54 protein-coding genes (1 of these 54 running past the window's edge) are annotated in these 57,671 nt (G+C 40.1%); 32 read left to right on the top strand and 22 right to left on the bottom strand.

The window, feature by feature from the left end:
- Both CWB80_RS12895 and CWB80_RS12890 read left to right on the top strand, forming a co-directional pair.
- A protein-coding gene (locus CWB80_RS12895) for a LysR family transcriptional regulator (protein ID WP_054554698.1) crosses the window boundary here: on the top strand, positions 1-418 show its end. The gene continues 521 nt to the left of window position 1, outside the view; only the last 418 of its 939 coding nucleotides appear in the window; the start codon falls outside the window, past its left edge; its stop codon occupies positions 416-418.
- 185 nt (positions 419-603) lie between these two features.
- Positions 604-1,047, top strand: a complete 444-nt coding sequence (locus CWB80_RS12890; RefSeq protein ID WP_138600066.1) for a ferritin-like domain-containing protein — start codon at positions 604-606, stop codon at positions 1,045-1,047.
- A gap of 161 nt (positions 1,048-1,208) precedes the next feature.
- Here the strand turns inward: CWB80_RS12890 and CWB80_RS12885 are convergent, their stop codons facing one another.
- Positions 1,209-1,676 (bottom strand): zinc-ribbon domain containing protein, encoded by a 468-nt coding sequence (locus tag CWB80_RS12885; protein ID WP_138600065.1) that lies wholly within the window; start codon positions 1,674-1,676, stop codon positions 1,209-1,211.
- 110 nt (positions 1,677-1,786) lie between these two features.
- A complete protein-coding gene (locus CWB80_RS12880) occupies positions 1,787-2,707 on the bottom strand; it encodes a LysR family transcriptional regulator (RefSeq protein ID WP_054554695.1) in 921 nt (306 codons plus the stop codon).
- A gap of 175 nt (positions 2,708-2,882) precedes the next feature.
- Between CWB80_RS12880 and CWB80_RS12875 the strand changes: the two genes are divergently transcribed.
- Positions 2,883-3,602 (top strand): SDR family oxidoreductase, encoded by a 720-nt coding sequence (locus tag CWB80_RS12875; protein ID WP_138600064.1) that lies wholly within the window; start codon positions 2,883-2,885, stop codon positions 3,600-3,602.
- Between the two features lie 339 nt (positions 3,603-3,941).
- Here CWB80_RS12875 and CWB80_RS12870 read toward each other — a convergent pair whose 3' ends face one another.
- From CWB80_RS12870 to CWB80_RS12855, 4 genes are all read right to left on the bottom strand, one after another.
- Positions 3,942-4,370, bottom strand: a complete 429-nt coding sequence (locus CWB80_RS12870; RefSeq protein ID WP_138600063.1) for a hypothetical protein — start codon at positions 4,368-4,370, stop codon at positions 3,942-3,944.
- Positions 4,371-4,694: 324 nt separating this feature from the next.
- Positions 4,695-4,928 carry a hypothetical protein gene (locus tag CWB80_RS12865; protein WP_138600062.1) on the bottom strand — a complete coding sequence of 78 codons (234 nt, stop codon included), beginning with the start codon at positions 4,926-4,928 and terminating at the stop codon, positions 4,695-4,697.
- 250 nt (positions 4,929-5,178) lie between these two features.
- Positions 5,179-5,565 (bottom strand): hypothetical protein, encoded by a 387-nt coding sequence (locus CWB80_RS12860; RefSeq protein ID WP_138600061.1) that lies wholly within the window; start codon positions 5,563-5,565, stop codon positions 5,179-5,181.
- Positions 5,566-5,810: 245 nt separating this feature from the next.
- Positions 5,811-6,275 (bottom strand): nuclear transport factor 2 family protein, encoded by a 465-nt coding sequence (locus tag CWB80_RS12855; RefSeq protein ID WP_138600060.1) that lies wholly within the window; start codon positions 6,273-6,275, stop codon positions 5,811-5,813.
- Between the two features lie 423 nt (positions 6,276-6,698).
- Between CWB80_RS12855 and CWB80_RS12850 the strand changes: the two genes are divergently transcribed.
- Positions 6,699-7,235, top strand: coding sequence for a DUF4145 domain-containing protein (locus CWB80_RS12850; RefSeq protein WP_249362574.1), 537 nt, complete (start codon positions 6,699-6,701; stop codon positions 7,233-7,235).
- A gap of 121 nt (positions 7,236-7,356) precedes the next feature.
- Positions 7,357-8,424 (top strand): hypothetical protein, encoded by a 1,068-nt coding sequence (locus tag CWB80_RS12845; protein ID WP_138600058.1) that lies wholly within the window; start codon positions 7,357-7,359, stop codon positions 8,422-8,424.
- Positions 8,425-8,561: 137 nt separating this feature from the next.
- On the opposite strand, the gene CWB80_RS12840 is transcribed toward CWB80_RS12845, so the two are convergent.
- Together CWB80_RS12840 and CWB80_RS12835 are read right to left on the bottom strand one after the other, a co-directional pair.
- Positions 8,562-9,011 (bottom strand): GNAT family N-acetyltransferase, encoded by a 450-nt coding sequence (locus CWB80_RS12840; RefSeq protein WP_138600057.1) that lies wholly within the window; start codon positions 9,009-9,011, stop codon positions 8,562-8,564.
- 186 nt (positions 9,012-9,197) lie between these two features.
- Positions 9,198-10,175, bottom strand: coding sequence for a catalase family peroxidase (locus CWB80_RS12835; RefSeq protein WP_138600056.1), 978 nt, complete (start codon positions 10,173-10,175; stop codon positions 9,198-9,200).
- A 287-nt stretch (positions 10,176-10,462) separates the two neighbouring features.
- Between CWB80_RS12835 and CWB80_RS12830 the strand changes: the two genes are divergently transcribed.
- From CWB80_RS12830 to CWB80_RS12800, 7 genes are all read left to right on the top strand, one after another.
- A complete protein-coding gene (locus tag CWB80_RS12830; protein WP_138600055.1) occupies positions 10,463-10,861 on the top strand; it encodes an ExbD/TolR family protein in 399 nt (132 codons plus the stop codon).
- A gap of 140 nt (positions 10,862-11,001) precedes the next feature.
- On the top strand, positions 11,002-13,815 hold the full coding sequence (locus CWB80_RS12825) for a TonB-dependent receptor (protein WP_138600054.1): 2,814 nt from the start codon (positions 11,002-11,004) through the stop codon (positions 13,813-13,815).
- A 48-nt stretch (positions 13,816-13,863) separates the two neighbouring features.
- Entirely contained in the window at positions 13,864-15,168 is a 1,305-nt protein-coding gene (locus CWB80_RS12820) for a DUF5690 family protein (RefSeq protein WP_138600053.1), read from the top strand.
- Between the two features lie 20 nt (positions 15,169-15,188).
- Positions 15,189-15,998 carry a phosphonoacetaldehyde hydrolase gene (gene phnX, locus CWB80_RS12815; RefSeq protein ID WP_138600052.1) on the top strand — a complete coding sequence of 270 codons (810 nt, stop codon included), beginning with the start codon at positions 15,189-15,191 and terminating at the stop codon, positions 15,996-15,998.
- A complete protein-coding gene (locus CWB80_RS12810) occupies positions 15,998-17,392 on the top strand; it encodes an FAD-dependent oxidoreductase (RefSeq protein WP_138600051.1) in 1,395 nt (464 codons plus the stop codon). The genes phnX and CWB80_RS12810 overlap by 1 nt, the downstream gene beginning before the upstream one ends.
- Before the next feature lie 10 nt (positions 17,393-17,402).
- On the top strand, positions 17,403-17,963 hold the full coding sequence (locus tag CWB80_RS12805) for an HD domain-containing protein (RefSeq protein ID WP_138600050.1): 561 nt from the start codon (positions 17,403-17,405) through the stop codon (positions 17,961-17,963).
- 64 nt (positions 17,964-18,027) lie between these two features.
- On the top strand, positions 18,028-18,714 hold the full coding sequence (locus CWB80_RS12800) for a UTRA domain-containing protein (protein WP_138600049.1): 687 nt from the start codon (positions 18,028-18,030) through the stop codon (positions 18,712-18,714).
- Positions 18,715-18,770: 56 nt separating this feature from the next.
- On the opposite strand, the gene phnW is transcribed toward CWB80_RS12800, so the two are convergent.
- The 5 genes from phnW to CWB80_RS12775 form a co-directional block, all read right to left on the bottom strand.
- Positions 18,771-19,865, bottom strand: a complete 1,095-nt coding sequence (gene phnW, locus CWB80_RS12795; protein ID WP_138600048.1) for a 2-aminoethylphosphonate--pyruvate transaminase — start codon at positions 19,863-19,865, stop codon at positions 18,771-18,773.
- 142 nt (positions 19,866-20,007) lie between these two features.
- Positions 20,008-22,914, bottom strand: coding sequence for a TonB-dependent receptor plug domain-containing protein (locus tag CWB80_RS12790; RefSeq protein ID WP_502705007.1), 2,907 nt, complete (start codon positions 22,912-22,914; stop codon positions 20,008-20,010).
- A 125-nt stretch (positions 22,915-23,039) separates the two neighbouring features.
- On the bottom strand, positions 23,040-24,110 hold the full coding sequence (locus CWB80_RS12785) for a FecR family protein (protein WP_138600046.1): 1,071 nt from the start codon (positions 24,108-24,110) through the stop codon (positions 23,040-23,042).
- Positions 24,107-24,667, bottom strand: a complete 561-nt coding sequence (locus CWB80_RS12780; protein WP_138600045.1) for an RNA polymerase sigma factor — start codon at positions 24,665-24,667, stop codon at positions 24,107-24,109. Before CWB80_RS12780 ends, CWB80_RS12785 begins: the two co-directional genes overlap by 4 nt.
- 85 nt (positions 24,668-24,752) lie before the next feature.
- Positions 24,753-25,628 (bottom strand): LysR family transcriptional regulator, encoded by an 876-nt coding sequence (locus CWB80_RS12775; protein WP_138600044.1) that lies wholly within the window; start codon positions 25,626-25,628, stop codon positions 24,753-24,755.
- A gap of 106 nt (positions 25,629-25,734) precedes the next feature.
- Here CWB80_RS12775 and CWB80_RS12770 point away from each other — a divergent pair, with 106 nt between their 5' ends.
- From CWB80_RS12770 to CWB80_RS12725, 10 genes are all read left to right on the top strand, one after another.
- Positions 25,735-26,388, top strand: coding sequence for a peroxiredoxin-like family protein (locus CWB80_RS12770; protein WP_138600043.1), 654 nt, complete (start codon positions 25,735-25,737; stop codon positions 26,386-26,388).
- A 55-nt stretch (positions 26,389-26,443) separates the two neighbouring features.
- A complete protein-coding gene (locus CWB80_RS12765; protein ID WP_138600042.1) occupies positions 26,444-27,136 on the top strand; it encodes a haloacid dehalogenase type II in 693 nt (230 codons plus the stop codon).
- 202 nt (positions 27,137-27,338) lie between these two features.
- A complete protein-coding gene (locus CWB80_RS12760) occupies positions 27,339-28,544 on the top strand; it encodes an efflux RND transporter periplasmic adaptor subunit (RefSeq protein ID WP_138600041.1) in 1,206 nt (401 codons plus the stop codon).
- A 14-nt stretch (positions 28,545-28,558) separates the two neighbouring features.
- Complete coding sequence (locus CWB80_RS12755) at positions 28,559-31,732, top strand: efflux RND transporter permease subunit (protein ID WP_138600040.1); 3,174 nt, start codon at positions 28,559-28,561, stop codon at positions 31,730-31,732.
- Between the two features lie 105 nt (positions 31,733-31,837).
- On the top strand, positions 31,838-32,431 hold the full coding sequence (locus tag CWB80_RS12750) for a PilZ domain-containing protein (protein ID WP_054553092.1): 594 nt from the start codon (positions 31,838-31,840) through the stop codon (positions 32,429-32,431).
- Positions 32,432-32,515: 84 nt separating this feature from the next.
- Positions 32,516-33,574 (top strand): agmatine deiminase family protein, encoded by a 1,059-nt coding sequence (locus CWB80_RS12745; protein ID WP_138600039.1) that lies wholly within the window; start codon positions 32,516-32,518, stop codon positions 33,572-33,574.
- Complete coding sequence (locus CWB80_RS12740; protein ID WP_054553061.1) at positions 33,567-34,460, top strand: carbon-nitrogen hydrolase; 894 nt, start codon at positions 33,567-33,569, stop codon at positions 34,458-34,460. The genes CWB80_RS12745 and CWB80_RS12740 overlap by 8 nt, the downstream gene beginning before the upstream one ends.
- A 29-nt stretch (positions 34,461-34,489) precedes the next feature.
- Positions 34,490-37,963 (top strand): transcription-repair coupling factor, encoded by a 3,474-nt coding sequence (gene mfd, locus CWB80_RS12735; protein ID WP_054553060.1) that lies wholly within the window; start codon positions 34,490-34,492, stop codon positions 37,961-37,963.
- A complete protein-coding gene (locus CWB80_RS12730; RefSeq protein ID WP_138600038.1) occupies positions 37,963-38,796 on the top strand; it encodes a peptidoglycan binding protein CsiV in 834 nt (277 codons plus the stop codon). The genes mfd and CWB80_RS12730 overlap by 1 nt, the downstream gene beginning before the upstream one ends.
- An 11-nt stretch (positions 38,797-38,807) precedes the next feature.
- A complete protein-coding gene (locus tag CWB80_RS12725; RefSeq protein ID WP_054553091.1) occupies positions 38,808-39,071 on the top strand; it encodes a hypothetical protein in 264 nt (87 codons plus the stop codon).
- A 28-nt stretch (positions 39,072-39,099) separates the two neighbouring features.
- On the opposite strand, the gene CWB80_RS12720 is transcribed toward CWB80_RS12725, so the two are convergent.
- The 3 genes from CWB80_RS12720 to CWB80_RS12710 all read right to left on the bottom strand — a co-directional run bounded on the left by CWB80_RS12720 (position 39,100) and on the right by CWB80_RS12710 (position 44,317).
- Complete coding sequence (locus CWB80_RS12720; RefSeq protein WP_138600037.1) at positions 39,100-40,476, bottom strand: hypothetical protein; 1,377 nt, start codon at positions 40,474-40,476, stop codon at positions 39,100-39,102.
- Positions 40,477-40,584: 108 nt separating this feature from the next.
- Positions 40,585-43,329, bottom strand: coding sequence for a TonB-dependent receptor plug domain-containing protein (locus CWB80_RS12715; RefSeq protein ID WP_138600036.1), 2,745 nt, complete (start codon positions 43,327-43,329; stop codon positions 40,585-40,587).
- Positions 43,330-43,918: 589 nt separating this feature from the next.
- Entirely contained in the window at positions 43,919-44,317 is a 399-nt protein-coding gene (locus CWB80_RS12710) for a hypothetical protein (RefSeq protein ID WP_138600035.1), read from the bottom strand.
- 366 nt (positions 44,318-44,683) lie between these two features.
- Here CWB80_RS12710 and ccoN point away from each other — a divergent pair, with 366 nt between their 5' ends.
- The 10 genes from ccoN (at position 44,684) to uspE (ending at position 53,608) form a co-directional block, all read left to right on the top strand.
- Positions 44,684-46,117: a cytochrome-c oxidase, cbb3-type subunit I gene (gene ccoN / locus CWB80_RS12705; RefSeq protein ID WP_036967883.1), complete on the top strand. Its 1,434-nt coding sequence runs from the start codon at positions 44,684-44,686 to the stop codon at positions 46,115-46,117.
- Positions 46,118-46,129: 12 nt separating this feature from the next.
- Complete coding sequence (ccoO, locus tag CWB80_RS12700; RefSeq protein ID WP_138600034.1) at positions 46,130-46,804, top strand: cytochrome-c oxidase, cbb3-type subunit II; 675 nt, start codon at positions 46,130-46,132, stop codon at positions 46,802-46,804.
- Positions 46,805-46,809: 5 nt separating this feature from the next.
- Positions 46,810-46,995, top strand: coding sequence for a cbb3-type cytochrome oxidase subunit 3 (locus tag CWB80_RS12695; protein WP_010373992.1), 186 nt, complete (start codon positions 46,810-46,812; stop codon positions 46,993-46,995).
- Complete coding sequence (gene ccoP / locus CWB80_RS12690; RefSeq protein WP_054553055.1) at positions 46,992-47,957, top strand: cytochrome-c oxidase, cbb3-type subunit III; 966 nt, start codon at positions 46,992-46,994, stop codon at positions 47,955-47,957. The genes CWB80_RS12695 and ccoP overlap by 4 nt, the downstream gene beginning before the upstream one ends.
- Before the next feature lie 149 nt (positions 47,958-48,106).
- On the top strand, positions 48,107-48,598 hold the full coding sequence (locus CWB80_RS12685) for a FixH family protein (RefSeq protein ID WP_054553054.1): 492 nt from the start codon (positions 48,107-48,109) through the stop codon (positions 48,596-48,598).
- A 9-nt stretch (positions 48,599-48,607) separates the two neighbouring features.
- A complete protein-coding gene (locus tag CWB80_RS12680; protein WP_138600033.1) occupies positions 48,608-50,983 on the top strand; it encodes a heavy metal translocating P-type ATPase in 2,376 nt (791 codons plus the stop codon).
- Positions 50,980-51,147 (top strand): cbb3-type cytochrome oxidase assembly protein CcoS, encoded by a 168-nt coding sequence (gene ccoS, locus CWB80_RS12675; RefSeq protein ID WP_054553052.1) that lies wholly within the window; start codon positions 50,980-50,982, stop codon positions 51,145-51,147. Before CWB80_RS12680 ends, ccoS begins: the two co-directional genes overlap by 4 nt.
- A complete protein-coding gene (locus CWB80_RS12670) occupies positions 51,140-51,811 on the top strand; it encodes a sulfite exporter TauE/SafE family protein (protein ID WP_138600032.1) in 672 nt (223 codons plus the stop codon). Before ccoS ends, CWB80_RS12670 begins: the two co-directional genes overlap by 8 nt.
- Positions 51,812-51,847: 36 nt before the next feature.
- Positions 51,848-52,582 (top strand): FNR family transcription factor, encoded by a 735-nt coding sequence (locus CWB80_RS12665; RefSeq protein ID WP_054553050.1) that lies wholly within the window; start codon positions 51,848-51,850, stop codon positions 52,580-52,582.
- A gap of 102 nt (positions 52,583-52,684) precedes the next feature.
- Positions 52,685-53,608 carry a universal stress protein UspE gene (gene uspE / locus CWB80_RS12660; protein WP_138600031.1) on the top strand — a complete coding sequence of 308 codons (924 nt, stop codon included), beginning with the start codon at positions 52,685-52,687 and terminating at the stop codon, positions 53,606-53,608.
- Positions 53,609-53,672: 64 nt separating this feature from the next.
- Here uspE and ttcA read toward each other — a convergent pair whose 3' ends face one another.
- From ttcA to ppk2, 6 genes are all read right to left on the bottom strand, one after another.
- Entirely contained in the window at positions 53,673-54,566 is an 894-nt protein-coding gene (gene ttcA / locus CWB80_RS12655; protein WP_054553048.1) for a tRNA 2-thiocytidine(32) synthetase TtcA, read from the bottom strand.
- 242 nt (positions 54,567-54,808) lie between these two features.
- On the bottom strand, positions 54,809-55,222 hold the full coding sequence (locus CWB80_RS12650; RefSeq protein WP_138600030.1) for a hypothetical protein: 414 nt from the start codon (positions 55,220-55,222) through the stop codon (positions 54,809-54,811).
- A 23-nt stretch (positions 55,223-55,245) separates the two neighbouring features.
- Positions 55,246-55,761 carry a demethoxyubiquinone hydroxylase family protein gene (locus CWB80_RS12645; RefSeq protein ID WP_138600029.1) on the bottom strand — a complete coding sequence of 172 codons (516 nt, stop codon included), beginning with the start codon at positions 55,759-55,761 and terminating at the stop codon, positions 55,246-55,248.
- Position 55,762: 1 nt separating this feature from the next.
- Positions 55,763-56,185 carry a hypothetical protein gene (locus tag CWB80_RS12640; RefSeq protein ID WP_138600028.1) on the bottom strand — a complete coding sequence of 141 codons (423 nt, stop codon included), beginning with the start codon at positions 56,183-56,185 and terminating at the stop codon, positions 55,763-55,765.
- Positions 56,186-56,302: 117 nt separating this feature from the next.
- Positions 56,303-56,617, bottom strand: a complete 315-nt coding sequence (locus CWB80_RS12635; protein WP_054553044.1) for a hypothetical protein — start codon at positions 56,615-56,617, stop codon at positions 56,303-56,305.
- An 11-nt stretch (positions 56,618-56,628) separates the two neighbouring features.
- Positions 56,629-57,522, bottom strand: a complete 894-nt coding sequence (ppk2, locus tag CWB80_RS12630) for a polyphosphate kinase 2 (RefSeq protein WP_138600027.1) — start codon at positions 57,520-57,522, stop codon at positions 56,629-56,631.
- Between the last annotated feature and the right edge of the window lie 149 nt (positions 57,523-57,671).

The following is a 57,671-nucleotide window of genomic DNA, read 5'->3' as shown; positions in this document are numbered from 1 at the left end:
AAAAGCAGATAACCCGATTATCAAAGACTTCAGCCTCGACAGCTATTTAAAAGCCCGCCATATCTGGGTAAGTAAGACAGGCTTTGGTGTCGGTGTTGGTATGGACCCTAAAGATGTGCAAAAGCTAGGTTGGGTTGATGAGGCGCTCGCTCACTTTGGTAAACACCGTAATATTGCCACCTTTACCCGTAACTACCATGTAGCTATTCACTTAGCGAAAGAACAAAACTTGGTTGCGACTTTACCATCAAAAGCCGCAAATATTTATTTAGATGATCCGGGCCTTAAAATTCTTGAGCCGCCATTCCCTATTCCGCCGTTTGAGCTCGATATGATTTGGAGTCCGCTATTACACCGTGATGCAAGCCATATTTGGTTACGCCAAAAGGTTGCAGAAGTAGCCGACGAGCTTAAGTAAGATTTTACCAACCAGTTGTAATTATTGCTGATAAGCAAAGTGTTAGCTTAGCTTATCAGCAGCATCCCTCCTATTAAAAACCAATAACCAACTGAAATACAATAACTTTATATTTAAGTAATGAACTGGAATATGCTTTGCAAGTATCTAATTGCATTGTTTTTAATATTCAAAAAGAGGTCATTATGAATACTCATCAAGGACAAGACGTTCATCATATTGCAGATATCATCCAAGTTATGAATAGCGGTATCGATTTTTATGAAAAAGCACAGGAAAAAGTAACCGACCCAAGCATAATTGCCTTATTTCAACGCATGATAGATGCGCGTAAAGTAAGTGTTGAACGCTTACAACCTTATGCTATTAACGAAAATGGCGAGCGCGAAAATGGCTCTGATTTTGCTGTAGAAGCGCGTAAAGCTTATACATCAGTAATCACCAAACTCGGTGCCGACAAAAACGCCACCTATATTAGCGAGCTTGAAGAAGTTGAAGATAAAACACTAGCCGAAATCAAGCACGCGCTTAAAAAGCCACAACCCCATGATTGTGAAGCCGCGTTATCAAAAACCCTACTGACAATTCAAAGTTGTCATGCTGAAATGAGTAAAATGAAAAAGCATTAAATTGTGAGAGTGCAAAGCCCAGTTAAGCTGGGCTTTTATATTGTTAGAATAGTTAAATATCATCCCTAGACTCTGTAACTAAATCCCTATAATTGCCATATTAAGCGTAAATCTAATCTACCAGGTAGCAATGTTTCCGTAATTGATTGTTAAAGTTTATCTCAAAAACTAGGGTTATTTTTATGTTTGATTATTCCGAGCCTAGTTAACTCTACAAACAATTTTTTTAATGTTTCATTTTGTTTTGAAGTCCTGTTTTTATTTGTAACTAAATCACAATAAGACTTTTGTAACCTCTTTAGTTTTTGTTCATTTTTACGGCAATCAATACACTTTGTGCAGTGCGCATCAATATAAAATCTGAGTACCTCAAACCAATACTTTTGCTCCAAGGCAAAGAAAATAAAAGGTCTATTACATACCTCACACAACTCTTCTATATCAATGTATTTCTCCCTCGGATAAACCCCATAATTCTGTTTCTCTGTATTAGCAGGTATAGCTGTCCCAACGAGAAACTTAACGTGTTTATATCGCCAATAAGAATTTTTTATTTCTGTTACAGAGTATTGGTATCCAGATCGAATCGGCTTACACCCATAACGGGGATGATTTACATAAGGTGACATAAACAACTCTTTCCTTATTCTTGACAGCTACCAGTCTTGTTGCCCAAAGTTTCTTGTCAATTAGCCCTTTTGCTAAATTCAGTAAACTATGTCACTTAAAAATAGCTGAGCTAGCAATTTGAGCCAGAGCCACCATTTAGATAATGCATAAAGTTTTTATAAACAAACTCTTTAAATACTTTTATTCTCATTGGTTGATGTTTATCTCGTAAAAAGACCAAATAGAATGGCGTTGCCTTAGGGTGCCAATGCTTAAAAACAGGGATCAAGGTGCCGTCATTTAACTCCGAATTACAGTAAACTTCTGGAACTCGGATTATGCCATTACCACGCAATGCAGAGTACACCATTACTTTGCCATTTTTGCACTCAAGATCACCTTGGACGATGACCTCTTGCTTCTCATTTGTATGCTCACTTAATAGAGTCCATGTATTCAATGAACCTGCTATACACTTGTGATTAATTAAATCTTTTGGGTTTAATGGTTCTCCATGCTTTTTAATGTACTCTGGGCTCGCATAAATGCCTATTGTAAGCTCAGTTAACTTTCTTGCGATTAATGATGAATCTGTTAAGTCTCCCATTCTGAATACAAAATCAAATTCGCCTGCTACTAAGTCGACTCTTCGACTACTAAAATCTAACACAACATTAATTTGTGGGTACTTCTGCATAAAATCAGTAACCATTGGGCCAATAACATTTTCACCAATGTACCCCCCGACACAATTTATTCTAATTTCACCTGATGTATGTGACGCAGTATCTGATGTTATATCTATAGCATGTTCAATGCGCTCAAAAGCTTTTTTACATTTATCGTAAAAAAGCTCACCAGATGGTGTTAAATGTTGCGTACGCGTCGTCCTAACTAACAAACTGACACCTAGACCAGCCTCTAATTGAGATAGTTGTTTAGAAATTTGTGAGCGAGAGCACATTAATTTATTGGCTGCTTTTGTAAAGCTTCCCTCTTCGACCAAAATAAGAAAGCTATTGATATCAGCATAATTGATGTCTTTTTTCATGTTTTATACCCATTAAAATCAACTTAACCACATAGATTCGCTCAAATCTGTAAACAGTATTGTGAATTAATGACTATATATCATCAAATCTTTAATAAATAAAATAAGCTTCAGAAAAACATCATTAGAAATAGATAGTTAAAACTTAAATTAATTTCACCTAGAGGAGTAATAAATGAAAAAGTTAGTAGTGATTACTGGAGCAAGTTCAGGCATTGGTGAAGCTATTGCTAAGCACTTTAGCGAAGCCGGTTACCCACTCTTACTTGTTGCAAGACGAGTTGAAAAATTAAAGGCTTTGAATCTTCAAAATTGCATCTGTGAACAGGTAGATGTTACTGATAAAGAAGCGTTTTCTAATTCTATAGAAAAAGCTGAGGCACAATACGGCCCTGTTGAGTGCTTAATTAATAATGCAGGTGTCATGTTATTGGGCCAAATAGATACACAAGAGTCTACTGAATGGCAAAAAATGTTCGATGTTAATGTTTTAGCATTACTAAATGGTATGCAAGCTGTTTTACCTGCTATGAAAAAACGTAATAGTGGCACCATAATTAACGTTAGTTCAATAGCTGGTAAAAAGACATTTGCTAATCATGCAGCTTATTGCGGCTCAAAGTTCGCCGTATCAGCAATTACAGAAAATGTTCGAGAAGAAGTGGCCGACTTTGGGGTACGCGTAACAAGTATTTGCCCTGGTGCCGTTGAGACAGAATTGCTTGGCCACACAACATCTGATGATATAAAAGCAGGTTACAACGAATGGAAAAAAGCTATGGGTGGGGTACTAATTGCTGATGATATCGCTCGTGCTGCGCTATTTATTCAAGAGCAACCACAACATGTGTGTTTTCGTGAGTTACAGATTGCTCCTACCCGTCAACAACCTTAATCTAGCAATAACCTAAAAGTTTAATGTACGCCAATTCACTCATTGAGTAATAAAACTAAACATCCCATCGACAAGGGCTCAAGTTGATGGGGTGTTCATCATTGCGTAATTTTCATTTTAAACGAATCAATCAACTAAACTAAAAGTAAAATCGGTAAGTGTTCGAAAACCTCTAACTAGCCCTAATCAGAAAAATAATCTCGCTCAAGGTGAGAAAAATTACTGTTAGATCATTTAATGCCATCAAAATTATAAAACACTTTATGCTCTATGACTGGCTAAAGTTAACGTTCTGTAAACATAAGCTAGCCTATAAACATTCATTTATTAATGTGTTTGTTATAGAGACTTTTCAGGTAAGTCACTTATTTTGTATATCACTCTTGGTCCCATACAAAATGTTATTAAACCATCATCTCTTTTCGGAAACTTATAATAAATGGCTATAGAAGCTTTATCTAGCATATTAGTAGCAAGCTGGAAAGTTGAAACTCTATAAGGTCTCAATTCTGGACTGTGTTCTAGATCCAATGGTTCATTAACAAATGTGGGAACAGTTAATACAGGTTGATCAAAATTGCTTTCAAACGAAATTTCAGCTCGAAAAGCTTGAGCGTCGCCGTAATCCAAAGGGTAGTAAACTTCTATATGCGATATCTCACCGTAAATACTTTGAGTTTTAAAAGCTGATAACCCACTCGTATTTTCAGTCGAACAAGCAAGACTAAACAAGGGAGTTAATGAAAGTAAAAATACTAGAAATCTCACTGTATCTCCTGAAAGTAAAACGCCATTGCAAGAATTTGGTAAACACTATTTATCATTCAATTTGTTGGGGATATCAACATAAATTTCTTTAGATGACATATAGCTATAAGCTTACTTTAATAAAAACTTAAACTCTCCATCGAGATTCAAGCCAAGACGTTAGAAGAAAGAATTATTAAGAAGACGTCAAAACTTTTTAATTTCACAAAACCTTCCATGATTTATAATTCTCACCTAAATGGCAAAAATGCTTCGCTAAAATACTCAATAAAGTAGCGTAGGCAAAGTTTTACTACCTCTTTAGGTAGCTTGTTATGTTACTGACTATAATAAAACAAAGAATAGCTTTATTAAAATCCCCGTTATCGACACAAAAACAAAAGCTTTACCTAGCTTGTTGTAATGCTCGCGTGCTTTATTTAAACCAACACCTTTGTCCTTGGCTCTCCTGTAATATATTTTAGCTAAACCAAAATCAATTTTTAACAACTTCTTTGTTGGAGCAAAGTAAATATACAATCCGCCAATTCCAAAGCCTAAAAGAACAATATAATCCATAACAATTTCTTCATAATACTCTATTCAGCGACTGCTTGATGTTTGGCTTATATGTGAAGCTGAGCGACCCATCACCAGAGTTATAACACTCACTCCAAAGCCTACCAATGGCAAGCTTTAAAAATTGCGCCATCCCAGTTTCCTTAATTCACCACTACTCCGTGAAAACATGATGCCAGCATTTAATAGTTGGCTAAAATAATGAACACAATGAGTAAAGCCAAGCATTTCACGTCCTTTTAAGTAACATTTATGTGCACTTATTCACTGTAGCCAAACCTAGGTCTATATTAGCAACAATATACCCATACTCTTTCTTAGTTAAATTATTAGACTGATATTGCTGCTTAACTAGTTCATGTGTCCAAGCCTTTTCACACGGAGCTAAGGGAATAGCTGTATCAATCGATAAAAGATGCTCTTCTTTTATCACTCCGCCTTTCTTGACAATACTTTTGGCACAAAGGCTTAAAGCATATTCAACAGCAAATTTATCGACACTTGGCATACCAATAAACTCTACGTCACAAGCAAGCTTTTCATTGCCTTCAGTATCAACATAATAAAGCTGACCAGAAGTAGTACAGCCTAAGCTAAAGAAAACTATAACGAGCAATAACATATACTTGATGTTCACTTTATTACCTTTAAATAAATTTTTATGTTTTGACTTTAGCCAAACCTTGCTCCGTTAGCCTATACACAGTGCTGTAATACTCATTGAAAGCTATGTAAAAAACTTATTTTAGAGATTTCTATACTAATCACTTAAGACATAACTACATCATAGAAAATGTATTAATGTTAGCTAAAATCACTGAGGGACGGACATCTAGCCAATATTTAGACGCCCTAATTCTTTTTCACTTTGCTAGCTTCCAATTACCCGTGATGACGCCGGATATGTTTAATTAAACCTAATTGGTTAAACTCAAGTGAAACAATATTGGTTTTAGTGTACTCGATAGTTTTGTTTAAATGAGCTGGCTTAACTTTACCTGATTCAGTCATTTTTACAAAAACTACGTCAGCGCCAACCATAATCTCATTTATTTCGATTGAACTATAGATAACTTCATCATTTAGCTTACTTATCATATCCTCACGGAGTTTTGATTTATCTGAATAAACAAATTTAAATTTGACGTGTTCATCAATGAAATCATCGGCTAGCAACGAGATAAGATAGTCTATTTCTTTAATGGTTGTTTTTGGCTGTTGACGCGCATTTTTTGCAGCTACAAATGCTTTAGCTTTCTCAATTAATTGCTCTGAAGTGAATTGGTCATTTGCATTACTAGTAAATGAAAAAAGAAAACAAATTAACACTAATATAGATTTTTTCACGAACTTTCCTTGTATGCCTAACATTATGGTATTTATACGACACGTTGTTTGCGTTGCATAATAGTTTGTTGAGCTGAGTTGCTACATGCTCGGTTAGTTAAGTGGGTGTTGTTCATACTACAGCTCCCTGTAATGCTCAGCGCTTATAATGTATCCATTACACATAAATTTGACTAGATTAACAATTTTATTTTCACGCTTAAATTTTCATTTCTTTGAACTAAAACTATATATATACAGCCTTAGTTCAATGGCTCGCATAATCAAGAAACGACCCTTTCGCTCGTTTTATACAGTTAAAAAGCTAGCACGACTAGATTTTTATAACACTAGCAATTAGTTAACAAGTTTGTTAAAAATAAACCAATAAGAAAAACGCGCAATTTGCTCGCTATAAACATGTTAGGCATTCAAGGAAGTTTAGTGAAAATTTTAGGTATCTTAATTTCAATCTTATTTATTGCATTGGCAGGTGCGCACTTATTTGTTGAGAAAATAACTGTTGATGCAATTACGATTGTTCTTTTAGTTCTAGCCAGTCTACCTTGGTTATTTCCTTACTTAAAATCTCTTGAATTACCTGGCGGTATTAAAGTTGAACTAAAGGATGTTCTAAAAAAGGTTGAAGATGCCGTACCTGAAGATAAAACTACTACACCCAAATACGCGGGTGTAAACTCCTCGTTAGCCTTTGTGGCTCTCAGAGTTGAGATTGAAAAAACAATCAGGAAGTATCAATCTGACTTAGGCCGTAAAAGTTATTCTCTGTCTATTAGATTGCAAGTCCTCGCTAACGATAACGTGATAAGTAAACCGCTATCGGAAGCTCTACTGGAAATCGTAAAGTTAGGTAATGCAGCTGCGCATGGGCAAACAATTGATTCTGAAGAAGCTGAGCTAATTCTAATGAGATCTGATTCTTTGCTAAATAAACTCGAAGACAGTTTAAAGAATGCCTAACAAGCAATTAAACAGGGATAAAAAACTTGCGGGCTATTCGCTTCGCTCAATTTTAGCCCACAATTTTTTACCCGTTAATCGGGCGTTAGCGAGTCGTAATGACCAGAAAAGGATGGGCTAAATGATTAATTTAAAATTTACTAAGGATCATTGGATTGCATTATCTGGCGTAATTGTCGGGTCATTGATTGCTATCAGCATTCCATTATGGCAAGTATTTTGGGTTGAAACTCCAAAACTAGGAATTGATGTTATTTCTATTGAAAAAAGAATCAATAGAGATGAGTCGGTGGTTATACCTCCAGATTTACTAAAATTGATGTCGGAAGTAAACAGTAGAGATGTAAGAGCTGGGTTCGAGCAGTTATTCGCAGCTCAAGATGATAGCGATATATTTAATGATGATTTAAAGAAAATACAGTTCACCCCAGAAAAAATTGAATTATTCTTAGAAAAAACAAGATCTAATCTAGAATCTTATCCGAAACGAGTGACTTCTTTAGAAAAAGATGTCGAAGAAATTAAAGATACTGAGTCATTGAGGCTTAGCTCTAGAAAAATTAGAGAAATTTCATTCTCGTACTATTATGACGAGCTTGATCGGGAAGGACACGAGAAAAAATATGGTGAACCCAACAAAGATGTGAAGTATTTTGATAATTTAAAAAATAAGATAACTATACATATTACCAATGAGCTTGAGGAAACGAGAAAAGGCCAGATTTCTCTGTATGAGAAATTCAGTAAACTAAGTGAAGAAATTGATTCATATATACAAGATCTAAATTCAAAAAATTCAAAATACTACATAACTGCATCAATAACCAACTCTGGAAATGCAAGTGTATCAATTAAGCGCCCCGGGCTTTTTCGTGTATATATAGGTTCCGGAAACTATGTTGACTTGAAATTAGAAATACCAAGAAACTCATATAAAGAGGTTGCTCAAATAAATGAAAGGGCAACTCGTTTAATTACCTTTAATTCTAAAAAACTATCTGAATTGCCAAGCGAAGATAGAAAATTAGTTAACCAGTACTGGGGAAAGAATGTCAATGGAGTTATATTTGTGATTGATTCTTTATCCAATGTAGAGTCATCAGAGCTCACCCCATTTTCTGATGCTCTATATCAAAAACAAATTTACGACAAGTTAATATTTGAAGCATCAAAATTGAAGTGGCGCTAACAAGTCAATTAACTACGCCCCTTCGGCGCCGGACGCAGCAAAGCTGCGCCGGTTATTGAGGCGTTACCACCGTCCGCTTTTGGCATAGAGTCGTCTGTCGAATCTAACTTATTTATGTCCAAAAAAGAGCGTTCCAGCTATTTAACATCAAGTTCCATTACAACACCGTCTTCATCGTCCTCTTCGGTAACCACAAAACCAAACTGAGAATAAAATTTTCGCATCGTATGGTGGCCAGGCATGTAGAGTATGGTTATTTTTTTACATTCTGGAATTTTTTTCATCTCGTTAATTACTAATTCTGTTGCGATTTTACCTATACCTTGGCCTTGATATTTTACATCAACCATAAACTGAGCAATGTAAAACTCATCAGGTAGCCCTTCTTCAAGCTCTTGGTAATATTGAATAAAACCGACAACCTCATCTTCACGATATATTGCTCGATTAACATAATGGGAATAAAAGCTTGATTCAGCGATAGACTCTGAATTTAACGCTACGTAATCCTCTTGCTCTTTAGTTATTTCTAAGTGAATTACATCTAGCCAATTATCCTTCGTAACATCACGCAAAGTTACATTCATAAAATTCCCTTTATTTTTTCAGTAAATGTATAGATATGGGTAAAGTGAATAAAAACAATACATAATTGAAAAATATGACTTTAACTATATACGACAACTTTTACATTAAAATCGCTTGGTCGTTAAACCACCAAGTTTATTTGGTAATCAAATAATCGGGAGCACCGCCAAGCGATTTAGTTTTATTTATTGACCCGTTAAACGCTTTGCAAATGAAATTGCATAAGCTGTTGAGCGTAATTTAAGTACTTTGTCATCACTCGGCATAAAGCCTTTAGATAGTAGGTTTGGGTCATAATTTGTGAGGTCGCAGCCTGAGTCACCTGTCGATTCTATGCTGAGCTTTCCTAAATTAATTGTTTTGCGATCAGCAGGCCATCGTACTGAAGGGTCCGTTAATGCATCACCGTGCTCAGCTAATTCAGCCTGAAAACGATAATGAATCTTCCCTTTTGCTAAATCCTCTTCAAGTCGCATAGCCAGAAATGATTTAGGGAAGGTTTTCATTTGCTCTTCTGTTAGCACCTGCTCTGGCTCTTCTGGCACCATGGTCCATCTAAAGGCATGCTTAGCGCCCTTTTCATCAACCATGTAAAAGGTATGCACACCAAAATAACGTGAAGACACATAAGATGCTGGCGGGTTATGGCTTTGCAGCCAATTAAATTGCCCTAATGTACTCGGGTTTTGCTCTCTGTATGCTTTTACTTTTGCAAAATCTATTTGCCCAGTTTTTTCGTCAGGTACTAATGTACTTAGCAAACCAAAAAACGCTTCTGGGCTGTTCCCTGCAAATACAGGCGTTGTTAGCCCTGCAATATTGTGCACATCACCATTTTCTAGTAAAAACTGCACCCCCATTCCTCGCGGCGAGCGTGATGTTTCATCAGCTTGAGGGTTACCACCGCCCATAGAAAAACGAATATTTGCTTTTGATGGCGCATTAAATAAAGGGCTAATTGAATACTGCTTTGCAGCTTGATTAGGTGTAAATGTGCCGACAGCGCACACCCCTTTGGCGTGACCTTTTCTGATTCCGGGTTGCTTACCTGAAAGCTTTTCGAATAAATTAATAAAATCTTGCCCGTTTACTGATTGCTCAGCAAAACTTGCTGTCGGTAAAACAAGACACATTGCACAAACTAAAGACGTAATTTTTATCATTTATCCATCCTTTAAACTTAGTTCCGACAAAAATGACCAGATAAACTTCAAAATGATTTCACCAAAGTTAATAAATATTTTTACCAACAAAAACGCTACAAACATTTAATAAACTTAGAATATTTATTTAACCACCGTTTTTTTAAAAGCTGCTAACTTTAAATTTAGGATCCGAAAAACTGCTGTGGCGCCCAGCATTTTAAAATAATCCGTGTTTTTAACACGACTATGGCTAGTCCACTTAATCGTAAATTTTGTGGCTTAGTCAAAACAACAAGGACCTAATTATGGTGAAACAACATAAAAAAACCACTGCAAACGCTGATGTAGATATGACTCCAATGCTCGATATTGTGTTTATCTTGCTGATATTTTTTATCGTCACAACCTCATTTGTTAAAGAGCGCGCTATTGAAGTGAACCGCCCTTTAACAAAACCAAGTCTTGAAAACCCTAAAAAGCAAGCGCAATTTATTATCACTGAAAACGACAGTATTTACTTTGCAAACCGGCTTATCACACCAGAGCAGATAATCGCTAACCTTGCGTTATTTGCCGCACAGTTTGAAATGACCAATGTGCAAGTAACAGCAAGTGAGCAAAGCAGCCATAAAACCTTGGTCACCTTGCTTGATAAAATAAAACAATATCAAGATGTACCAATCTCTATAAGCACGTCTTTATAATTTATATCAAAGGGGTCATTTGACCCTTTTTTAATATTAAAAATAAAAAACCGTCACATCTTTGTAAAAAAGCCTCTCTATTATTGTCTGCAACAAATCTGGTCTAGTCCAGATTAATTTAAAAATAAGAGGCTCAACAGATGATTAAACGACGTACACTCAGCACAGCTGTTTTTTTGTGCAGCTACCCATTTTTATCAGCGCATAGCGCTTTTGCCACTGATGCAAAAATTCAAGGCTCTATCACAGATCATAGTAATCGCTTGCCAGGTGCTTTGGTTAAAGTCGTTGGCACAAATCAATCAACGGTGACTGATTATGATGGTAAGTTTGAGCTTGCTAAATTAGATGCAGGCCACTACCAACTTGAAGTTTCGTATATGGGTTATAGCAGCCAGATTGTTGATGTTGAGATAAGCAACAATGAGGTTAAATTACTGTCTCCTATTGTGATGGATAATTCAGCTAACACCATTGAAGAAGTCGTTGCTGTTGGTCAAATTCAACGTGGTGAAATGGCTGCGGCCAATAGCCAAAAGAATGCTAAAAATATTAAAAATGTTATTTCGGCTGATGGCATCGGTAAGTTGCCAGACCGTAACGCAGCTGAAGCAGTTCAACGCATCCCTGGTGTTTCTATAGAGCGCGACCAAGGCGAAGGCCGATTTGTTGCTGTTCGCGGCTTACCTGCCCAGTGGAGCTCTGCAACTATCAATGGCAACCGATTACCAACTGCAGAAGAAGAAACCACCAGCCGCGCCACTGCGTTTGACTTTTTCCCGAGTGAGCTTATTGAATTTGTAGAGGTATCAAAAGCATTAACGCCAGAGATGGAGGGAGATGCTATTGGTGGTAACGTTAACTTTATAACCAAAAAAGCACCCGATGATTTTGTATTTAATGCCAATTTAGCACTCGGTCAAAACGAACTAGCTGATGGCAATAACTACTCAGCCAACTTACTTTATGGCGATCGCATCTTAGATGACAAGTTAGGTTTTTTAATTAACGCAACGGCTTGGCAACGCGACTGGGCAACAGATAACTTTGAACCACGTCGAGGAAATGATGGTTTAGGTATTTATCGTTTAGAGCTAAGAGATTACACCGGAACTCGTGAAACTTACGGTTTAAATGGTTCTGTTGAATACCAGCTAGAACAAGGCAATGTTAGTGCTAGTGCCATGTACGGCACACTAATCGACGATGAAACGCATTATAAGCATCGTATGCGTTTTGATAAAGACAGAGCAGAGCTACAACATATTAGAAATGAGCTCATAACAGAAATGACGGGCTTTGAGTTTGCTGGTGAGCATTTCTTTGGCTACGACAAAACATTAAATTGGTCTTTATCTAGCTATGAAAACGAATTTAGGTATGGCAACACGCCTAACAGTGAAGATAACAGTTATTTTGTAGTTCGATTTGACCAAAAAAATGTCGGTTACGAAGGCCTTGAAGACAGAGATACAGGCAAAAACTACGCTTATAACACGATTGATGGTGGTTCAGATCCATGGGATCAAATCAGTACTCATCTACCAAGTGGTTTTTCGTTTGACCCAAGCCAAATGGGCTTATCGTGGGTCGAACTATATAAAATTAAGGTGAATGAAAAAGATAAAATTGTTGCCGCTTTAGACTTTGAGTGGCAACTCAACAGCGACCTTATTGTTAAAGTAGGTGCAAAATACCGCGATAAAGAACGCGTTGCTAGGTTCAGTGATGAATTTTATGCATGGGATACTGAAAACTATGGCGTAGCCCCGACTCTGAGTGATTTTACATTAGCGGACCAACCGGGCCGAAGTGACTATTTAAGCGAGCTTTCTTACGATTATCAAAGTCAGTTTTCACAAGTTGCTAGTACTGATGACTTAGCAAATTTTTGGAATAACAATAAAGACAAGTTTGTGCTTGATAAGAGTGAATCTGCTTTAATCGAAAATGGTGGAGCACTTGGCAGAAACTTTGATGTTAATGAACAACATACATCTTTATATGGTATGGCAACATATACCATTAATGCTAATTGGGAAATGCTAACAGGTCTTCGTTTAACTCAAACCGACACCGAAGTTGACGGTTATATTTACCTTGCAGATGAAGATAAAGTCGAAAGCGTTAAAGCAAACAATGACTACTTGTCTGTGTTACCTGCATTGCATTTAACCTATCACCCTAACAGTCAAACCAATTATCGACTTGCATTAACTCGCTCTTTTGCTCGTCCTGACTTTGGCTCATTAACGCCAGGTGCAACTTACTTAGAAGCAGACAACGAATTAACTTCTGGTAACCCAAATTTAGAGCCGACTTATTCTAACAATGTCGACTTAATGGCTGAATACTTCTTTGACCGCTTAGGGTTAGTTTCTCTGGGGATATTTTATAAAGACATTACCGATCCTATTTTTCAAAGTAGCTCTATAGGAGAGTTCGGCAATAACACTGGGGTTAATATTATTCGCCCTGAAAATGGCGATAGCGCATGGCTTGCAGGTCTCGAGGTCGCGTTCAATCGTGATTTAGGGTTTATTACACCTGAACTAAATAACTTTGGCATCATGGCTAATGCGACCTTCATGGATTCAGAAATGACGATTCCAGATCGCGCAGACAAAGTCTCCATTCCTCGCCAAGCAGATAGTCTCTACAACTTTACGGTGTATTACGATAATACGCATTTTGCAGCTCGATTAGCCGTTAACTTCAAAGGTGAATACATTGAAGAGCATGGCAGCAGCAAACAATTTGATAGCTATTATGGCGACAATACAAGCGTTGACTTTACCACGTCATATCAGCTTAACGAAAACGCATTAGTCTACCTCGAACTGAATAACTTAACCAACGAGCCTCTTAAATACTACCTAGGCGATGAAAGCCGTCCTCTACAAGTAGAGTACTACGGTGTACGCGGCATGGTTGGCTTTAACTATCAGTTCTAATCAGTTTTTGAGTTGTATGCGGGGCCATTGCCCCGCAAAGGATACCTAATGTTTTCACACCCTAATTGGCTTAAACGTGCGCAAGGAACCGGTTTTGTGTTATTTGCAGCCAGTGCTGCATTTCTCACTTACTTTTCTATGTACGCATTTCGTAAGCCATTCACTGCAAATAGTTACACTGAATTCGACGATCCGAGTTGGCAGATAAGCTTTAAGATTGCACTGATTTTGGCGCAAGTTTTTGGCTATTTATGCGCTAAATTTATTGGCATAAAAGTTATTTCAGAGATGCAGCATCAGCAACGAGGTTTAACAATTATTGGCCTTATTGCCGCTGCAGAAATATCGCTGGTGTTATTTGCTATCACTCCGATTGGGTTAAATGTTATTTGGCTATTTTTTAATGGCCTCTCACTAGGCATGATTTGGGGACTTGTTTTTAGCTTTCTTGAAGGAAGAAAAACCAGTGAAATTCTAGGCGCTATTTTGAGTGTCACTTTTATATTGGCATCAGGGCTTGTTCGCAGTGTAGGCAAATGGCTTATTGATACACTAAATGTACCTGAACTTTGGATGCCTGCAGCAACAGGTGCGCTATTTTTCCCGCTGCTATTGTTTAGTGTTAAATGCTTAACCCTCATTCCAGAACCAACAATAGAGGACGAACAAGCAAGACAAAAACGCTTATCTATGGATGGCAAAGCTCGTTGGCAATTTTTTAAACAGTATTGGTTTGGTATTAGCAGCCTCATTTTAAGCTTCATGCTGTTTACTGGTTTTCGTGATTTCCGTGACAATTTTGCAGCTGAAATTTGGCAAGCTCTTGGCCATGGTGAAGAACCTGCCATTTTCGCCTACGCGGGGATCAGAATGTCATTTATTGTCCTTATCGCATTAGGCGCGATGGTTTTGGTAAAAAACAACAAAACCGCATTTTATGTCAATCACGGCTTTATTTTATTCGGTGCCGCTTTGTTATTGTCGAGCACCTTTGCTTTTGAAGCTAACTTGATATCCGCAAAAGCGTGGATGGTCTTACTTGGCTCAGGTCTCTATATCAGTTACATCCCGTATAACTGTTTTCTATTTGACCGAATGATTTCTGCCGTTGGCTCTGTCGCTAATGCTGGTTTTTTAATTTATCTTGCTGATTCTGCGGGCTATCTTGGCTCTGTCAGTATTTTACTGTACAGAACATTTGCTATGCCTGAACTCAGTTGGCTTAACTTCTTTATTAACGCTTGTTACTTAGTTGGCATTGTTGCCGCCGCTTTAGTTGCATGTTCACTGTGTTATTTCACAGTACGTTTATCCCCTATTCGAACTCATCACTCAAAACAGGTTGTGACCTGAAACAATTAAAAGAGAATCTTATGAAAAACATAGAAGCTATCATTTTAGATTGGGCTGGAACTGTCGTGGATTATGGCTCAGTTGCCCCCACTACCATTTTTGTTGAAGCATTTAAACAAGCTTATGACTTTGAGATTTCACTTGCTGAAGCGCGTATTCCAATGGGTATGGGAAAATGGGATCACATTGCCACACTTGGAAAATTGGAGTCAGTTGCTTCACGCTGGCACTCACAGTTTGGCCGAGCAATGTCAGACTCAGATATTGATCACATCTATCAAACTTTCATGCCATTGCAAAAGGCAAAAGTAGCAGACAGAGCAATGCCTATTCCTGGTGCGCTTGAAGTGATCAATCGCTTGAAACAGCAAAACATCAAAGTAGGCAGTTGTTCGGGCTACCCTCGCCAAGTTATGGAAGTGTTAGTCAGTGCCGCTGCAGACTATGGCTATCAACCGGATCATTGGGTAGCAAGTGACGACCTTAAAGCCGGTTCTCGCCCTGGCCCTTGGATGGCTCTTGAAAATGTAAATGCTTTAGGCATTAAAAAAGTTGCTAACTGTATCAAAATTGATGATTCAGCCCCCGGCATCGAAGAAGGTTTGAATGCCGGCATGTGGACAATTGGCCTCGCATTAAGCGGTAATGCGGTTGGCTTAACAGAGCAAGAGTGGCAAGCATGTAGTGCTGAAAAAAAGCAGCAACTGACACGTCAAGCTTACCAAAGCTTGTACTCTGCAGGTGCACATTTCGTGGTCGACTCACTGGCTGATATTGAAGCTGTTTTAATGGAGATTGATGCAAAACTAAGCCGAGGGGAGCGCCCATAATGCAGTTTCAACCTTTTTGGTTTGATAATGCAATGCAAGAGGAAGCCTATGCGCTTCCTCTTTCATTACCTGCAAAGCACCATTGCGATGTATGTATCATAGGTGGTGGTTTTACAGGCCTTTGGACCGCTATCAAACTTAAGCAGCAACAAGCTAATTTAAAAGTTACCATCATTGAAAAAGGCTATTGCGGGCAAGGCGCATCAGGGCGAAATGGCGGTGCAATGTTAACTTGGTCAACTAAGCTGCCCAGTTTAAGTAAGTTAGTCGGTTTCGAAAAGGCACTGTTTTTAGTCAGAGAGTCTGAGTCAGCGGTTCATCAAATTGCAGAGTTTGTTTGTCAGCACGGTATCGACTGCGATTGTCGAATTGATGGCTGTTATTACACCGCCTCAAATGAAGCACAAAAGCACTTGTTAGCCCCCGCAATAAAAATGCTTGAGGATAACAATCTTAATGCATGGCAACACTGTGATACTCAAGCTCTTATCAATACAGGATCAGCCGCCAATATTAGCGGTCATTATTCACCTCATGGTGGTAGTATTCAGCCGGCAAAATTAGTTCGTGGTTTAAAACAGGTCGCTGAAAGTTTAGGCATTACAATTATTGAACAGTGCCAGTACACAGCACATAGCGGACAGTCCCCCCTAAATGTTGAAACAAGCCAAGGTAATATTTGTGCTAATCATCTAGTATTTGCCGTTAATGCGTGGCTCCCTACCCTAAAGCCGCAGTTTCAACGTAATATCGTGCTGGTTTCAAGCGATATGGCAATTACTAAACCGATGCCTGAAACGCTAAATCATTTAAGTCTCAATCATGGCGCTGCAATAATAGACTCCCGTATTTTTGTAAACTATTACCGAACCACTACTGATGGTCGATTAATGCTTGGCAAAGGCGGAAATTATTTTAGCTTCGCAAACAGAGTGAGTGATAAATTTGAGCAGCCGAGTCGCTATCAAACGCTATTAAATAACTCTTTATCACACTTTTTCCCTAACCATAATTTTGAAATTGATCGAACTTGGACAGGCCCTTCTGACCGAAGTGTCACTGGCTTCCCGTTTTTTGGACATTTGAATAATCAAGCAAACGTTATCTACGCCGAGGGTTATTCTGGTAATGGCGTCGTACAGTCTTTTTTAGGGGCAAATATTCTGTGTGCTTTAATTTTAAAGAATGCACCTGTTTGGCAACACTGTGGCCTTGTAAATCAAACATTAGACAACTTTGTAGTTGAGCCCTTTCGAACTGTCGGCGCTTACCTAATTCGTAATGCAATTCGTCGTAAAGAACGAGCAGAAGACAATAACACCCATGTAAATCCAATAGATACGTATCTTGCCAGCCTCATAGGCAGCGCAGGAAAAGTCGATATGAAATCGTAGAGTTTTTTAGATGACCATTACACACCAACAAACAATTACACAGATCTGTTATTTATTTGAGCAGTTTGGTTACCAACACTATGACGAAATTTGTACTCAGTATTCTCATGCAGCCCAGTGCGCTGGGCTTGCATTGCAGCAAAAATTAAGCGCTGATACTGTCGTTGCTGCATTTTTACATGATATTGGGCATTTAATCGCACAGCAGCAAAATCTCACGATGACCAAGCAAGGATATGTGAATCACTGCGAGCTTGGCGCAATTTTTTTAAAAGAAAATAACTTTAATGATGCTGTCGTTGCCATGGTTTCTCAACATGTTCAAGCTAAACGCTATTTAGTCGCAAAGAATGCTGGTTATGAGCAAACACTTTCGCCTGCCAGTACACTCACCTTGCAACAACAAGGTGGCCCTTTGTCGTTACAACAAGCTAATCAACTTGCAGCCCAGCCATTTTTTGAAGAAATTTTACAATTAAGAGAACTTGACGACTGTGCAAAAGATCCAAATATGCATATTGAACCACTTTCTTTTTGGCTAGATTACTTAGATAACTATTTAATTTCATAATCAAACGTTATAAATCCCTTTATTATCAGTTAAGCTAAAGCTGTATTTAGCAAAAAGGCACCGTATGCTTTTATATCAACAAATCAGAAATTACATACATCAATTACTAAGCGAAGGGACTCTGAACACGGGTGACAAACTCCCTTCTGAGCGTTTGTTACAAGAACAATTTAACTCGACCCGTATTACAGTGCGTGAGGCGCTACTTCGTTTAGAAGCTGAAGGATTGATCTATAGCCAAACGCGCCGTGGTTGGTTTGTAACACCAACAAAACTTAAGTGGAATCCTGCCACTAAAGTAAATTTTTATGAACTTGCAAAACAACAAGGCTTTGTTGCTGATACCAAAGTGATTAGCCATCAAGAAATTAGCAATCATGATTTAAAAGCAGAATTTTCTGCATCCACTTTGCACCATTTGCAACGAGCCCGCAGCCTTGATGAGCGTTTAGTGATGTTTGAAGATATTTTTTGTGATGCTGCGCGTTTTGATGGCCTTGCTGAGCACAACCTAAATGGCTCGATAACACAAATAATGGCAAATCAATACGCAACAAATGTAGTCAATGAGCAGTGCGCGATTAGTGTGACTGTCCTTCCTGACGATGTAGCACAGGTATTGCAAAAAAATAGTGGCACACCCTGTTTAAAAGTTATTCGTAAACGCTTTGATGAACTAGGCAGTTTAGTAGATTACAATATAGAGTATTGGTTGCATAATGCCATTGAAATGACTGTCGAAGGTCACTAAGGCAATAAATGAAAAAAGGCTTTGTTAAACAAAGCCTTTACACGGGTGAACATTCTTTATAACCAATATCTGCTGTTTGATATTGCCTCAATTAAACGTGTAATATCGTTTTCGAACACATGACCAATATTGCCAATTCTGAAGCAGTCAGCATCTGACACCTTACCTGGGTAAATCACAAACCCTTGGTTTTTAAGCAACAAGTAAAACTCTTTAAAGTCATACCCATTCGCTGTTGGAGAATAAAATGAGGTGATAATCGGTGAATGTAAGCTCTCATCTAAGAGCGTTTGAAAACCTAACTCTCTCATCGCAGTGACTAAAAGTTGCTGATTGTCTTTATAACGCTTATGACGTGCTGCAATACCACCCTCTTGTTCTAATTCAATTAGAGCTTGATGAAATGCGCGTACAACATGTGTAGGAGATGTGAAACGCCATTTACCTTGATTATTCTCCATACACTGCCACTGTGCATGTAAATCAAGTGACAACGAACGTGGAACCCCCTGTGATTCTTCAATTAAGTCACGTTTGCAAATTACAAAACCAAAACCTGGAACACCTTGAATACACTTATTAGATGAGCTAATCATTACATCAATGTGCCAATCTGCTAAGTCAAACGGTACGCCACCAAAGCTGCTCATTGCGTCTAAAATATACACTTTGTTATGGCGTGATAATAGTTCGCCCACTTGCTTTGCTGGGTTTAGCATGCCGGTCGTCGTTTCGCAGTGCACCATTGCAACATGACTAATGTTTTCATCACTCAAGAGTGTTTTTTCAATGTCGTCACAGCTTGGTAGCTGAGTTTCAGTGTAATTTAAAACACAATGGTCAACACCTAAATACTTGGCAATTTCTGCCATCCGTTTACCATATGCGCCATTGTTTATTATTAATAACTTATGTTCATTTGCGACTAAACTACCTAAAGCACTTTCTACACTCGCAGTGCCACTGCCCTGCATTAATGTGCACGTATAGTCAGAACTTTTAGTGGCCAAAGTTACAAGTTTGCTGCGAATAGCCTGTACAACACCTAAGTTATAATCGTCATCCCATGTACACCAATCCTTTAACATCGCTTGTTTTACACTGTCCGATGTTGTTAATGGGCCAGGAGTTAACAGTAAATATTCATTCATTTTTAATATCGCCTAAAATCTGGTCTAGTCCAGATATTATTAGGGATTTATGTTGATAAAAAAAGTGAAGTTTTTATGACTGCATTAAAAAAGGGCCTAACGGCCCTTTGCAAGTTAAATAATAAAGGAATCTAAAGGGAGTTTAGAACTTGTACTCTGCACCTACGTAGTAGTACGCACCGTTAAAACCAAATGGTGCTGAACGACGTGAGTAAGTGAATACACCAGGGCTTGAAACAATTGTGTTGCCGCTAGCATCAACAATCGTACCCGAGCGCGAATTACCAATGGTGTTCTTATCTGGGTAAACATCAAATAAGTTATTTGCACCAATGTTAAATGACAGGTTTTCGTTAAAGAAGTAGTTAACTTTAACATCAGTTAAGATTTCAGCACCGTATGTTTGACGGCCACCATCTTCAACTGTGTATTCGCCGTAACGGTTTAAAGATAGGTTTACAGTCCAATCTTCTAAACGGTAAAGCGCACTTAAGTTAATGCGGTCTTCTGGTTGCCATTCTTCGATAATTGATGTTTCTTGGGCAGAAAACACATCTTCTACCGGAATAGTTTCAAGGCCACTGCCTGATGGCGTAAATAAATCAACCACATCAGTTTTAGTGAAATTAGCAGCAAAGGTGAAATCTAGCGTGCCGCCAAGGCCTTCTGTGTTCCATGTAGCAACTAAATCAACACCTTCTGTTTCTGTATCTGCACCATTTAAGAAGAACTGACCTGCACCTGCGCCTGAACTTTCAAGTGCAGCATCGAGCGTATCTGATAAACCTTTACCTAAACGGTTAGAAATAACGATACGGTCGTCGATATCAATCGAGTAGTAGTCAATGGTTAAATTGATATTGTCGGTCACGTTATACACAATACCTAAACTACGGTTTTGTGATTTTTCTTCTTTTAACTTAGGAATACCAATTGATTGCGCTAAGGTACTGTCGTTTCTAAACGTACCTACTTGCTCAGCCACTAAGCTGCCATCATCGCCTACAACAAACTGTGTACTTACGTTATTAAAGTAAAGTTGTTGCATAGAAGGTGCTCTAAAACCTGTGCTTAATGCACCACGTAGAGACACATCTTCAGTCACAGACCAGTTACCCGCTAACTTAAAGTTAACTGTATCGCCAAAGCCTTTGTAGTTATCGTAACGTACCGCACCAGAAATAATTACATCATCGAAAACATAGGTTTCTGCATCCATATAGAATGAGATCACATCGCGCGACTCATCAACTGATGATGCCGGATCTGAGCCACCAAAACCTTGCGTACCGCTTGCAGCGTCAACACTACCTACACCGCCATTTAAGCCAGAATAGATGCTCACACCATCAACTGTATCGTAATCACGGTATGCGTATTCGCTACCTTCAAGAATACGGAACTCATCTGTACGAAGCTCAGCACCTAGTGCTAATGAGAAGTTGTCGTAATCTTTGGTGTAATCAAGGTTTAGAGTTTGCAGTGATAATTCAAGGCCATATGCATACGCTGAACGTGGGATAGTGGCACGAATTTCATCAGCCGTTAAACCTTGGTCATAGCGAAGGTAGTTAGCATAAGAGCCGTTGATAGTGTCACTTGTGGTGTAATCAATGCTGTTTTCACCGTAGGTGTACGATAAATCAATGCTTGAGTCATTATCGAACGATTTTTTATAACCAAAGTTATAAGATACGTCATCAATGACAGTATTAATTTTCGGTAAGAAACCCATAGGAATGGTTGCATCACCATCTTGTAATACAGGGTTACCATTAGCATTTGCGTTATGACGGAAAAACGCAGCTGATTCGTTTTCACGATTTGAATAAGTGATAAAGCCATATAGCTCACCACCAGCAAGCTCATAGCCTGTATTAACGGTTAGAGCAAATTGCTGTGAATCTGCATCACCAATTCTAAACGTATCACGAGGTGCTGTTAACTCACGAGGGTCGCCTGCTAATAGCGTACCGTCATCAAGTTCAGTACAGCCGTAAAATTGACATGAGCCATGAAGACCTGCACGGTTTGTCGGCGCACGGTCACGGTAGTTGATTGTGGTATTTAAATAACCTTCATCACCTAAAGCAAAACCTTTGTTGAAATCAACAGTTACAGTTTCGCCATCGCCCTCTGAGTACTCACCGTAATTAATCGCCGCTTTACCGCCCTCTTCAGCGTCTTTTAATACGATATTAATAACACCTGCGATGGCATCTGAACCATATTGCGCAGCAGCACCATCACGTAATACTTCAATACGTTTGATTGCAGCAGCAGGAATAGCATTCATGTCGGTACCCGCCGTACCACGACCTACTGACGTATTAATGTGAATAAGGCTCGCTTGGTGGCGGCGTTTACCATTGATAAGAACTAAGGTTTGATCTGGCCCTAAGCCACGTAATGTTGCAGGGCGAAGTGCATCAGTACCATCACTGATAGACGAGCTTGAAAAGTTAAAAGACGGTGCAATAGCCTGAAGCATACGGCCAACTTCTGTTTGACCTGTATTCTCGAGTGCTTCGGCACTTAAAATATCAACCGGAACCGGTAAATCTTCAACCGAGCGTCCTGCTACACGGCTACCGACAACGGCAATTTTTTCGATGTTTTGTTCTGCTGATTGATCTTCTGCTAACGCTTGCGTATTGGCGGCAAGCAGTAATGGCACGACTGCAGCGCTGACCCCTGATACTTTGATCATGTTATTATCTATCCTATCTACTTGTTTGAGTTTTATACTCAGCAAGCCTTGTTGATCAACAACCGCATCGAGCTCAGTGCCTTCTAGCATCGCATTAAGTGCATCAAGTTTGGTGTAAAAACCAAACACTGATTGCGCTTGATATTGCTTTGCTAATTCGAAAGAAAAAATGACTGTTTGTTCGGTTTGCTTTGCAAATTCGATTAACGCCAAATCAGCTCGTTGCGCTTTGATGTCAAATTGCAGCATTTGTTTTTCAGCCGCTATTGCTACTTGGCCTGCTGTAAGGCCATAAATAACAAAAGAGGCAGGTAACAACGGCAATTGCTTACTGCGCAATTTAAACAAACAAGTGAGGAAGAAAAATCCGCTATGTAAATTTAACTTTTTTTTAATTAATTTTTTGTGACGAGAAAGTGGCGCACAATTAACATCATTAGATTGGCGTATTCTCATAGACAGAACTAACCTTTTGCAGCGATAGTTAAGCTAACACGATGTTCACCTAAACGTTGATGTTCTACACCTAAGTTGACCTGTAAAGAATCAAGCAAACCTTTAATGTCACCAGTTTTAAACACGCCAGCCACTTTTAAAGAGGCAAGTTCTGGATCATTTAATTCAAAACGTGTGGCGGTATAACGACTCACCTCTTGCAGAGCTTCGTCTAAAGACTCGCCATTAAAAATCAGCATTTCTTGTTGCCATGCCAAATCACGTTGTACGTCATCAACAGATAACTGTTTAATTGGCTCTGTTTTACTATGTTTTATCAGTGCTTTCTCACCAGATACAACAACATTAGCGCGAAGCGCTTTTATATCTTCACTGTTATCTGAGGCGTCTTTTAAACGATTAAAGTCACTAGCATCAACCTGCGTACCAGGATCAGCAATCATCACCTTGCCCTCAGTCACCACTAGCTCTAGGTCTGAAGCGGTATTTCGCTGAACATTGAACACCGTACCAAGTGCAGTAAATGATTTATCACCAGCAATAACCGTAAACGGACGGCTCGGATCTTTGGCAACATTAAAGCGCCCTTCACCGCGGCTCAAAATTAATTGACGACGATCGCCTGAGTAGGCAACTTCAAGTTTAGTATTGGTATTGAGCTGCACAATAGTGCTGTCTGGTAACACAAATTCAGCTTGCTCACCCACTTTAGTGCGGTAAATTTTGGTAAATTTGGCGTAGTCATTTTCTTCACTTTGCCAATAGCTTGAATAGATAAGCATGATACAACCAAGCAACATCACCACTAAAAAGCTGGCAGCGGTTGCCATACCAAATACAGCAGGTTGTTTTTGCGGTGCTTTATAAGGAAACAAACTACTTAACTCATTAAGCACACTCATTTCATCCCACAAGGTCGCAAGTTCAAACAGTGCCTCTTGATGAGCTGTACTTTGATGAGCCCAGATATGTAATTGACTTACTTCATCTTTAGATAAGCCACGATCAATTGCACTGATCCAATGACTCGCCTGCTCTTGAATCATGTCTTTTGATGAAAATGGATGAACATTACTCATTTGTTCACCTCTTTTGCAGTGAACTCTGTGGTAGGGGTAAATGCCTGAGGTTGTACATCATGTGATTTCATTGCTCGGTGAACATGTAATAAGCCTTTGGCTATATGTTTTTCAACAGTACTCTCGCTGAGATCCATTTTAGCTGCAATTTCCTTTTGGCTTAAGCCATAGACTTTTTTTAAGATAAAACATTTTTTAACCTGAGGGCTTAATTCGTTAGTTACTCGGCAAAAAAACAAAAAACGTTCTTTAGAAGTCACTTCATCTTCAAGTGCCATTGAACGCATATGATGCTCAACCTGTTGTTGTTCATCTAACGATTCTTTGTATTTATTGTCCCATTTAGCGATGTGATTCAGCGCTAAATGTTTAGCTGTTTTCAGCATGTAACTGTGAGTATATTCGATATTTTGCTTAAGATCAGCTTCATAACTTTTTATAAACGTTTCTTGTACAATATCTTCTACATCATCAGGGCTGACAATTCGCGATACAAAGCGCCTAAGCTTGCTCGATATCTCGGTAAAAGCGGTGATAACCCCAGTCTGTTCTGTCATCCTTAACTCACCTTTATTATATTTTTATTGCTTTAGGGTACGAGATTTCAGTTTAATTACAAGCCATTTGTTAAGTTTTTGTACCTTAAGTAAACAAAGATTTCATAAACTCATAAAAAACCTCTGTTTTGCGCGTCACTAGGCTGTTTTGTGGTTTTAAAAACCACACTGGTGCGTCAGCATCAACAAGGCTATTAGGGAGTACTTCAATTAACCGCCCTTCGGCTAAATCTTCTTTAATTGCAATATAAGATTTAATCGCTATGCCATGGCCTGCAATCGCAGCCTGTGTCATGTTATCTGAATTAGATACAGTAAAACGCGTTCTCACATTATAATTAATGACTTGCTCGCCTTCGCTAAATTTAAGCTGTCGCTGCCATGGCAAACACACCCAGTAATGGTCTTTAAGATCCGAAACCGATTTTGGTTGCCCATATTTTTCAATATAGCTCGGTGCTGCGCACAAAATACGAGAGTTACTAACCAGCTTGCGAGAAAGCAGGTTTGAATCTGCTAACTGACCAACTCGAATAGCCACATCTTGGGCATCATCCACAATATTCACAAATTGATCTGTGATCATAAAATCGAGCTTTAAGTCGGGAAATTGCTGTTCAAAGTGGCCAAGCTCAGGCATCACAAATTTTGAAAATACCCAAGGCGGCATAGTAACTCTTAAAAGCCCTGTCACTGCTGAGCCCCGAGCGCCAATTTGATGCTCAGCATCATATAAAGCTTCTAAAATGGCACCAGCTCGTTGATAAAACAACTCCCCTGCAGGCGATAAGCGTATTCGCCGACTATCACGAAACAACAATACAGTACTTAAGGCTTTTTCTAACTTACTTAAGCGATGACTTACCGTAGCTGGTGAGAGGCCCTGAGCTTTAGCGGCGGCAACTACACCTTGGTTTTCAACTATGGCAATAAAGGTTTCTAAATCACATAAACTGTACATGGCTTTGATTCAACATTTTCGAATTTAGGTTTCAGTTTTGTATTGTATATATAAAAATTTAAAACTCTATACTTGCTACTAATTGTAAAAAATAATTGGAGCATGTATGTCTTTAAAAACCCAAATCGACGCCTTTGAAGTGCAAAAGAAAGCCAATGTCCCTGCTGATATCTTAAATTTGATGGATGTAACGACTGAAAAACTAATTGCAGAACAATTAAGCAAGCATGCTTTAAAAGTCGGTGATAAATTTCCGGCTTTTGAATTACCCGACAGCAAGGGCAAACAAATCAGCTCGACTGAATTGCTAACTAAAGGCCCGCTTGTGCTGAGTTTTTACCGTGGTGGCTGGTGCCCGTATTGTAATTTAGAGCTACGTGCACTTAACAATATGCAACAAGCATTTGCTGATCAAAATGCACAGTTAGTTGCTGTTTCGCCGCAGTTACCTGATGAATCACTGTCTACTCAACAGCAAAACGAGCTAGCTTATACGGTGCTTTCTGATGTGTCTAACTCATTGGCTAAAAAGTGTGGCTTGGTATTCACCTTAGATGAACGCTTAATCCCTGTTTACGATCAACTTGGTTTAGATATTCCAAAAGTCAATGGTGACGAAAGCTACGAATTACCACTACCAGCAACCTACGTTATTGATAGCCAAGGGGTAATTCAATTTGCGTTTGCCCATGAAGATTACACTTTAAGAGCAGAGCCTTTAGATGTTCTTAACGCAGTTAAGGCACTAAATCATGTTTAAAAAAGTATTTTTTAGTCTAGTTTTATTGGTAACCACAACCTATTCGGGAGGCACAATGGCAGAGTCTCAACACCAAGCAAAACCAAAAGTAATTGTGTTTGATGTCAACGAAACCTTGCTTGATCTTGAACAAATGCAAACCTCAGTCGCTGAAGCGCTTGATGGTAATACCCAGCTATTACCGCTTTGGTTTTCGACAATGCTTCACCACTCCTTAGTAAGTACGGTATCGAATGATTATCATGACTTTGGTGAAATTGGCGTTGCAGCACTGATGATGGTGGCAAGTAATAATCAAATTTCGTTAACCTACGAGCAAGCAAAGCAAGCGATTGTGCCACCGCTTTTATCTTTACCTGCCCATAGCGATGTTAAACCAGCTTTAGCGAAATTAAAGCAAAACTACAAACTAGTCAGCTTTACAAATTCGTCAAATAACGGTGTAAAAGCACAGTTCCAACATGCTGGTTTAACAGATTACTTTACTCACCGTTACAGTGTTGAAGATATTAAAGTGTATAAACCCGATCTGCGCGCTTACAAGTGGTTGCTTGAACAATTAAATGTAGCGCCTCACGAAGCTTTAATGGTTGCGGCTCACGGCTGGGATGTAGCAGGCGCTAAAGAAGCGGGTATGCAAACAGCGTTTATCGCAAGGCCCGGTAAAGCGCTTTACCCATTGGCAAAGCAACCAGACTACATTGTTAAAAACCTAGAAGAGTTAGCCTCTTTACTAACGAAAAAGTAAAAAACGATTTAAACCGTTATATCAACGCAAAGCGAAAATGCTTTGCGTTTTTTTGCGCCTAACAAAAAAGTAAACTACAGGGTGTACCTTTCTCTTTTTTGGGTATAAACTAAACGCTAAATGAATATGCATAGTGACGTCTTTCATCCTGATAGACTATTTTTTATGTATACCTACTTAACAATTGGACTGTGGAGTAAACATGCGTCTGCCTTTCGCACCTGCCAAATTATCATTATCTGCGTTGTTATTAGTTTCTGCTCCTTTGCTACTGCAAGGTTGTTCAGAAGCGCCACAGCAACAACAGGGTCAAATGCACCCCGCCGCTGTCGCGACTATGACAATGGAAACTCACGATGCACCTTTTACTATTGAGCTGCCAGCTACGCTGTCTGGTTCAAAAGAAGTTGAAGTTCGTGCCCGTGTCACCGGTATTCTTGAATCACGCAACTTTGAAGAAGGTCAGCGTGTAGAGCAAGGCCAATCACTGTTTACAATTGACCTTGAACCTTATCAACTTGCGGTTGATCGTGCGCAAGCAGCACTTGATGGTGCAAAAGCAGCGCTTGTTCAAGCTGATCGTGATGTTAAACGATTAGCTAAACTACGTGCCGAAAAGTCCGTTTCACAACGTGACTACGATAACGCTAGTTCAACCAATGATATTGCTAAAACTGATTTAGCAGCTGCAAAAGTTGCCTTAAAAGAAGCGCGACTAAACCTTGAATATGCGCAAGTGAAAGCCCCTGTTGCAGGTGTAATGGGACGTGAGTTTGTTTCTGAAGGAACCTATGTTTCTGGTCCAGATTTATTACTGACTCAAATGACTCAGTTTGACCCTATTCGTATTCGTTTTGGCTTATCTGAGCGTGAACAACTGCAAATGCGTCAAGATGTTAAAAATGGCTCACTGACGTTACCTGAGCAAGGCCATTGGAAAACACAAATTAAACTGCAAGATGGCTCGTTATACGGACAAACCGGTGAAGTTAACTTCTCAGATGTGCGTATTAATCCAAACACAGGTACCAGTGAGTTTCAGGCAATTATTCCTAACCCTGATTTTCAACTTCGCCCGGGCCAATTCGTGCGCGTTGAGTTAAGTGGTGCAGTACGCAAAAACGCTTTCATCGTACCGCAACGTGCAGTGCTTGATAACGGCACCGGTAAGTTTGTTTATGTAGTAAGTAAAAACGAGCAAGGTATGGATGTCGCTTTACCTGCCCCTGTTACTGTAGGTGAATGGATCAAAAAACCAGAAAACGAGCAATACCAAAATTTTTGGTTAATTCGCAGTGGGTTAAAAGAAGGCGACCAAGTTATTGTTGATGGCATGGCACGTATTTTCTTCCCGGGTATGCCAGTCAATGTTGGCAAACCAGCCGCTAACCCAAGCCACGCAGAATAAGCACAGGGAGTCTTATGTTTTCTCGTTACTTTATAGACAGACCCATTTTTGCGTTTGTTATCTCTATTGTTATTGTGCTTGCGGGCCTTGCTGCGATGCGCAGCTTACCTGTGGCGCAATATCCTGAAATAGCACCACCGGTTGTACAAGTAACCGCAGCCTACCCGGGTGCATCTGCCGATGTGCTTGAGCAAACGGTAGCGACACCGATTGAAAATGCCATTACCGGTGTTGAAGGCATGATGTATATGTCATCAACGTCAACCAGTGCAGGTTCAACCACCATCGAAGTTACTTTTGAAATTGGTACTGATGTTGACCAAGCAGCCGTTAACGTAAACAACCGTGTTAAGCAGGTTGAAGCGCGTTTACCTGAAGAAACACGCCGCCAAGGTGTGGTGGTTCAAAAAGGTTCTTCTAGCTTTTTACAAGTTCATGCCTTCTACTCACCAGATGGAACACGTTCAAGTTTATGGACATCAAACTATGTCACTATGAACGTACTTGACCGTGTTAAACGTATTCCAGGCACTACCAGTGTACAAATTTTTGGTGCCAAAGATTACGCAATGCGTATTTGGCTGCGCCCTGATGTAATGAGCCAGTTAGGTGTTACTGTTGAAGAAATTGCAGGGGCAATTCGCGTACAAAATTCACAATATGCGGCAGGTAAAATTGGTGCAACACCAACTACACAATCTCCACAAGAGCTGGTTTACAGTGTAACTGCACAAGGGCGTTTGTCTGAGCCTGAGCAGTTTGAAAATATCATTATTCGTTCAAACACTGACGGCAGTAGCTTACGCTTAAAAGACGTTGCCCGCGTTGAACTTGGCTCAAAAGATTATAACTTCAAAGGGACAATTAACGGTAAAGAAGCGGTACTGTTAGGTATCTTCTTGCAACCGGGTGCTAACGCTCTTGATGTAGCTGAAGAAGTAAACGGTGTTATTGAAGAAATGAAAAGCCAGTTCCCGACCGGCCTTGCTCATTTAACCTCATACGACACAACCCGCTTTGTTGAAGTATCAATCCGTGAAGTTGTAAAAACACTACTTGAAGCCATGGTATTGGTATTCTTAGTGGTGTACTTATTCTTACAAAATTGGCGCGCCACGCTTATTCCTACCCTAGCAGTGCCAGTATCACTACTGGGCACATTTGCCGGCATGTATATGCTGGGTTACTCAATTAACTCACTCACCTTATTCGGTATGGTGCTGTCGATTGGTATTGTTGTTGATGATGCCATCGTGGTGCTTGAAAACGTTGAGCGTATCATGCACGAAGAAGGGCTCGGTGCTAGAGAAGCCGCTGTTAAAGCGATGGGCGAAGTAAGCGGCCCGGTGGTGGCAATTGTTTTAGTACTTTGCTCAGTGTTTGTGCCAATTGCGTTTTTAGGTGGCTTAACCGGTGAGTTATTCCGCCAGTTCGCTATTACTATTTCGATTGCTGTAAGTTTATCGGGTGTCGTTGCTTTAACGATGACGCCAGCGCTTTGTGTACTTATTTTAAAACAAGAACACAAGCAAACTGCCCGCTTCTTCTTATGGTTTAACGACATGTTTACCAAGATCACCGGCCGTTACGTTGGTGCTGTTGGATTTATGGTGCGCCGTGGTCTGTTAGGTCTGATCTTAATGACAGGTATGATTGCCGCAACGATTGGCCTTTGGCAAAACACCCCAGGTTCGCTTGTGCCAGATGAAGACCAAGGTTATTACATCTCTGCAATCTTCTTACCTGACGGTTCATCACTTGAACGCACAGAGCAAGTCACGCAGCAAGTTGTTGAGGCCGTGCAATCAAACCCAGCGAACGAAAACGTGGTAGCGTTTACCGGTTTTGACTTTATTGGCGGTGGTTACAAAAACAGCGCTGCAACCTTATTCGTGACACAAAAACATTGGGATGAGCGCGAAGTTGATACCAAGGCGCTGGTGCAAGAGCTCTTTATGAAAACAGCAGGTATTAAAGAGGCGCTCGTTCTTGCCTTTAATCCTCCGGCTATTTTTGGTTTAGGTAACACAGGTGGTTTTGAGTTTTACATTCAAAACAAAGGTGATAGCGACCCAGACAAACTTCAACATGCAATGCAGTTGATGACAGCTGAAGCACAAAAGAGCCCTATTATCAGTGGCCTGCAAACACTTTGGCGCCCTGACGCACCACAGCTACGTGTTGATGTTGACCGTGAACAAGCCCGTGCCATGGGTGTAGAAATTGATGATGCGTTCACTGCCCTTGCCGGTAACTTGGGGACTTATTATGTTAACGACTTCAATAAATTTGGTCGCGCATGGCAAGTACTAATGTCTGCAGACGCTGAATTTAGAATGAAGCCTGATGACATTGGCCGTATCTATGTTAAAAACAACCAAGGTACTATGGTGCCGCTTTCAGCCTTTACCACTATCGAGTATAGCCGTGGCCCTGAAAACCTAAATCGTTATAACAACTTACCAGCTGTTAAACTGATGGGTAATGCAGCGCCGGGTTACAGTTCGGGTCAAGCTATTGCTGAAGTTGAGCGTATTGCACAAGCCGTTTTACCACCTAATATGACCTACGAGTGGACAGGCTCTGCATTCCAAGAGAAACGCAGTTCAGGCACCACAGGAATTGCCTTAGGCCTTGCTGTGATCATGGTATTTTTGATTCTAGCAGCGCTATATGAGCGTTGGTCACTACCGCTGTCTGTGATGCTTGCTTTGCCATTTGGTACCTTTGGTGCGCTTATAGCGGTTTGGGTTGTGGGCATGACAAACGATGTATACTTCCAAATTGGTCTGGTAACACTTCTTGGTCTTGCTAGTAAAAACGCGATTCTTATTGTTGAATACGCCTTGATGAAACATCAACAAGGCTGGAGCGCAAGTACGGCTGCGCTTGAGGCTGCGCGTTTACGTTTTAGACCAATCATTATGACTTCGCTTGCTTTCATTTTGGGCGTTGTGCCTTTAGTACTAAGCTCTGGCGCAGGTGCAGGTGCCCGTCACAGTGTTGGTACCGGTGTAATGGGCGGTATGATGGCAGCGACATTCCTTGCAGTATTCTTTGTGCCGCTGTTCTTTTATTGGTTAACGGCACGTAAGTTAACTGAAAAACGTTCAAGACAAGAGCTTGCTGATGAGATAGCAGCACATCATCAACAAGAACATGTTAAAACCCAAGAGGGTAACCTGTAAAAAATGAAGGGCAAACAATGAGTTTGCCCTTTTTTTTGATTATTTGATTACTAGCAATTTACTGCTTCGAACGCTAGTATTAAGGAAAGATGTGTGGAGTACAGCATGAATAATCAAAAATTAGCCGAATTTGAACAGTATTTTCAAATCAACGAGAGCAACCGTGTCAATTTATATGCGGTTGAACCAAGTGCTGTGCCAAAAACCAATGCTGAACTTGAAGCGGATATCCCTGCCCTATTTAAACTTGCCAACGAAGTAAACGAACTTGAGCAAACAAGCTTACGACCACTTCGTAATCTAGGTGATGTTGCACAAGAACTGGCGGCCTTTTTACAGGCGCAATCTCGTAAAATTGATTTAATCATGAGTCACATCTTAGCCTCAGAGCAACCTGACGATAACGCAAACTATTGCGATAGTTATGGCGGTGGCGGTGTAAAACTTACCTCCGCTGACGTGTATGAATTAGGGCAAACATTTCGCACTAAGTTATTCTTACAACACGAAGCATCAGCTATTTATTGCTATACCGAATTAGTGGCCATTGAAAAATGCGATGATGATAAATACCAATACACATTATTGTTTACTGCCATTCGCGATGCTGACCAAGATTTAGTCGTAAGAGCAGCCCTGCACGCACAAACACGCCAACTTAAAAAACGTCAGCAAGAAAACAATCAGCAAGACAAATAAAAATCACGCTGGATCGCGCACAAAAAGCTGACATCTATGGCTAAAATGCTAAACTAGCCCCACCTTAGTTTGTTTAATACCTTCATGAAATTTAGACTTTTACCTGAATGGGCTGAGCAAGATGCAGTTATGCTTACTTGGCCTCATCAAGACACAGATTGGGCAGCAAATTTAACCGCTGTTGAGCCTGTGTATGTAGCACTTTGCCAAGCAATAAGCCAACAGCAAGATGTTGTGATTGTAGCTCATGATAATGCCCTAAAAGCACATATTGCAGCTTTACTTTCAAATGCAGATGTCGATGCTAAACGCATTCACTTTGTGGTGACACCGTGTAACGATACTTGGGCACGTGACCATGGCCCATTGACCTGTGCGAATATTGATGACGCAACAGAATTGAAAGTAATGGATTTTATTTTTAATGGGTGGGGCAATAAGTTTGCAAGTGATCTTGATAATCAAATTAATCAAGTACTTGTAAAGCAAGTCGCTAATTCTAAAAATGGCTATCAGCAAAGTGAGCTGGTTCTTGAAGGCGGTGGCGTCGAGATCAATGAACACGGCGTGTTACTCACAACCAGCGAGTGCTTATTAAACCCAAATCGTAACCCAGAACTCACAAAAGCAGATATAGAACAGACGCTGGTTGAGCAGCTAGGTGCTACGTCGTTTCTTTGGGTTGATCATGGTTACCTTGCAGGTGATGATACCGACAGCCATATTGATACGCTGGTACGTTTTGCCCCAAACAACACGCTTGTTTATGTACAGTGTGATGATAAAAATGATGAGCACTTTACAGCCCTTGATGCAATGGAAAAGCAACTGCAATCATTTAAAACAGCAGAGGGTGAAAACTACACGCTGATTGCCTTACCTTGGCCAAAAGCAGTGTTCGATGAAGATGGTGACAGATTACCTGCCACATACGCTAATTATTTAATTATCAATAAAACCGTTTTAGTACCAATTTATGGTGATGAAAACGATCAACTGGCGCTTGGTCAGGTTGCCAAAGCATACCCAGATCACACTGTAGTGGGTATTAATTGTGTGCCAATTATTCACCAATTTGGCAGCTTACACTGTATTACAATGCAATTACCGCGCGGCTTTTTAGCAGGAACAAACAATGACTAAACCAACGCATTTAAAGGTTGCTCTTGTTCAGCAATCAAACACCGATAATGCTCAAGACAATATGGCAAAATCAATTGCTGGTATTCGTGATGCAGCAAGCCAAGGCGCTAAGCTTATTGTTCTTCAAGAGCTACACCGTAGCTTGTATTTTTGCCAAACCGAAGATGTAGACGTTTTTGATTTAGCAGAAACAATCCCGGGCCCAAGCACAGACACCTTAGGTGCACTAGCCAAAGAACTCAATGTGGTGATCGTGTCATCATTATTCGAAAAGCGCGCTACGGGTCTTTATCACAATACTGCTGTGGTACTTGAAACTGACGGCAGCATTGCCGGTAAATACCGTAAAATGCATATTCCTGATGACCCAGGCTTTTACGAGAAGTTTTATTTTACACCGGGTGATTTAGGTTTTGAGCCTATTCAAACCTCTGTCGGTAAACTTGGTGTACTAGTGTGTTGGGATCAATGGTTCCCAGAAGCTGCACGCTTAATGGCAATGGCCGGTGCTGAAATTTTAATTTACCCAACAGCCATTGGTTGGGACCCGCGTGATGAAAAAGACGAGCAAACACGTCAAAAAGACGCTTGGGTTATTTCCCAACGTGCTCATGCAGTTGCCAATGGCGTGCCGGTGATCAGCTGTAACCGTGTTGGCCACGAAAGTGATCCAAGCGGTCAAAGTGAAGGTATTCAGTTCTGGGGTAACTCGTTTATCGCGGGCCCTCAAGGTGAAATCTTAGCCGAAGCGAACAACAGCGATGAGCAATTATTAGTTGTTGAATTAGACCAAGCACGTAGTGAAAACATACGTCGAATTTGGCCTTACCTTCGTGATCGTCGTATCGATCACTATCAGGACTTAACCAAGATTTATCGAGACTAAGCAGTAAAAACAGTTTAAAGGAGTAGTAAATGGCGTTTGCGCAATGGGCAGCATTGCCTTGGGTAAAATCTGAAAAAGATAAAATTCAATGGGGACAACTTACCGGTAGCGGGCTTAGCATCGCTATCGCAGAAGGTGTAAAACAACACAACGAGCTGGTTGTGATTGTCACCCCAGATACGCCAAGCGCCCTACGCCTTGAAACTGAACTCGAATTTCTGTTGCCTGAAAACCCAGTCATGGTCTTTCCTGACTGGGAAACACTCCCATACGATCATTTTTCGCCGCATCAAGATATCATTTCTGCGCGCTTAGCCACGTTAAATACCTTAAAAAAAGAACAACAAAGCGTATTAATCGTGCCAGTGTCGACCTTGATGCTGCGTACTGCCCCTGCTTCGTTTATTTATGGTTCAACCCTTAACTTTAAAGTGGGCGATACCTTAGATACCCACACACTGCGTGAAAACTTAGAACAAGCGGGCTATTTACACGTACAACAAGTGATGGAGCATGGTGAATACGCGATTCGCGGCTCTATCGTTGACTTATACCCTATGGGTAGCCCGCACCCATTTCGTTTAGACTTTTTTGATGATGAGCTCGACAGCATTCGCTTATTTGATGTTGAAAGCCAGCGCTCAGATGAAAAGGTCGACAAAATTGAGTTACTGCCTGCTCACGAGTTTCCAACTAACGACGCTGACATTGAGCGTTTTCGTATCAACTATCGTGAACAATTTGGCGCAAGCTCTGAGCAAGACTCAATTTATATGCAGGTGACTAAAGGAACCTGGCCTGCGGGTATCGAATATTACATGCCACTGTTTTTTGATGAATTGGCAACTATCTTCGATTACCTACCAAGTAATACAACCTTTATGCATTTTGGCGATATTGAGCATGCTGCTGATCAGTTTTGGCATGATGTGAATGTACGCTATGAAAACCGCCGTGTTGATCCGCTCAGACCTTTACTTGAACCTGTAAAACTGTATCAAAACGTTAATGAACTATTTGGTGAGTTTGGTAAATACGCGCGTATTCGCTTATCACAAGCCAAGCTAGGTACCAAAGCGGGTCATACAAACCTTGCTAGTAAAGAGCTGCCAAATGTTCGTATTGATCATAAGTTACATGAACCGTACCAAGGTTTAATTGACTATGTTGCCAGTGAGAAAAAACAAAAAGGCCGCGTGCTGCTCTCGGTTGAATCAGATGGCCGCCGCGAATCATTACTCACTTTATTAAAGCCAAGTGGTTTAAAGCTTAAAGAATTTGAATCGTTTAGCGATTTTACCAATAGTTCGAGTGATGTTGGCCTAATTGTTTCGCCACTTGAGCAAAGTGTGGTGCTAGACGGTAAACCGCGTTTAACCATTATCACAGAGCAAGAATTACTAGGCATTAAGGTTTCGCAGCGTCGACGCCGTAAACATAAATACGAAGCCAGCCAAGATGCGCTTATTCGTAACCTTGCTGAGCTACGCGAAGGCCAACCAATTGTGCACCTTGATCACGGTGTAGGCCGCTACCAAGGCCTTGAAACCATTGATGCAGCCGGTGTGATCACTGAATTTGTTACGATTATTTACGCTAATGAGGCAAAACTATACGTGCCCGTTTCTGCGTTGCATATGCTGAGCCGCTACTCAGGTGGTGAAGAAGCCTCTGCCCCGCTTCATAAGTTAGGCTCTGATGCGTGGGAAAAAGCAAAAAAACGTGCCGCCGAAAAAGTTCGTGATGTGGCTGCTGAACTCTTAGATATTTACGCTAAACGCCAAGCAAAGCCTGGCAATAAATTTAAGCTTGATGGCAGTGCTTATCGTCAGTTTAGCGACAGCTTCCCATTTGAAGAAACTGACGATCAACGCAACGCCATTGAGTCTGTGCTCGGTGATATGCAAAGTAAGCAAGCGATGGACCGTTTAGTATGTGGTGACGTTGGCTTTGGTAAAACCGAAGTGGCAATGCGCGCAGCCTTTGTGGCAGTGAATGATAACAAGCAAGTTGCGGTACTTGTACCAACCACACTGCTTGCACAGCAGCATTATGAAAACTTTAAAGACCGCTTTGCCGATTTACCAATTGAGGTTGGCGTTTTATCGCGTTTTAACTCAACCAAAGAGCAAAAAGACACCCTAGATAAAATGGCTGAGGGTAAATTAGATATCGTGATTGGTACTCACAAGCTTATTCAACAAGATATTCAATTTAAAGATTTGGGCTTATTGATTGTTGACGAAGAGCACCGTTTTGGGGTGCGTCAAAAAGAAAAAATCAAAGCATTACGTGCCGATGTCGATATTTTAACGCTCACAGCGACCCCTATCCCACGTACATTAAACATGGCGATGAGTGGTATGCGTGACTTATCAATCATAGCCACACCGCCTGCGAAACGTTTAGCGGTTAAAACCTTTGTTAGACAAAGAGATGCTGAACTTATTCGTGAAGCAATTCTGCGTGAGATTAAACGCGGTGGCCAGGTGTATTTCTTACATAATAATGTTGAAACCATAGACCGAGTTGCTGAAGAAATTAGTGAATGGGTACCTGAAGCCAGCGTAACAACGGCACATGGTCAAATGCGAGAGCGCGAGCTTGAACAAATTATGAGTGATTTTTATCACCAAAAATATAACGTGATTGTGTGTACAACTATTATCGAAACCGGTATCGATGTACCCACTGCCAACACCATTATTATGGATAGAGCAGATAAACTCGGTCTGGCACAACTGCATCAGTTGCGTGGTCGTGTAGGCCGAAGCCATCACCAAGCGTATGCCTACCTACTGACTGGTAACCCTAAATCACTCAGTAAAGATGCGGTTAAACGCCTTGAAGCGATTGAATCACTGGAAGACTTGGGGGCAGGTTTTGCGCTCGCAACCCATGACTTAGAAATTCGTGGTGCCGGTGAGCTGCTTGGTGATGATCAATCAGGTCAAATGCAAACCATTGGCTTTAGTTTGTATATGGAAATGCTTGAGCAAGCGGTTAACTCCCTCAAAGAAGGTAAAGAGCCAACCCTTGAGAACTTATTAGGTCAACAAACTGAGGTTGACTTAAAGCTGCCAGCGTTATTACCTGATGATTATATTCATGATGTAAACGTACGTTTAGGAATCTATAAACGCATTGCAAGCTGTGCTAATCTCAATGATATGGACGAGTTACAGGTAGAGCTGATTGACCGTTTTGGTCTACTACCTGACGCCACTAAAAACTTATTCAGTTTGCAGCAATTAAAACTGCAAGCAAGTAATATTGGCATTAAGAAGATTGAAGCAAACCCGAAAGGCGGTTATTTTGAGTTTAGCCAGCATACAAAGGTTAACCCTAGCTTCATTATAGGTTTGATACAAAGTGCACCGCAGGTGTATAAAATGGATGGCGCAAACAAACTGCGCTTTGCAATTAGCGAAGCCAACGCTCGCGAACGCTTAAAAATGGTCACTGCAATGATTGCAGATTTCGAAAAAAAGGTTAGCCATTAATGTTGTTTAGAAATAGTTTACTACTGCTTTGTTGCTTTTATACAAGCTCGTCATTTGCAGCACGTTGGTTCGAAATAGAAGTTCTTATTTATAAACAGCGCCCAGCCCCTTATTTACAGGAAGATTTCAGTTTAAAACACGATGAAATCAAGGCTAAGCGAAGCAAAGACTTATTATCTCCAGCTTACTCTGCACAAGCTAAACAGGCATGTATTGAGGGTGATAGCCGCTTTCGCTCAAATTCGTTTACCGATTCTTTAGTGAATAGCAACCCTCACTCTAATGTATGTGACGACAGTGTTGATTTTTTAGCAAGCTATAATCAACTGCCTGTTACACCCGTTGTTGAGCCCCGTGAAGACACTGACGACATTTACTTAATGGCGCCAGAACAATTACAATTTGTTGAGCAAAAAAATCAGCTTGATAGAAAAGGCTTAACCCCTATTTTGCACACTGGCTGGCGTTTTCCTGAAATGAGTGAAAGAAACGCACCCAGTATCCGTTTATTTTCCGGTGAACACTTAGCAAAACACTCAACCCCAGTAGAGAATGAAAATAACGACTTTATAAGCCTAGTGGGCCCTACTGAGCGCTATATTCCCGACCAGCTGCAAAATGTGCCAAAGTGGGAATTTGATGGTTTAATGAAAATTTATGTTCGTCACTACCTATTTATAAACGCAGATTTTGATATTAGTCAGCGCCTAGAAAACGGTGATTACGAAAAAGCACGTTTTTCACAATTTAAACGTGTGATAAGTAACGAGATACATTATTTTGATCACCCACGTATGGGTATGATCGTGCAAATAAGACGCTACAACCATTAATGGATACAATTATGAAAAAATATATGGCAATTGCAGCAGCGGCTGCAACACTTACTTTAGCGGGTTGCTCAAAAGTAAATTTAGAGAACTACGAAAAAATTAAAATTGGCATGGATAAAACTGAGGTTGAAGCTATCTTAGGTTCAGCGGATAAGTGTGAAGAAAAGACATTACACACTAACTGTATTTGGGGTAACAAAGATAAAAATATCGAAATTACCCTAGTATCAGACAAAGTGTCGCTTTACAGCAAAACAGGTTTAGACGCTAAATAAACCCAATTGGGTGGCCAAGGCCACCCTTTCATCTTTCATCTTTCAGAATGTCAGTTTGTGAGTAAATACGCTCAATATTAACAATTTTGCTGCGATTTAGCGTAATCTTGTAACGCTGATACAAAATTTCACCTTCGCTTTGTGTAAAGACTAGTACCACATTTAACTGATAACGCCTCTCTACGGCTTTCTTAGAGATTTTATTACTATCAAGATGATAGAGCTTACCTTCCCCCCGCTTTAAGTAGCGAGCAAACGGTGCCAAGCTAAATTGCATGGTTTGTTGCAAGGTATCGTAGCCTGGTAAAAACTCTTTCGCGTTAACTTGTGTTTCGCTTGCAAAATGCAGCCACTGAGCAGCCTGTTTATTTTGATGTCGGCGCTTTGAAAAAATTCTTCTTACCGCTTTAGGCAGGCGTTTAAAACTGGTGTATTCAAGCCAAATGTATTGGCTGGCAATTTTGTCTTTGGTTATGCTGTTTTTAAACTGAAACCGCCATTTTGGTCGCCCTCTTACGATAGCTCGCCAGATCACCCGTGTGATGTCTTCTTTAAATATTTCACGAAGACCATAAATAACACCCAAGATCAAAATCAAGGTTGCTGTTACTTCGGTAAAGTTTGAGCGAGCATTTAACACAACCAACATCACAAAGGCCATGATCACTGCGGTCACTGTGCCCTTTACCATGCGCTTTAAATAACTGTTTAAATGCCGTGTAGTGCGATTAAGTACCACCCCATGCTCAATTAAACGTTGTAACAGGCGCATTTTATTAGTGATACGGTTGGCATCTTCGAGTGTTGATTGCGAATTATATTCTTGCTCATCACGATAACTGTTTTCAGCTTTGCAGAACTCTAATAAATCACTGCGCTCTTTTGCAAAATCACTACTGCGCGGCCCTTCATCCAATAGTTTCAGAAATGACTGCTCTACATGCCAGCTTAAGTAGTTATCGGCGTTTTTATAAAATGGCAGGAGCTTTTCATCATCGGGGGTATAGCGTCTTAGCTTTTTCAACAAGCCTTTGGTTTGCTCGCACAACTCAATGGCAACAGGGTAAAACTCTTCGGCTTCTTGGTGTTTTAGGGTGTCTTTGATATCTGCATTCAGCGCGAGTCGAACTTGATAACAATATAAGTTTAAGTTTTGCCGATAATCTTGCTGTTCACCTTTGTTTTTACTAACAAAGCGGCTTCTTACTAAGGGTAAGTGAATGTTGTTAGCGTTATATGCAAGGTGCGATTTAAAATTGTTGTTAAAGAATGATTCTTCGCTCAGTGTTTGTGGATTTACACTCATTTCATTCGGAATGGAGAAATACAGGTCGAGTCGTTGCTCTGTGCGTGGTTTAAGCTCAGGCTCAATAATGAAGGATAAGTTTTCGTCTTGTTTAAGCAATATCACCTCGTTTTTTAATAATGCTCCCTTAGTTTACGCGTTGATAGGCTTTCAGACAATAAAAAAGGCCCAGTAAAAACGGGGCCTTAGTAATCATTTCAAACTAGATTAGAACTTAACGTTAATACCAGCGTGGAAACGACGACCTAATACATCATATGTGTACGGGTCAGTGTTTGAGTCATTGTTACCAGTGTAATATGGTGGTTGTTTATCAAATAAGTTGTTAACACCTGCAGAAAGTGTAATTGAGTCATTGATAAGGTATGAACCACTGATATCATGGTAAATAACCGTTGGTGTTGTAGGCGCATAACATGAATCTTCATCACCGATACATGCAAAACTATCCATACCAGCAATATAACGAGCTTGGTACTGAGCATCCCAGTTATCACCAGCAACATTAATTGTTAGGTTTGATTTAAGATCTGCATAACCACCAGAGCCTGACGTAATAACACCTGCGTAGTCAACAGGTTCACCAGTAACTTGAACAACATACTCGTCTAAGTAAGTTGTATCTAAGCCCGCTTTCCAGTTAAGGCCAGCAGCTTCAAATGAGTAAGAAAGATTTAAATCGATACCAGATGTTTTTTCAGAACCAATGTTTTGTAGCTGGTTATTGAAAATGATACGACCCGTTGAATCGATTGATACATTTGCCGAGTTACATAACGCAGAACCATTATTTGCATCTGTCTTCAAACACTGATCAACAATGTATTGGTTATCTACTGTCGCAATCGCATTTTCAATTTCGATATCGTAGTAATCTAGCGTCATGCTGAAGCCTTCAAACCACTCAGGCTCATAGACGATACCAGCAGTTAAAGTATCAGCTTCTTCAGGTGTTAAAGATGAGTTACCACCTACCGTAACTTCTGCTTGGTCTTGCGCACCAGGGTACTCAACTTGTTCGAATGAAGGTGAGTTACCAGAATAAAGCTCTGAAACAGTTGGTGCACGGAATGCTGTTGATACAACACTACGTAGCATTAGCTCATCATTTACTTTCCAAGTTAAACCAAGTTTCCAAGTCTCATCTGAACCAAATGTGCTGTAATCAAATGCACGGATAGCAGCGCTTAATTCTACATTTTGTGCAAGTGGCGCATCTGTAAGAAGTGGTAATGCAAATTCAACATATGCTTCGTTTACATCAAAACCACCTGATGTTGGCTCAACCATCGGATCATTAGCTAGGCCTTGAGCAGTTAAAGAATCAGGCGTGTACCAAGCTTTTTCTTGACGGCGCTCAACACCTGCTGCGAATGCTGCATAACCTGCTGGTAATTCAAATAACTCACCTGATACAGAAGCCGCTAGGATAAATAGTTGACTACCACCATTATTTACTTCAGTGTAAACGTTTCTACGGAAACCTTCAGAAGTCCAAGCATTTTGATCTAGTGGGTTAAATGTGCCCACAACTTGACCTTCATCATTCGTGTACATAATGCTATCAGTTAATGAACCAATATTGTGAAGGTTGCTCAATTTATCTACTGAATCATTACGACCAAAGTTAGCAGATACATCCCATGAATAGTCACCGATGAAACCATCAGCACCAATTACAGCACGAACAGTATCTACAGATTGCTCAAAATAACGTGCGCCAGTGTCTGACATACGACGACCGTAGAAAATTTTATCGCCATACGCGTAATTAGCTGTTTCAGTGATGTAGTTACCATCTGCATCACGGTCAGCAATACCATCGCCATCACGGTCAACTTTACTGTTATATGTTTGACCTAATAGTGAGTCACCCATTGATTCATCATAAGTAAAACCAAACCAAATTGGTTGAGCAGCCATTTGTTGCTCAGACCAACGCTTAGTATAAGTGAACTCAGTGAATAAACGCGTCTCGTCGCTTAGTTCATAAGTAGCAAGACCTGTTAAGTTTAAGCGCTCCATTGGCGTGTAAAGGTAGCTATCAGGTGCAAAGTTGTAACGATCAGCATCAGTAAATGGGTGTAAACCACCAAGACCGCTCAAACCACTATCTTGGTGGGCTAGGCCAGAAGTAATTGGATTACCATCTGCATCTACAGACTCACCCGCTTTATTTACATCACCAATTGTACCGTCTTGCCAAATGTGACCACCTTCAGCATAAACAGAACCGCCGTTACAGTTTAAACCATTAGCGCCTTCAGAGATTGGGCAATCAGAAAAGTCACGGTCAGATTGTTTTGCTTTGCCACGATCGGTGTATTGCATACCGATAACAATGTTACCTTTATCAAAAGACGAACCAACTGTGAAGTCGAATGAATTCTCTGTTGCATCACCTTCACCAGTGATTGCAGAGTTAACATTCATGTCAAGACCTTCAAAATCGTCTTTTAAGATGATGTTAACAACACCAGCTACCGCATCAGTACCGTAAACAGCAGAAGCACCGTCTTTAAGTACCTCAACAGATTTGATCATAGAAACAGGAATTGTATTTAAGTCAACAGTAGATGCCGCACCTGTACCAGATGCAATCATACGACGACCATTTACTAAAACTAATGTGCGGCTAGCACCTAAACCACGTAAATCAATACGTGCGTTACCACCAGAACCATTATTTACGCCTGGGTTAGTCATCGCGCCGCCTGTTGCGGTCATTTTTTGTAATACGCTATCGATGCTTGTTGCACCCATTGCTTTGATGTCATCTGCACCAATTAATGTTACTGGGCTTGCGTTTTCCATATCAGAACGCTTAATGCGAGAACCCGTAACTTGAATTTTTTCAATAGACTCTGCTGCATCATCAGCAGCTAAAACTTGCATGCTTGAGAACATTGGGATTGCTGAAACAACAGCTAAACCAAGAATTGATTTTTTCATGTGAAAACCCTACTTGTTGGAAATTTACCTTTAGTTAGGTAGCGCTCGTTATTATTAGAATCACGAGTCAGCGGAGGGCAACTTAGGCGCAGTTAACTGAACGAAAACTGAATGAAAGACCAAATAAAAAACAACCCAAAAATGACGTACCAACTTTAGGTAATAAGGTTTCACGATGTATCAATGTTAATAGAAAAAAACACTTACATATCAGGAAAATAACATTATTAAGTAGCAAAAAAAACACGATTGAAATCAATTGCACGCACTTTGTAATCAAGTGTAATCAAAGCCCAATTAATGCTACAAATGAAATTTTTACAAGTTGATCACACAACGTTATAAAAACCGTAAAAGCTTGGTAAGACTGCTAACCATAGTTATTTACTTAAATTAACTAAATAGACAAAGTTAGTCTGTTAAACAGTGTATTAGAGGATGATTTTTTGTTTTTGTTCCGTCAGTTTGTAATACCGAATAAAAATACGGCTAATAAAGAACATCAAAGTAAAAAAAGTGAAGCAGAAATTGCGCTAATCACAGCTTTTAGATAATTAAAAACTGCGATCAACAATAATGAAGGAAGATGTTATCGAGTTTGCAGTGAATCGAAATAATAAAGCAAGGTTTGAGGTTGATTATCGCCAGAAGTATAAGTGAGCATCATTTTCCAAGTCATAACAGGTTCAGAGCATGCGCCAACCATAGTATCAGCAACCCAAACTTGTCCTGTCTGTTTAAACTGCAGTGGGATAAAACCCATATACATGGTGACACCTTCAAGTTTTGCTGAGAGGTTTTTAGCCTCCTTTGGTAACTTTAGGTTAATCGTAAACGGTGTTTCTGGACTGATATCTGGGTTACTTAGCCAAACTTCTACATTATTAGGGTAATTGCAATGACTATTGTTCTGACAACTTGTACTTGTGCTGCCCTTATCTATACTTTGGCTATCACATGCAGCTAAAAAAAGACTAAAAAGGAACACGGGAAATAAGCTTATTCGCACTCTATTTGCCTGTATAAAATAAAGTCAGATACTAATTACAATGCCCAAAAAAGACAACAGGCACCTAATAATAAGTCAATAAAAATACAATCTCTGACAAAAAATAACCAACAAAGCGCTAAAATTTGATTGATGTCATAATTTTATGCAATTGACCTATCTTTTTAAGGTCAAAAATTTTATCATTTCCATCGCAAAAATAAGGGTTTCTCGAGTTTGTTTTCTGAAGCTAGCACCGCTAAGTTGGCTTTAGGTAACACGCTTGTGAAGTAATAGTAGGCCCCACTTTGAATAAAAGTGGGTAATTCATTTCTAAAACGCATTTATTGCAGCGGAAGCCAGAAAATGAGCCAAACAGTAGCATCACAAACTGAGTACAATTATAAAGTTGTACGCCAATTCGCTATTATGACAGTGATTTGGGGCATCGTTGGCATGAGTGTTGGGGTTCTGATTGCTGCCCAATTAGCTTGGCCAGCACTTAACTTTGATACACCATGGTTAACTTACTCTCGACTACGTCCGTTACACACGAACGCAGTAATTTTCGCATTTGGTACAAGTGCACTTTTTGCGACGTCTTATTACGTCGTACAACGTACATGTCAAACGCGCCTTTTCTCAGATAAATTAGCAGCCTTCACCTTCTGGGGTTGGCAACTTGTTATCGTACTAGCAGCGATTACCTTACCATTAGGTATCACAAGCTCAAAAGAATACGCAGAACTTGAATGGCCAATCGATATTCTTATCGCCGTTGTTTGGGTAACTTACGCAGTGGTATTCTTTGGTACGTTAATCAAGCGTAAAGTATCGCACATCTATGTTGCGAACTGGTTCTATGCTGGTTTCATCATTACTGTTGCCGTTTTACACATCGTAAACAGCATGGCAATTCCAGTTTCACTTACTAAATCATACTCTATCTACGCAGGTGCTGTAGATGCAATGGTTCAGTGGTGGTACGGTCACAACGCTGTTGGTTTCTTATTAACTGCTGGTTTCTTAGGTATGATGTACTATTTCGTACCAAAACAAGCAGGCCGCCCTGTTTATTCTTACCGTTTATCGGTTGTTCACTTCTGGGCTCTTGTTTCTTTATACATCTGGGCAGGTCCTCACCACCTACATTACACTGCGCTTCCAGACTGGACGCAAAGCTTAGGTATGGTTATGTCAGTTATCCTATTCGTTCCATCTTGGGGTGGTATGATCAACGGTATCATGACGTTATCAGGTGCATGGCATAAACTACGTACTGACCCAGTACTTCGTTTCTTAGTTGTTTCTCTATCTTTCTACGGTATGTCTACGTTCGAAGGCCCAATGATGGCTATTAAGTCAGTTAATGCGCTTTCTCACTACACTGACTGGACTGTAGGTCACGTACACTCAGGTGCACTAGGTTGGGTAGCAATGATCTCTATCGGTGCTATCTATCACCTAATCCCTGCACTATTCTCACAAGGCCGTATGTACAGTGTTAAACTAGTTAACACGCACTTCTGGTTACACACTGTGGGTGTTGTTCTATACATCGTAGCAATGTGGATCTCTGGTGTAATGCAAGGTCTAATGTGGCGTGCAGTAAACTCAGACGGTACGTTAATGTACAGCTTTGTACAGTCATTAGAAGCTTCGTATCCGTTCTATATCATGCGTTTCCTAGGCGGTGTATTCATCGTAACAGGTATGCTAATTATGGCTTACAACGTTTATCGTACTATTGCAGCGAAGAAAGATTCGCTTCAACTAGACGCTGACGCACAATTGGCATAATGGAGTAGCACGATGAGCAATAATAATTCACAAAACAAACACGAAATAGTCGAAAAGAACGTTGGCCTAATGGCTATCTTGACTGTCTTTGCAATCAGCTTTGGTGCATTAGTTGAGATTACTCCACTCATGTTCCAAGACGATACGACTAAACCTGTTGATGGCTTACGCCCTCTTACAGCGTTAGAAATGGAAGGCCGTGATATCTACGTGCGTGAGGGTTGTTACAACTGTCACTCACAAATGATTCGTCCTTTCCGTGACGAGGTTGAGCGTTACGGTCACTACTCTGTAGCTGGTGAGTCAGTATGGGATCACCCATTCCAATGGGGTTCTAAGCGTACTGGTCCTGACTTAGCGCGTGTTGGTGAGCGTTACTCAGACGATTGGCACCATGCTCACTTAATGGATCCACGTGCAGTGGTTCCTGAGTCAAACATGCCAGCGTTTCCTTGGTTAGACGAAAACAGAGTCGATACGACCCATACACTTAAAAAGCTTCAAATATTCCGTGATAGCTTCGGAATTGATAAAGCGAGCGACCGTTACGACGGTAAAGGTTACGGAAGTGACGAAGAGCTACAAGCTAACATTGCGAAAATCGAAGCCATGAACGGTGGTCAAGGTGCAACTGAAATGCAAGCTCTAATCGCTTACTTACAACAGCTTGGCACACACTTGAAGTAATTATTATGGATTACGGAACATACAGAGGCATTTTGACTCTGGTAATTTTAGTACTGTTTATTGTGATTGTTGTATGGGCATACAGCAAGCGTAGCAAACGCCGTTTTGACGATGCTGCTAATGCCATATTTGAAGATGAAAAAAAACACAACAACACAATCTCTAATGAGGAAAAGGAGTCTGAGAAATGACTAGCTTTTGGAGTATATGGGTTATTGTATTAACCCTAGCGTGTCTTGCTATCATCTTCGGCCTACTTCTGTGGAACTTAAAAAACTACGCAGGTGTGAAAGAAGGCGAAAGCTGTGGTCACGAATTTGACGGCATTGAAGAACTTAACAACCCACTACCAAAATGGTGGACTTATATGTTCTTCGCGACATTTATTTGGTCTGTATACTACCTTGCTGCTTACCCAGGTTTAGGTAACTGGGAAGGTTTAGGTAAATGGACAAGTTCTAACCAAGGTATTACCTCTTTAGCTGAGTCTAAAGAAGCGACTGAACAAGCATTAGCTAACGGTGAGAACGTTCAATTAGACCAAGAATTTATCGCTGCTGATGAGCGTTTTGGCCCAATCTTTGAGTCATTCGCAAAACAAGATATTGAAACACTAGTTAAAGACGAAAAAGCGCTTGAGATTGGTCAACGTTTATTCTCTCAAAACTGTGCACAATGTCATGGTTCAGATGCACGTGGTGGTCAAGGCTTCCCTAACCTAACAGATAACGATTGGTTATACGGCGGTTCACCAGACAAGATCAAAGAAACACTTCTTTACGGTCGTGTTGCTGCGATGCCACCTTGGGGTGATGCGCTTGGCGAGCAAGGCATTAAAGAAATGACTGCTCACGTACTTAGCCTTTCTGGCCGTACTGTTAACCAAAAAGACGCTGCTGCAGGTGCTGCTAAGTTTGCAATGTGTGCTGCGTGTCACGGTGCTGACGGTAAAGGTTCAGTTGCACACAACTTACCATTTGGTGCACCTAACCTAACAGATAACATCTGGTTATACGGTGGTTCTAAACGTGCTGTTGAAGAAACACTAATCAATGGCCGCGCCGGTGTAATGCCAGCATGGAAAGACATTTTAGGTGAAGATAAAGTTCACTTATTAACAGCGTACGTTTACAGCTTATCGCAAGATAAATAACCACGCGGTTAATAAAATGTATAAACAATTAATCTTTTAATTCAGTAGATTAATTAAGATCAAAAAAGCCTCCATCTGGAGGCTTTTTTTTAGTCTTTTGCTTTTAAATCCGATAAAATGCGTACAACGTTTTTAAAGGTATAAGTACTATGAAACCCACTCCTTGGTATAAAAACTTTTGGCCATGGTTTTTAATCTCTTTTCCTCTTGCAGCTATCATCGGCTGTGCTGGTCTTATTTATATGGCAATTGGCAACGGCCCAGATATGGTTGTTGACGATTATTATAAAAAAGGCAAGGCAATTAACCTTGAACTAAGCAAATTTAATAAAGCAAAAGCACTTTACTTACATGGCGATTTAAATGTTGCAGACGACAAAGTAACATTCACTTTTACCAAGGGTGATGCAAGCAATGTTCACTCTTTAAAAATGTCTTTTTATCATCGCACCATTAAAGCCAATGACTTTGATGTAAGCTTAATGAAAAACGCCCATGGCGATTTTACTGCCCTACTCGACACCCATGTTGACGGCGCATACACAGTGTTTATTGAACCAATCGATAACAGTTGGAAACTTAAAGAAGATGTCATTTTACCAACTGATAAAACGATTTCGATTAGCCCTGAATATAAGTAGTAAACTCTAATGTCCGATAATTGCTTTCATTGTCTTGAAAGTGTGCCAAAAGGCTTTAATGCGACTGTCGAAATAGACGGTAAGGCACAACCTATGTGTTGTATTGGTTGCCAAACGGTTGCTGAGAATATCGTCGCCCAAGGCATGACCGATTATTATAAATTTAGAACTGTTCGCTCTGGTAAAGTTGAACAGCTTGTTCCAGAGCAACTCGAGTTGATTAAAAGTTACGATAACGAAGATATTCAAGACGAGTTTATTTCTGCCACTAATGATTTATCAGAAGTACTATTAACGGTTGAAGGCATCACCTGTGCTGCCTGTGCTTGGTTAATCGAAAAACAACTACTTAACTTAAAAGCAATCAAACGTGTTGATGTAAATACTTCGACCAACCGTGCCATGATCCAATGGGATAAATCGGTTACACCGCTTAGCCAAATTATCACCTCATTACATGAAATCGGCTATAAAGCCTACCCGTTTCAGGCAGACCTTGAAGCGAGCCAAAAACAACAAGCCGCAAAAGCTTATATCCGCCGTTTAGGTGTTGCCGGTCTGATGACCATGCAAGTAATGATGTTTGCTTTCGCTATGTATTTTGGCATGTTCTCTGGCATGGAAGAGAACTTCGAGCAGTATTTTCGATGGATAAGCTTAGTACTTGCATCTCCTGTAATTCTTTACAGTGCCCTGCCATTCTTAACCAATGCTATTAATGGTTTAAAAGCCAAACAGCTGAATATGGATTTACCTGTCTCATTAGCGATTTTTGGTGCTTATGGGGCAAGCTGTTATGCCACATTAATGTCGGTTGGCGAAGTTTATTTCGAATCTATCTGTATGTTTACCTTTTTATTATTATTAGGTAAATATTTAGAATTTAGAGCCCGTTTAAAGGCCAGCGAATTTACCGCTAACTTGCAAAAGTTACTGCCGCTCACAGCTCGTATTATTGATGATAATAATCAAGAATCGATTATTGCAGCTAAAAAGCTCAAACTGGGTGATGTTGTATTAATCAAAGCGGGCGAGACTATTCCTGCTGATGGTATTGTTACAAAAGGTCAAACAACCGTTGATGAAGCCATGATGACGGGTGAACACCAGCCAGTTAACAAGTTTATCAGTCATCAAGTTTACGCAGGTACTATTAATCACGATGGCGTGATCAGTATTGAGATCAACAAAATCGGTCAAAATACCCTGCTTAATCAAATTATTAAGTTGCAACACACCGCGTTAACCAAACGCCCGCGCCTAGTTGAGATCACAGATAAAGTAGCACAGTGGTTTGTTGCCTGCTTATTAGTGTTTGCCTCAATAACAGCGATTGGTTGGTATCAAATAGATCCTGAACATGCCTTTTGGGTGACTATTTCTGTACTTGTGGCAACCTGCCCTTGTGCGCTTAGTTTAGCGATTCCAACTGCCCTAACTTGTGCAGTTGCAAGCTTAACAAAGCGTGGGATTTTAATTAAGCAAGCCCACGTATTAGAAACGCTACCACAATTAACTGATATCGCCTTTGATAAAACAGGTACCTTAACGCAAGGTCGCTTTACCATTGAACGCGTTGAGCTAGTAAACAGCCAGTACAGTGAAGCTGATGCATTACGCTTATCTGCCCAACTTGAAAGCTTCTCTGAGCACCCTATAGCTAATGCATTTGCTGGTTTCAACGACTCAATAAACCCTATTGAGAATGTGACTATCGAACCGGGTAAAGGCATTACCGCTTTACTCAATGATCAACACCTTGCGATAGGTAAAAGCGGTTGGTTTGATACCGAAAAAGCTGATGCTCAAGCAACCTTGTATATCGATAAACAAGTCATTGCGCGCTTTTACTTAGCAGACAGCTTACGTGATAACGCAGAAAAACTGGTTACTACACTTCATTCACAACAGCTCAAATGCCATATGTTAACGGGCGATGCCTCTAACAGTAGTGAGCGAATTGCAAAACAGCTAAATTTAGATACCGTGCATGCAGCATGCAGCCCTCGCGATAAACAAGCCCATGTTGAAACATTGGCAGCTAAAGGTGCCATTGTTGCTATGGTTGGTGATGGCGTGAATGACAGCCCGGTATTTGCCAGTGCCCATTTATCTATCGCAATGGAAACCGGCGCTGATATTTCCAAAAATAGTGCTGATGTGGTATTACTCAATAGTGATCTAACGGCTATAGAACATTTGCTTACTGTCTCGAAAAAGACGCGCCGTATTGTTAAGCAAAACTTGGCATTATCACTTATTTACAATGGTTCGGTTTTACCATTGGCAGCCCTTGGGCTCGTAGCTCCTTGGATGGCCGTCATCGGTATGTCTGCAAGCTCCATTTTGGTTATTACCAACTCATTAAGGTTATTAAAACTATGAGTATCATCTATATGCTTATCCCAATTGCCATTTTATTTGTGCTAATTGCAATTGGGGTATTCTTTTGGGCTGTAAAAAGCGAGCAGTTTTCTGATTTAAATAAACAGGGTCACAGTATTCTGTTCGAAGACGATAAAGAGCAGCATAACAAAAGTAATGATTGATCCGCTGTTTATTAGTGCATTTATAATGGGCTTGTTAGGCAGTGGTCACTGCCTAGCTATGTGTGGCGGCATTGCCAGTAGTTTACAACTTGCTGCCAACAAAAACCGTGCAGTGAGCTTTTCGGTTGCTTATAACCTAGGCCGCGCACTCAGTTATATGCTTGCCGGTGCTCTTGTAGCAGGAATTAGTAGTCGCTTTGCAGCGCAAAATACTTCTATATCGATAGCGTTGTCGTTTTTGAGTGGTATTTTTATGCTACTAGTTGGGGTTTACATAATGCGCTTAGCGGCAACCCTACAGTGGCTAGAAAAACTAGGCAAGGCGCTAATATGGCAGCATTTAGCTAAACTCAATCGTTTTTTATTACCGGTCGATACAACCCCTAAAGCCTTGCTTTATGGCGCTTTGTGGGGTTGGTTACCCTGTGGCCTAGTTTATTCTGCGTTAACCTGGGCACTCACAAGCCCATCAGCTCTTCACGGTGCAGGCGTAATGTTATTTTTTGCTTTGGGAACTTTTCCAGCAATGATCAGTGTTGGTCTTGTTAGTCAAAAAATAAATACTCTTTTTAACCATGTTTGGATAAGGGTTATTCTAGGCAGCGTAATAATATGGTACGGTATATACTTATTAATTATAGCAACCGATAAGTTAGTTCATTAACCTAAAGTTGTTAACCTATTTGAATGGATTTGATGTATGGACTTCTCACAAAACAAGTCAAAAGGCTTATGCACAATTAGCTGTAATAATTGCAGTATCAGCCAGCTATGTTTGCCATTTTCATTAAACGGTCAAGAAATGGATCGTCTCGATGAAATCATCGAACGTAAAAAGCCTCTACACAAAGGTGATTATTTATTTGAGTCTGGCGAAAGCTTAAATGCTATTTATGCGGTACGCTCTGGCTCGTTTAAGTCTTATACTTTGTCTGAGCAAGGTGATGAGCAAATTACTGGCTTTCACTTGGCTGGTGATTTAGTCGGTTTCGATGCAATCAACAAAATGGCTCATCAAAGCTTTTCGCAAGCCCTTGAAACTTCAATGGTATGTGAAATTCCATTCGATACTCTAGACGAATTAGCAGGTAAATTACCTAAGCTACGCCAACAAATTATGCGTTTAATGAGTAATGAGATTAACTACGACCAAGAAATGTTATTGTTACTCAATAAAAAGTCAGCTGAAGAGCGTCTAGCAAGTTTTATTTATAATCTTGCAGAGCGTTTTGGTGAACGTGGTTTCTCACGTAAAGAATTCCGTTTAACCATGACACGTGGTGAAATCGGTAATTATTTAGGCCTTACTGTTGAAACAATTAGCCGCCTTTTAAGCCGCTTCCAAAAAGCGGGCTTTATTAAAGTTGAAGGCAAATTTATCACCATTTTGGACCAGCAAGCGCTTGCAGCAACAGCAGCGATTAAATGTAAATAGAGTTTGATTTAACGCAACTTTATATTGTTTGCCCCTTTAACTGTTCTAAATTTAGGTTACACTCAAAGTACTACTTTTTGCGGAACAGTTAAGGAGCAGCACATGGACGCAATTAAACGAATTTTAGCAGTTATAGACCCAACCAAAGAGCAGCAACATAGTTTAAGCCGCTCAATTGATCTAGCCAAAAAATCTGGCGCGACCATCACCGCTTTCCTCAGTATCTACGACTTCTCTTATGAAATGACCACAATGCTTTCTGCTGATGAGCGTGAAGCAATGCGCGAAGCCGTAATAAAAGACCGCCAAGAATGGTTAAATGAACAAATTGCCCTTTACCCAGAGCTTACCATTGATAGCTGTGTGGTTTGGCATAACCGCCCTTACGAAGCCATTATCAATACCGTGATCAACGATGGTTTTGACCTAGTTGTCAAAGGCACCCATCAACACGATACACTTAAATCGGTTATTTTCACCCCAACTGACTGGCACCTCATTCGTAAGTGCCCTGCTCCAGTTTTACTTGTTAAAGAGAAAGAGTGGCCAGCAAAAGGCAATATTTTAGCTGCTGTGAACGCCGTGAGTGAGAATGAACAACACCTTGAACTTAACAAGCGTATTATCAAAGACGCTCGCTTCATTTGTGACTTGGCTAATGCCACTCTTAATTTAGTGAATGCCTACCCAGCAACGCCGGTTAATATCGCGATTGAAATTCCTGAGTTTAACCCAGGTGTTTACAACGAATCAGTTAAAAAACATCACTTTGAATCAACGCTTTCATTAGCTGAAGGCTTTGAAATTGACCAAGCTCATTGCCACATTGAAGAAGGCTTACCTGAAGATGTTATTCCTGATGTGGCTGCGCGCCTCAACAGCGAATTAGTAGTGATTGGTACAGTTGGACGTACTGGCTTAAGTGCAGCGCTTGTCGGTAACACAGCAGAGCATGTGATTGACAGCCTTGACTGCGATGTATTAGCATTAAAACCAGACGGCTATGTAAGCCCACTTGCTAAATAACCTATTGAATAGATATTAAAAAAGCCCCTGTTTGGGGCTTTTTTATATATACAGTTTAAGAGTTTTATATATTTGTTACATCAATAAATAATGATTCATCAATGTTTGTTGATGAGACCACCGCCTCGCTAAAGTCATAGCTTTCACGATTGCCTTCTCTATCAAGTGGTAAATTTTCAAAATCAAATAAGTTTCTGTCTGCAAGCTGGCTTGGGCTAACATTTTGTAAAGACTTAAAGATACTCTCAACACGACCTGGAGTTTTCTTATCCCACTCTGTCAGCATGGCTTTGATTGATTGACGCTGCAAGTTTTCTTGTGAGCCACATAGATTACAAGGAATGATCGGGAAGTCTTTGTGCTCAGCGTATTTAATTAAATCTTTTTCACGGCAATATGACAACGGACGGATTACCACGTTACGTTCATCATCAGAGCGTAATTTTGGTGGCATCGCTTTTAGTCGTGAACCATGGAACATATTTAAGAACATTGTCTCAACGATATCATCCATGTGATGACCAAGTGCTAGTTTGGTTGCACCAATTTTTTCTGCAAATGAATAAAGTGTGCCGCGACGAAGTCGTGAACACAGACCACAGGTTGTTTTGCCCTCTGGTACTTTTTCTTTTACTACTGAGTAAGTATCTTTATCAACGATGTAATACGGAATATTTAGCGTCTCAAAGTAATCAGGCAAAATGTGCTCAGGAAAACCAGGCTGCTTCTGATCAAGGTTTACCGCAATAACTTCAAATTTAATCGGCGCTGCTTTTTGTAAATTAAGCAAAATATCTAGCATTGCAAAAGAATCTTTACCACCACTGATACATGCCATAACAACATCACCGTCTTCGATCATGTTATAATCAGTAATCGCGGTACCAACATGCCTTCTTAGACGCTTTTGAAGTTTATTAAATTCAAGAGTTTCTTTTCTAGTATCAGTTTGATTCATTTGCTCTGCTCATACAGGCTTTAGTAAGCCATGTTTCATAGTAAAAAGTTCGGCGTGGATTATACGGACTTTTTGAGCGAGTTGAAATGATTAGCGTGGGATAATTAAAACGCTTCTCTTGTAGAGATACCACGTACAGCACAGCGCTTTGGGAATGAAGGTTAAGGATTCAGGTTATTTATATTTAAAACAGGTTAAGTGGTGTTTTCTGGATTTACTAAATAATTTATATGAAACAACAATTAATCTAAAAAGTTCGAAGCAGCTACTTCCGCCTCGATTATGGCTCTATGCGCTTTTAAACCAATATTTGTTGAATAAAAATCTGCTGCTATTTTAAGCTCTTGTGGTGATAATAAACTAAGAATTTTAAGCTTAAAAGCCATCTTGGCGGCACTCATGTCTGTTGGCTCTGCCAATACCGATGTCCCCATCGCATTTATCAACAATTGCTTTTGACTTTCAGGTAAATCTTTTAGTGTATCTGCTAATATTTGCTTTGTATCGACCTCTACAATACCACCAAGGCCATTGAAGATTTCATCCATTTTCAATGCATTATAGAACCGTTCAAATTCTAATTCTGCATTTGGCTCAGACTGAGCCGAACACACGATAAATGGCAACGAAAACAAAATCAGCAAACAAACTCTCATTTAATTATCCTTATTTTTTAGTTTTACAACTTAGTCGAAACCCAAATAGCAAATTTAGTGGAGTGCTTAACGACTAATCTGATTGGTGAATAATAAAGTGAACTTGAACCATTCACTTTGCCTAGGTTCTGGTGTTCAATTTCATCTTGTTGAATGCTTAGTACCGTTTGATATGCGCTTTTATTATTTTTCTCTAAATAGCTTAATTGCCATTCTAGATGATGAAGAACCGTTGATTCAACGGCTTCTGTACACACCCAAATTGCTTTACGGCCAAATAAAGCAGTAATCAAACCTAAACAATAACCACCCAAAGACCAAAACCAGATTGCGTGGCAATGCCGTACTTTATGTTCCTTTAACCAACAATCAAAAGTTTTGAAATGCTCGATTTCATGATTTAGCATTTCTTTAAGCTGTACAGAGATATCTTGATATAAAAACTTAGCGACAAATAACTGAGACTTATAAATGCTTATCGCCCCAAATTCACCTGCATGATCAACACGCACAATTCTAGCGACTTCTTTTGAGATCATCTTAATTGCTTACTGTGCATTTATAACGGGAAGCTGTACAAGCAAGATCAGGCCAGTCATCTCTACCCCAGCAATACTTATCATTTCTAAGTGGTTTTAGATGCCAAACTACTGGCTTGCCCTTATTATCTAAGCGAGTTTCATTTTCAAGCTGCACACGGACTAAATTTTTCTCTGCTGAGAGAATATTATAAACGAAGGTTTTTCTCGCTTCAGACTCAGAAATATAGCCCTGTTCGTCATATGAGATTTCTAATGTGTTGTTTTTGAAAGCTACGATATGAAAATTAGCTTCACAAACTGGGCTATTTGTAGACTGCCATGAGCCTTGCAACTTAGTTTGCATTTCTTGGTTGATAAGTGAATGACTACTACACGCTGAACATAGCAGTAAAATAACAAAAATAGACGCTAAAGGTTTCATTAAGATGCTTTTAAGTCCCTGAAAAATTGACATTTAGCATATCGAGAATCGTAAAAATGTCCAGCGATACGCTTAATAAAAACAAAGGGCACAATAGCCATGTGCCCTTTGTTAACTTTAAGCGCTTTTAGTTTTAGCTTTTTTATTCTTTGCCAATCGTTTGGCACGTTTTATAGCCGATTTTTTCGACGCATTTTTCTGCGCAATTTTTAACACTTTAGCCTCTTTTAATTGCTTTTTTGCTGCTTTAAAGCGCTTTTTAGCATTTTCAGCTAGGTTCTCAGCTTCGCTGGCACACTCTACAGCTGCTTGTGCTTTTAGTGCTGCATCTTTTGCAAGTTCAGTGGTTCTTGCCACTTCTTTTTTACTCTTTTCAAGAATTTTTTCGAGCTTAGCAAGACGTTTCTCAAATACTGACTGTGAATTTTGCATAGTATTCTCCTTCACTGGCGTATAGACATGCGGGTAGGTTCGGTAACAATAAGCGAGTCGACACAATTTACTACATCGTGATCTTTCTCCGGGTAATCTAAACAACTTAAGAAGTGGCGCATACAGTTGATTCTCCCGCGCTTTTTATCGTCAGATCGAATTTGTGTCCAAGGTGCATCCTTAGTATGGGTATGAAACATCATGGCATCTTTGGCATCACTATAATCATGCCATTTAGCCAGTGATGCCATATCAACTGGGCTTAGCTTCCATTGTTTGAGTGGGTCGTTTTGGCGCGATTTAAAGCGTCTAAATTGCTCTTCTCTACTGACCGAAAACCAATATTTAAATAGCTTAATACCGCTATTCACCAACATACGCTCAAGTTGAGGTGTTTGACGCATAAACTCCAAATATTCGTGATCATCGCAAAACCCCATTACCTTCTCAACACCGGCTCGGTTATACCAAGAACGATCGAAAAGTATGATTTCACCCTTAGTAGGTAAGTGGTTAATGTAACGCTGGAAGTACCATTGATCACGCTCTCTTGCAGATGGTTTTTCTAAAGCCACTACGTGCGCCCCGCGAGGATTTAAATGCTCCATAAAACGCTTTATAGTGCCACCTTTACCAGCCGCATCTCGACCTTCAAATAAAATCACAATTTGTTGTTCAGTCTCTTTGGCCCAACCTTGCATTTTTAAAAGTTCGATTTGCAATTCGTGTTTATGGCGCTCGTATTCAATCACGTCCATTTTTCGTTTATACGGGTATTTACCGTCAGCATTCCACTTTAAGCTTGGGTTTTTAACATCTAGATCAAAAACCACATCCTGTTTAGCATTGTGTTCGGATAAATTCTGCTGTTTTACTGATACAGGTTCGACATTGACTGTCTGCATAACGACTCCTATTAAACTATAACTGTAACCGTAACAGCAACCACACCTAGGCATGTTTTTGCAGATGGCCTAATTTATCACCACGTTTCAACTAACGAGGTGATTTATGAGTCGTACCCATCGCAGCCATGCTCAGTGGCTTCCGCTGT

Origin of the sequence: Pseudoalteromonas sp. S1650 (genome assembly GCF_005887195.1) — a bacterium.
Lineage (GTDB): Bacteria > Pseudomonadota > Gammaproteobacteria > Enterobacterales > Alteromonadaceae > Pseudoalteromonas > Pseudoalteromonas simplex.
The sequence above is the reverse complement of the archived record's forward strand: the minus strand, read 5'-3'. Positions and strand labels throughout refer to the sequence as shown.

Bases quoted from the DNA above. Each gene is read 5' to 3' on its own strand.
- CWB80_RS12890 (WP_138600066.1), top strand. From the start codon at position 604: ATGAATACTCATCAAGGACAAGACGTTCATCATATTGCAGATATCATC.
- CWB80_RS12845 (WP_138600058.1), top strand. From the start codon at position 7,357: ATGATTAATTTAAAATTTACTAAGGATCATTGGATTGCATTATCTGGC.
- CWB80_RS12695 (WP_010373992.1), top strand. From the start codon at position 46,810: ATGGATTACGGAACATACAGAGGCATTTTGACTCTGGTAATTTTAGTA.
- CWB80_RS12755 (WP_138600040.1), top strand. From the start codon at position 28,559: ATGTTTTCTCGTTACTTTATAGACAGACCCATTTTTGCGTTTGTTATC.
- ttcA (WP_054553048.1), bottom strand. From the start codon at position 54,566: ATGAATCAAACTGATACTAGAAAAGAAACTCTTGAATTTAATAAACTT.
- CWB80_RS12645 (WP_138600029.1), bottom strand. From the start codon at position 55,761: ATGATCTCAAAAGAAGTCGCTAGAATTGTGCGTGTTGATCATGCAGGT.
- CWB80_RS12820 (WP_138600053.1), top strand. From the start codon at position 13,864: ATGTTTTCACACCCTAATTGGCTTAAACGTGCGCAAGGAACCGGTTTT.
- CWB80_RS12650 (WP_138600030.1), bottom strand. From the start codon at position 55,222: ATGAGAGTTTGTTTGCTGATTTTGTTTTCGTTGCCATTTATCGTGTGT.
- CWB80_RS12780 (WP_138600045.1), bottom strand. From the start codon at position 24,667: ATGACAGAACAGACTGGGGTTATCACCGCTTTTACCGAGATATCGAGC.
- CWB80_RS12745 (WP_138600039.1), top strand. From the start codon at position 32,516: ATGAAATTTAGACTTTTACCTGAATGGGCTGAGCAAGATGCAGTTATG.
- CWB80_RS12685 (WP_054553054.1), top strand. From the start codon at position 48,107: ATGAAACCCACTCCTTGGTATAAAAACTTTTGGCCATGGTTTTTAATC.
- CWB80_RS12680 (WP_138600033.1), top strand. From the start codon at position 48,608: ATGTCCGATAATTGCTTTCATTGTCTTGAAAGTGTGCCAAAAGGCTTT.
- CWB80_RS12770 (WP_138600043.1), top strand. From the start codon at position 25,735: ATGTCTTTAAAAACCCAAATCGACGCCTTTGAAGTGCAAAAGAAAGCC.
- phnX (WP_138600052.1), top strand. From the start codon at position 15,189: ATGAAAAACATAGAAGCTATCATTTTAGATTGGGCTGGAACTGTCGTG.
- CWB80_RS12765 (WP_138600042.1), top strand. From the start codon at position 26,444: ATGGCAGAGTCTCAACACCAAGCAAAACCAAAAGTAATTGTGTTTGAT.
- ppk2 (WP_138600027.1), bottom strand. From the start codon at position 57,522: ATGCAGACAGTCAATGTCGAACCTGTATCAGTAAAACAGCAGAATTTA.
- CWB80_RS12880 (WP_054554695.1), bottom strand. From the start codon at position 2,707: ATGAAAAAAGACATCAATTATGCTGATATCAATAGCTTTCTTATTTTG.
- CWB80_RS12750 (WP_054553092.1), top strand. From the start codon at position 31,838: ATGAATAATCAAAAATTAGCCGAATTTGAACAGTATTTTCAAATCAAC.
- CWB80_RS12665 (WP_054553050.1), top strand. From the start codon at position 51,848: ATGGACTTCTCACAAAACAAGTCAAAAGGCTTATGCACAATTAGCTGT.
- CWB80_RS12725 (WP_054553091.1), top strand. From the start codon at position 38,808: ATGAAAAAATATATGGCAATTGCAGCAGCGGCTGCAACACTTACTTTA.
- ccoO (WP_138600034.1), top strand. From the start codon at position 46,130: ATGAGCAATAATAATTCACAAAACAAACACGAAATAGTCGAAAAGAAC.
- CWB80_RS12830 (WP_138600055.1), top strand. From the start codon at position 10,463: ATGGTGAAACAACATAAAAAAACCACTGCAAACGCTGATGTAGATATG.
- CWB80_RS12785 (WP_138600046.1), bottom strand. From the start codon at position 24,110: ATGAGTAATGTTCATCCATTTTCATCAAAAGACATGATTCAAGAGCAG.
- CWB80_RS12885 (WP_138600065.1), bottom strand. From the start codon at position 1,676: ATGTCACCTTATGTAAATCATCCCCGTTATGGGTGTAAGCCGATTCGA.
- CWB80_RS12760 (WP_138600041.1), top strand. From the start codon at position 27,339: ATGCGTCTGCCTTTCGCACCTGCCAAATTATCATTATCTGCGTTGTTA.
- phnW (WP_138600048.1), bottom strand. From the start codon at position 19,865: ATGAATGAATATTTACTGTTAACTCCTGGCCCATTAACAACATCGGAC.
- CWB80_RS12805 (WP_138600050.1), top strand. From the start codon at position 17,403: ATGACCATTACACACCAACAAACAATTACACAGATCTGTTATTTATTT.
- CWB80_RS12825 (WP_138600054.1), top strand. From the start codon at position 11,002: ATGATTAAACGACGTACACTCAGCACAGCTGTTTTTTTGTGCAGCTAC.
- CWB80_RS12800 (WP_138600049.1), top strand. From the start codon at position 18,028: ATGCTTTTATATCAACAAATCAGAAATTACATACATCAATTACTAAGC.
- CWB80_RS12835 (WP_138600056.1), bottom strand. From the start codon at position 10,175: ATGATAAAAATTACGTCTTTAGTTTGTGCAATGTGTCTTGTTTTACCG.
- CWB80_RS12670 (WP_138600032.1), top strand. From the start codon at position 51,140: ATGATTGATCCGCTGTTTATTAGTGCATTTATAATGGGCTTGTTAGGC.
- uspE (WP_138600031.1), top strand. From the start codon at position 52,685: ATGGACGCAATTAAACGAATTTTAGCAGTTATAGACCCAACCAAAGAG.
- ccoP (WP_054553055.1), top strand. From the start codon at position 46,992: ATGACTAGCTTTTGGAGTATATGGGTTATTGTATTAACCCTAGCGTGT.
- CWB80_RS12840 (WP_138600057.1), bottom strand. From the start codon at position 9,011: ATGAATGTAACTTTGCGTGATGTTACGAAGGATAATTGGCTAGATGTA.
- CWB80_RS12740 (WP_054553061.1), top strand. From the start codon at position 33,567: ATGACTAAACCAACGCATTTAAAGGTTGCTCTTGTTCAGCAATCAAAC.
- CWB80_RS12730 (WP_138600038.1), top strand. From the start codon at position 37,963: ATGTTGTTTAGAAATAGTTTACTACTGCTTTGTTGCTTTTATACAAGC.
- CWB80_RS12875 (WP_138600064.1), top strand. From the start codon at position 2,883: ATGAAAAAGTTAGTAGTGATTACTGGAGCAAGTTCAGGCATTGGTGAA.
- CWB80_RS12715 (WP_138600036.1), bottom strand. From the start codon at position 43,329: ATGAAAAAATCAATTCTTGGTTTAGCTGTTGTTTCAGCAATCCCAATG.
- ccoS (WP_054553052.1), top strand. From the start codon at position 50,980: ATGAGTATCATCTATATGCTTATCCCAATTGCCATTTTATTTGTGCTA.
- CWB80_RS12640 (WP_138600028.1), bottom strand. From the start codon at position 56,185: ATGAAACCTTTAGCGTCTATTTTTGTTATTTTACTGCTATGTTCAGCG.
- CWB80_RS12775 (WP_138600044.1), bottom strand. From the start codon at position 25,628: ATGTACAGTTTATGTGATTTAGAAACCTTTATTGCCATAGTTGAAAAC.
- mfd (WP_054553060.1), top strand. From the start codon at position 34,490: ATGGCGTTTGCGCAATGGGCAGCATTGCCTTGGGTAAAATCTGAAAAA.
- ccoN (WP_036967883.1), top strand. From the start codon at position 44,684: ATGAGCCAAACAGTAGCATCACAAACTGAGTACAATTATAAAGTTGTA.
- CWB80_RS12810 (WP_138600051.1), top strand. From the start codon at position 15,998: ATGCAGTTTCAACCTTTTTGGTTTGATAATGCAATGCAAGAGGAAGCC.
- CWB80_RS12635 (WP_054553044.1), bottom strand. From the start codon at position 56,617: ATGCAAAATTCACAGTCAGTATTTGAGAAACGTCTTGCTAAGCTCGAA.
- CWB80_RS12865 (WP_138600062.1), bottom strand. From the start codon at position 4,928: ATGGATTATATTGTTCTTTTAGGCTTTGGAATTGGCGGATTGTATATT.